This window comes from Microbulbifer sp. MI-G (assembly GCF_030440425.1).
Lineage (GTDB): Bacteria > Pseudomonadota > Gammaproteobacteria > Pseudomonadales > Cellvibrionaceae > Microbulbifer > Microbulbifer spongiae.
In genome coordinates, this window is the sequence record NZ_CP098023.1 from 2,333,535 (window position 1) to 2,390,485 (window position 56,951).

The window sequence follows — 56,951 nt, forward strand, 5'->3', positions numbered from 1 at the left end:
CCATACCGTTTTGCCACTCCCAGAGCAACTCAGTGGAAATGGGCACGCGCAGGATATTGATACCGTGTTCGGCCAAATCGCGCATACGGTCGGCCAGGTTGGCGGACCACAACCCGTGAAAAACCCGCTCGGTAGTATTAAACCCGAACCAGTTGGCGCCGGTGAGCCACACCGGATTGCCCTGCTTATCGACAATCCGGTTGCCTTCCACATGCAGCCAGTCGTCGTCCGGCAGTGCATCAGTGGCCTGGGCGTTGACTGCTGTTAAACAGGCTATCAGCCCCGCAGCAAAGTAGGGTAAGAGCTTGAAATTCAGTTTCATGCTATTCACTCCTGAGAAGTGCGGGCAGCGACCGCTGCCCGCGGGTGAATGGAAAAGTAGAATCAGGCAGGTTTAAAACGCCCGCGCGTTTCAGTTAACCGTGCAGGTGGGCGGCGCAAAGTTGCCGTTGTGACCACCCTGGAAACCGAAGCTGGCGCTGGCGCCGGGCTGCAGGTTGCCGTTGTAGTCGACATTGAATACCGACATGCTGAGGCCACCCGCGGACAGGTTGAACACACCACTCCAGCCGTTGACCAGGCTGATCGGCTGGCTGAAGTTAAGCGTTACCTGCCAGCTTTCCAGCGGGGCGTCACCCTTGTTGGTCACCGAGATATTGTTGAGTACAAATCCGGTGTCCCACACATCCGTAGTGCCCAGTGCGCAGTCGGCGCCGCCGGGTAGCTGCTCCAACACCTCCACGGTAACGCTGTCACTCGCGGCCAGCTCTTCGCCATCCTGGGTGGCGATCACTTCAATCCGGTAGATGCCTTCCGCTGCCGGAGCCGATACCACGACGCTATCGTTGTCGCTGCCCACCAGCGCGCCGTCCAGGTAGACGTTGGCACCGTTGGCAAACTGAGTGGTGTAGGACACCACAATGTCCTGCCCCAGCAATAGCTGTTCACCGTCACTGGGGTAATTGATCTGCACGGCCGGCACCAGCGGCGCTTCGACGGTAATGGAAACTGTGGCCGGTGAAGAGACCGCAGCCAGGTCATCGGTGGTGGTGAAGGTAAAGCTGTCGTTACCGGAGAAGCCGTTGTCAGGGATATAGTTTCTTACCGCGCCACTGCCACCCAGGGAGCCGTTGGACGGACCGCTGGCCACACTAAAGCCCACCAGGCTGCCGTCACTGTCGCTGCCGCTCAGGGTGATATTGAGCATGGTCTCAAAGGGCGTGGAAAGCGACTGGGGATTGGCCACCGGTGCGCAGTTGATACCCGTATCGCCACCGCAACCGCCGCCGGGTTCCTGCCCCCAAACCAGTTCGCCGTCGTCGTACAGGGCGATCAGCTCTGCCGGCTCGCGGCTATGGCCGTAGTTATCCCAGGAGGGGTCGTTGGCCGGGTCCCAGGGTACACCCTCGGAAACCGCCACGCGGAACTGGGATTCTTTTTTCGACGCAGACTGGCCGCCTGGATAAATATCCACTCCCGCAAACGACACTTCCACATAGTAAATATTGTCGACGGGATCGCCCCAGGGATGCGGACCTGTGTAACCGGAGCCCTGATTGTAGGCAGAGGACAACTGTAAATCCTGCGGGCCGTAACCGGCGTCGATAAGTTCACTCAGGTCCACCCAATAGCGCAGGCTCAGGTTGTCGGTACTGCGCGCTGGCCAGGCGGTGCGGTTGTGCACCAGGGCACTGATCTCGGTGTGACGGTTGCCGCTGGAATTGAGTTTTGCCTCCACAAATAATTCCAGGTCGCGCTGTTCCGGCGCGGGAAACTGCGTTTCCGGAATTGGCGAGCCGCCAAAGTCGAGCCAAAGCCGCGCCAGGCTTGAGGTAAACCCGGCGTTATAGTCGGTGGCCACCTCGTTGAGGATGTAATCACCGCGGTCGTTCTGGAAACCGTCACTGCTATCGGGCCCGCCTACCAATGCGCCTATTAAGATGTGGCGGTTAGCGACCGGGTCACTGAGGCTGTTATTCCAGGAGCCATGCGCGGTACGGTGGTGGGGAGAAGTGGGGTAGACGCCGCCGTAACCAATCTGGTAGCTCATGTTCATCGGGTTGTCGCCGAGAATATATTCCATCTGGCTCACGGCAAAATCGTAATAGATCTGCGCCCTGCTGTTCTCCGGGTCCACCTGCTTGAGGTAGTCGGAATAGACCAGCGCCAGGAATGCGGTGTTGGACGTGTAGCGGGCCGCGCCCCACTGGTCCAGGTGCGCCAGGCCGCCGGGGGTGTAGCGCACGCGCCTGCCCTGGTAGCCGGTGGTCCAGTAATCCAGCCAGCGTTCGGCGTCGGCGCGGTATTCAGCATTGTCGGTGAGCAGCGACATCAAAACATAACTCCCGTAGCCCTTATCATCCCAGGCGTGGGTCCAGCCATAGGCCTTGACGGTTTCGCCCTGCTCTGTGCCCAGGTTGTTGTAGTAGGCTGTAGCTTTGTCGAGGTAGGCCTGGTCGCCGGTGGCTCGGTACAGCCAGGCGGCACCCCATACCAACTCATCGTTGTAGCCGCTCCACGAGCGGTAAAAAGCAGCCGCGTCGGTAATGCAGTCACTGTAAACACCGCGGTAATTATCAGCGAAGCTGTACAACTGCTCGGCGTGGTCCAGCAGGCTGGATGCGTAGCCTGGGTCGCTGGACTCGAATACCATCGACACTGCCGCCAGTGCTGCGGCCGCCTCGCCGGCCAGCTCGGAACCGGGGCAGCTGGCATCGATCTTGTACGACGGCCGCGCCATCGGCATAACTTCGGCAGAACCCCACCAGGCGTGGTCCACAGAACCGCTACCCACCTGCCCCCAGAATTCATTAGGGGCGGTGTGCGCCTTGACCATGTAATCGGCCACAAAGCGCAAATTGTTTTGCAAGTGCTGCAACTGCCCGGTTTGCACGTAGGCGTCCCGGTTTTCTATCGCACCCCAGGCCAGCAGCGTGGTGGATGCCGCCATGGGGAAACCGAATTTCACATGGTCGCCGGCATCATACCAGCCGCCGAGCAGATCGACGTTGTTGTCGGCTCCGTCGGTCATGCCGGAATCGCCGCGCCACTCGTTGCGGTTCCAGGCTGGGATAGGCCCAGACTGTTGTGCCTCGTAAAAGTAAATCGACTTTTGCAGTGCTTCGCCATAATTGACTGCCAGTGCATCGCCCGCCAGCATTACCCCGCTGACACACACCGCACACAGCGCGCTCGCTCTCTTTATCGGCGTCATAATGTCCTCTCAGGTGTTATTGCAATGGGAACTATCGTGTTACATCAGGAGCCACCCTAGCCAGGGGGGGGGTAACACGCGTCCACCTTTGGTGCTTTTGCGATAAAAATGCGACGAGACGGAAGTCAGACCAGGTACAACTTTGTGCACTGCGAAAGGTTGAACCTGGCTGCGCGCTTTTAAACATAGAACTACGAATAACTGCACAGCAGTTCCTGCGCACCGATGCTATTGCAAATATTGCCTGCGATACGAAAAGCTGGATAAAGATTCTATAAAACGGTATCGGATAACAGGTGGTCATTGTAAAAAATGCTCACTAAAAGAGCCCTCCCCACCCGATGCTTACTAAAGCCATGCATGATTTACTTATCAAACTCCTCACCATAATGAAATTGACAAAATAATATACGTCAACCAACAAGACACTTTCAGCAAAAGATGTCACAGAAAAAATGAAAGATCGAAGGCTTATTTGGTGAAGCCAAGGAAAAATATTACTCGCGACGAATCAGGTACCGGAGCTTATCCAAAGCACAGATTCAGTTTTACATAACTGCCATGATCCAAAAATTCACCTAATTACTACCTAAGCTAAGCCAAGTTTCAGCAGTTTTTCCGGCAGCGGTGTGACCTTTCCCCCTAAATTAACACCATGACCTCGATGAAATTTTCAATTAACCTAACGAGATGGAGATCTCACAACGAAGAAGCGCTACACAGAAGAACAAATCATCAAGGCCATCAAGGAGCACGAAGCGGGTACCAAGGTTGATGATATCTGTTGTAATCTCGGCATATCCACGGGTACTTTCTACAACTGGCGAAGCAAGTACGTAGGCCTGGAGGTCAATGAGGCCAAGCGGCTGCGGGAGCTAGAAGCCGAGAACAACAAACTTAAGTGACTTCTGGCTGACAAGCTGCTCGAAGTCGAGGCAATGAAGGACATGCTCTCAAAAAAGCGGTGAAGCCCATTGGCAAGAAGCAGGTTGCTCATCACATGATTGCAGAGCATAAGCTTAGTGAGGGACTAGCCTGCCAGCTTGCGGGCATTAGCAGAACCGCATATCGATACAAAGCCAAATCTGCAAATGATCATGTCTTGCGGGCTCGACTGAAGGAATTAGCCGTTGAGCAATCAGCCTACGGCTATTTACTGCTGCATGGCATGCTTAAAGCTGAAGGACTGGTAGTCACACTACAACACCAAGCGGCCACACAGTGCCTTGGGCTACCGCCCACCGGCCCCGGAAACCACCGTGGAGAAAGAGCCACGGCCAGCTATGCACTAACATTTAAACTGGACCACCTTGGTGGGGCTGATCAACCAAACCTACTTTCGATATGGAGGACGCTGTCAAGGCACTGCGTGAGGGCAAAAATCTCAACGGTAAAGACGGTATCCTGACTCCACTGATCAAACAACTCACTGAAACTGCCATGAGAGCGGAGCTGGAGGAACACCTCACTAGCGAGAACAAGACCAACCGCAAGAATGGAACCACTTCCAAAACCATAAAAAGTCCCGCTGGCAGCTTTGAGCTGCAGACGCCGCGGGACCGTGCTGGCACCTTCAAGCCGCAAATCTTCAAGAAGCACCAAACCCAGCTAACCGACGAACTGGAACGCAAGGTCATCGCGCTGTTTGCCTTGGGTAACAGCTACCAGGACATCCGTACCCACATTGCCGAGATCTACGGCATGGCGCTCTCCAACGACACCATCAATACCGTTACAGACAAGCTACTGCCTGAACTGCAGGCCTGGCGGGAACGCGACCAGGAGGCTATCTACCCTATTGTTTGGCTCGACGCTATCCACTACAAAATCAAGGAAATCAGAAGGCCTTCAAAGTGCGTCTACAAAGCAGCTATGCTCAATGCCAACGAGAGCGCTCTGGACGAGTTGGAGGTTAGGTGGGGCGACAAATATCCAATGGTAATCAAGTCATGGCGCAACAAGTGGCCCACTCTGTCCACCTACTTCAAATATCCCGAATGAATCACCCCGGGTTTCTCGGAGGCTAACTTTCTTGAGAGAATTAGCCAATGAGCAAACGACCTGGATACTCCCCCGAAGTACGGGAACGCGCAGTTCGCATGGTGTTGACCGGCGAGCACGAGCACCAATCACGCTGGGCAGCGATCACATCTATCGCTTCCAAGATCGGCTGCACACCCGAGACCCTACGATCATGGGTCAACAAGATGGAAGTCGACAATGGTACTAAACCCGGCACCACCAGCAGCGACGCAGCCCGCCTCAAAGAGCTGGAGCGCGAAGTCCGTGAGCTGAAGCGCGCTAACGAGATCTTGCGCAAGGCTGCCGCTTTTTTCGCCCAGGCGGAGCTCGACCGCAAACCGAAGTAATGGTGGCATTCATTGACCAGGAACGTGAGGCGCACGGTGTCGAGTCAATCTGTGAGGTTCTGCCGATTGCACCGTCGACCTTTTACCGCTGCAAGCATCTACAGGCCAATCCAGAGCAACGCTGTGCGCGCGCTCAACGTGACGATGAGCTGAAGCCTGAGATCCAGCGGATCTACGAAGAAAACCACCGCGTCTATGGTGCACGCAAGGTCTGGAAGCAGCTTAACCGTGAAGACGTAAAGGTCGCCCGCTGCACAGTTGAACGGCTGATGAAGGTACTGCAATTGGAAGGTGTTCGAAGAGGCAAACGTTGCGTTACGACTATCCCGGATGAGCTGGTCGATAAGCCGCTGGATCTGGTGAATCGCGAGTTTACGGCAGAGCGCCCCAACCAGCTTTGGGTGGCCGACATAACCTATGTCGCAACTTGGTCTGGTTTTGTTTATGTCGCATTCGTTGTCGACGTATTCTCCCGCCACATTGTTGGCTGGCGCGTATTAAAGAGCCTTCAAACCGACATTGTGCTTGATGCTCTGGAGCAGGCACTCTGGGCGCGAGGTAAGCCCCGTGGCGTTACCCATCACAGTGATCGAGGTAGTCAGTACCTGTCAATTCGATATACCGAGCGGCTTAGTGAGGCGGGTTTTCAGGCGTCAGTCGGCAGTGTCGGCGACTCCTACGACAACGCACTGGCAGAAACCATCAACGGTTTATTCAAGGCGGAGGTCATCCACAGGGCAGGTCCCTGGAAAGGGCTGGATGAGGTTGAACATGCAACCTTGACCTGGGTCGACTGGTTTAACCATCGCCGTATTCTTGGGCCAATTGGCGATATGCCTCCAGCTGAATACGAAAACCTGTATTATCAACAAACCGAGTCTGCCCAAGCGGCATGACTCAAATCAAATTGCCTCCGACAAACTCGGGGTGATTCAATCCCCCTACCCTTGCCGTAGCTGTGGCTTCGTGGGCCTTGGTAGTGGGCGGCTACGGTACTGCCGTCGTTGTTGCCGCAGCGTATACAATCGCGCCCTTTGGCCAGCGCCAGTAGTCTTGGGATGCGGGTGGGCTGCAGGTTCACTTTGTCTCCCTGGGTATCTCCAGCCTGAACTGTGAGCCCCTCCATACGCCCTTCCCTCAGTAGCTCCAGATTGTGGCCTGGGTAAGTAGCTTTCTCCAGGCGTAAAAAAACCGGCTCATTGGCCGGTTTGGGTGGTTGGGTGTCTGGTAGAGACAACAAGCGCAAGGTAGCTGGTTTATACCCCCAAAACGCAAAATCGCCAAATCAGTGTAACCCAAAAACTTACGATAGATCGGGACTGGGGTTGTCCAATTGCTATGAATGGAAACCCCCAGGTTTGGAATTGATCCTGTAGGTCCTGAAAATAGGATGATCACTCTGACACATAAAATTCGTATCTGTATATACAACGGTATGTGGAAGGAAAACTAGAACCCCGCCTTTACCAGTTTATAGCTTTCACCGCTGAAATCGAGAAAATAAATCATTGAAATTCTCTGGTCGCACCTCATCGACGCTACTTCCATGTCGCACATAGTATTTACCATCGTAAATAGAAGGTTTATTGTCAGACTCTATTTTCATTACAATAATGTCTTTATCGAAGTATTTAACGTTTGTAATATTTCTTGAAAGGTTATCCTTGTTTCGATCACTTATTGGCTCTTTTTGGATCAATTGAACCAATTCCGTGAAATATGAATCTAGATCACCGTGAGAATTACCAGCTTCTGAATTAACTCCTGTTATATAAAAGGAAGAATATTGTATATATTTTTCGCCGTAGATTTTACAAAATCTGTCCGCAGATCTTTTGTCGTCTGCCACCCCAATTAAACAATACCCTATAGCTCCACAAAAGGTATTAGCCATTGAAGTCAACGTTTTTACGATTTTTGAAAAAGTTACATTTGAAAATACCTTTTTACCTTCGATAAGAGGATGCAATCCTATCTTGAAATCATACAAAGCTTGCTCGGTAGAGGACTGCATTAAAATATTTTCAAATCGCGTCACCCAATGATTTCTTGCTGGGTCCTTTCTGCTAGACTCTTCGAAACAACTATGGATTACACCATAAAGCGCATCGGATTGCATCTGCTTTTCTTTAGCTGACCAATTACCACCTCCCGCTGCTAAGTTAATTGTTTTATCACCAGCACGATTAAGCAGCGAAACCAATTGTGCCTTATTAACAATTTCTTTGTCTTCCGTTATCAAAAGCTTATAAAACGCATAAAAAACTATTTGGAAATATCGTGCTATTTTTGCTTGCCGGCTTTCAAAGAGAAGCGAGTTAAAGGTCTTACCAGAATACTCAACAACTTTAATTATCTCATCAAAAACTAATTGTATATTTGAGATAAGAGTGTCTTCATTTAATTTTTGTATTTGCAATTCTAAACTACTAGCCATAGATGATTCTTCACTCCCACCAACATTAAACCCATAAAGCTGATTCAATATTTCAGAAGTAAATATCCACCGGCAAAGCCGGTGGCTTTAAGCGTGAACCGCTCAAAGCGGTCTGTACGGAACTAACGTTCCTTGAGCCCCCAAAGGGGGCTGCCTATATCTTCATACCAAGTTCAGTTGCTCTACTCGCCGATCTTCCTTCTCCTGATGACGAATATACTCCCTGATCACATTCTCATCACGACCAACGGTGGACGCAAAGTAACCTCTCGCCCAGAAGTGTTGCCCTACATAATTTCTACGCTGGCCAGAGTAGGTCCTCGCAATGTAAATAGCACTTTTACCTTTGATATACCCCACCACCTGGGAGACAGCATATTTGGGCGGAATCGATATCATCATATGGACATGATCCGGCATTACGTGCCCCTCCTCAATCAGGCTCTCCTTTTGCCGGGCCAACTGGTGAAATACCGTGGGCAACTCTCTGCGCACCCGTCCAAACAGCACCTTTCTACGATACTTTGGGATAAAAACTATGTGGTACTTACACTCCCATTTCGTGTGACTTAAACTGTCCACTTGTCTCATGGTGACTCCTTTGTGTGTTGCTTGGCGGCTCACACATTGGAGTTACTATGGGACTTCCGGATCTGTCAAACTATGCGTGCCTCCCCGGCAAAGCCGGGGTCTCCCTTTTGGACTAGAGCGAAGCCCTCTATCCATTGATACCCAAGCAACTATATCTGCTATAACTTCCTCATCCTGAGACTGTCGAAGCGCTTCTTTAGTGATGATATTATTTTTCACCCAGAATATATCTTCAACAGATATTCCATACTCTAGATTTCGATTAGTTATACTAGGGCCTGTTCACACTAATTAAAGTATCGACAATAAGCGCAAAGTGAATAAAAACGTGAAAACAACATCCAGTTTATCAAAACGAGAGAAAATTCTTCTGAAGCCCTTCAGGCGTCGAAACAGCCTCTCCACTTCATTTCGCTTTTTGTACGCCTCTACGTCGTATTTCCAGGTGCTCAATCGGTTTCTCTTCGGTGGCACGACAGGTTCCATGCCCAGATCGAATACCAACTGCCGGGTTTCATTACCCTCGTAGGCCTTGTCCATGATCACTTTGGCACCATCCCAACCGCAGTTCTCAAGGCTTTTCAGCAGCTTTCGGCCCTCCGGAGCGTCTCCAGCCTGTCCCGGTGACAGCGAAAATACTACGGCGCGGTTGTGGCCGGCTGCAACCATATGAATCTTGGTGGTCCATCCTGCTCGTGATTTGCCGATAGATTGAGGACCGTTTTTTTAACGCGCCAGTGCCGTCTGGATGAACTTTAACAGCTGTAGAATCAAGAGAGATATGATCGACCTGGATATTGATCACATTATTTTCCTGGAGGGCCAGAAAGACCCTATCCAGTACACCTTGTTTGGCCCAACGATTCGCCCGCATGTAGACGCTGTGCCAACGGCCGAATTTCATCGGCAGACCTCGCCATTTACAACCATGCTCGGCTATGTAAAGAATGGCGTTCAGCACTTGTAAGTTGGATATTTTCACGTTGCCGCGCTGGAGGGGCAGAAAATCTTCGATAATTTTGTATTGTTGCGCTGTAATTTCCATGAAGGGATTATACAGGATTTAGTGTGAACAGGCCCTAATATTTTTCATTGAATTAAGATCGAGAATATCTGAAGCACTTGAATCTCCTCGTACATTACTCGCTAGCTTTCTAACAATTGAAGCAAACTTACTTATAGCTCCGGCTTGTCGTAGCTCCTGCTTGGAAAGGTGCCGCCCACCAGAGTTCAATCTTCTAAACACCTCGTCGATATGACTATCACCCGACTCCTGAAATACCGACAGTGGAATTTGATATCTCGCGATTTCAGCACAAGTCTCTCTATCTAGAGACGTACCCTTTTGTGCAATTCTTCCAGCATCCTTTAAAAACTTTGTATCAGCCATTGTATCCAGGTTGAAATATGATCCATCAATATCAAATTCTTGATCAATAAAAGACATCAAAGCATTCATTCTTTGCATGCCATCAATTATTTCTAACTTGCGCCCTTTTTCCGTAGTAACTTCCGCCAACAAAATTAAAGGGACAGGATATCCGTTAATTATCGAATCAACAAATGATCTTTTTTCTTCGACCGTCCATACCAGCTTTCTTTGGTACCTTCGATTCACAAAAAATGTTTCTTTAATGTATGAACCATAAAGACTTTGTATGCTTTCACCCTTAATCGACAATTCGGTTTTATCAGTCATTCGTAATCATCCATATATTTTTAGCCTTGTATCTCAATCCTATAATCGAGATAGGGAGAGATCCCAACTTAATACATAATGCTTCTAATCAGCCTTGTTTTTTTATGTCATTTTCTATTGTTGGCTTTATTCGAGACCTACGGAGCTCTGCAATGTGCCAATATCCCCCACGATATGTTCTTCCAAGCTTTAGCATGAAAAATCCGCAGAAGACTGTCGTCAAACCTATTAATATACAGTAGTGAAAGTTCAAATTTTGTGAAAATCTAAAAGCTTCAGAAGAATAAAAAAGTAACATAACCCATAAAATAAACATATAAAGGCTTATGAGTTGATTAATTTTTGATGCTGACAAAGCACTAGGACCAGTCATCCATTCCTGAACTCTTTCTAGGCCATCGTAGTTTTCTACATTTCTATGCATAACTACTTTATAAAGTGGCCCAGTAACTTTGTCTTCCAAAATATCTACATGCTTTTCCCAGTTCTCTTGCCAGAATTTACTGCCTTTATTTACACAGAGCCATGCAAAAGAAAAGACCACGCCCAAGCAGGATAGTATTACAGACAAATCCTGCTTGTTTTGTGCTCCTGATGCCTGTATAGCCAGAAACCCAGCGAAAGTGGCGCCAATAAAGGCCCAGAAATAGGCAGCCCGCTTCCAATAAAGGTCAATCTCAAACTTGCGGATATCGTATGCACGCTCAAGAGCCTTCTCCTCCTTCCCTTGAAAGTGCCTTTTGTACTGAAAAGAGGTAATTTCCTCGGTTGTAGTATTTTTAATTTTGCTCATAACCACGAATATCCATTGCTAACGTCGGCTTAAATAGTAATCGATCGGCAAGTTGTCTGGCTTGGTGGAGATCTATTAGGGTAGGGTAAGGAAGAACCTAAAGTCTTTGTCATAGGGCATGCTAGTTAAATTTTACCTTAAAGGGGTTACCGCGAACACCACCTCCGTAGATTTGCCCAGCTAAACCTATAAGATTTAGTGCTTTGAACAAAAATGTACAATTGCATGAGTGACCCGCAGGACGCGCATCGGGGTCGAATACAGCTGGACGAAACAGCTTCAGATCTGGTGAAGAAACCTCCATTCCGCGAAAGTGGGAATAGACGTCGAACATATCAGTGTATGACAGATAGATGGTCGAACTACCACGCCGATAGGAAACCTTCTCTAAACTGTGGCCGAGAACGGTTGTTTTGCCACCGCCAGGGTTTTCAAAAACAAAGCCCTTGGGGAGGGCCTTTTGAATCAAAGTCGAAAATTCTTTAATTCTCAACATAAAGTGCTCCTTGTCCGATAAATTTCATATAGTAACCACTGTAGACATCATCATCTTAATCGCTATCTCAGAAGCAATTCTGAAAGCTCATGGCAAACTCTTTTTTGATAAAATACCTTAACAAACAGTGATTAATTCAATTTCGTCAAATGTTAAAATCACTAGCCTAAGTTTACATAGCCGCCGACTATAGCCAATTGGCTATTTACGTCAAATGGCATGACCTACTCCAATTAAAAGAACTGGTGTGACCTACGCTGGATAAGCGTACGAATATGTGAATCGCGGCCCTGGCGGATGCGGTAAGTTTGTTGGTAGGCAGCACGGCAGCGCTTGCAACGGCTGGCACGGCCACAGCGGCTGAACCGGCTGGTATTAAGAGGGAAAGCCTCCGGGGCCTGCCACTGGTTGCATCCACGGCAGTAAAACTGCCCCTGTTCATTGGTCTTGCGAGTCATGACCTCACCCCCTTATAGCTGCTCACCATGGCGCCGCCTTTGACCAGCGCCAACAGTTTCGGGATACGAATGGGTCGCAGGTTCATTACGTCTCCCTGAGTATCTGCGGTCCAAACAGTAAGCCAGCAAGAAAGATCCGGGCACGGTGTAACTGGGTTTGATAGGTGCGCAGGCTGATTTTCAGGCAACGGGCGCGGGATCGCTGCTCGGTGATCCTTCATGTATTTCGTTACAAGATGAACATATAAAACTAAAAATCCCTGCCATTACTTTCTATCTCTTTTGATGGCTAACGTTCGGTTTAGGGGCGGCTGGAGCATAGCGTAAGCCGTCCCAGCCGCGTATTTCGCGGCGACTACAACCGCGGGTTAAGTGTTTTACTGCACATACTCAGAATACACCTTATTTAGTGCTTGGTTAAAAGTTTTCCCAGATACCAATGCTGAAGTAAGCGCATTAAATAGCACTGGTTGTTGAACACAATAATTATTGTTGATGGCCTGTTGTATTGCTTTAGCTGACCCACCTGACAAAGCGTCTTGATATGTTGCATTATCTATGTGGCTTGCAAACTTAACCAAAAGGGCGATTCCTGCACCTATGGTATAGCTTGTGTCTCCAGATGCTAAAACTTCGATTGGATTGAAGTCTATGCAATCAACTATAGGATCACCGAAGTTTCCACTGTAGTTTCTAATCTCTTCTAGCATTGTTTCGATAGATTGGGTGATTTCCATAAGACACTTAACGCCAGGTTCAGACGCGTCCAAAGTGGAGCGTCGTTTGTGCAAAAATGGGAGCGCAGCGACCTTGCACAAAAAAGTGCGTAGCTTTGGGCGTCGGCTGGAACCCCTTATTAAGCATACTTACCGTGCCAGCTTAAGCGCTCGTTTGTTGTACGCCACCGCAAAATACTTTGTTCTACCGCACGTTGATGGATCGAACTGTAGTGGTCAACTATTTCCGGACAGTAAGTTAAGTTTTTCTTCCGCCTTTGCGGGTGGTATACCATCGTTGTGCTGATGGGGACGTTCCCAATTGTAGTAGGTCATCAGATAGTGACTGATGTCCCGGCTTGCCTCTGCGATGGAGGCGTAGCCAAGAAACGGTACCCATTCGCTTTTCAGGCTGCGGAACAGTCTTTCCATCGGAGCATTGTCCCAGCAATTTCCACGACGACTCATACTCTGTCTCATCCGGCAGCGCCATAGCCGCTGCCTGAAAAGACGGCTCCCATACTGGCTACCTTGATCCGAGTGGAACATGACACCATTTGGCTTATCTCGCTGCTCCCAGGCCATTTCCAGAGCTTTCACCGTGAGAGCCGCATCCGGCTGCTCTGAAATCGCCCAACCGACGGTACGGCGGGCGTACAGATCTATCACCGTAGCCAGGTAGCACCAGCGAGAGCCAGCCCAGATGTAGGTGATATCGCCACACCAGACTTGATTTGGCATTTCCACATTGAACTCTCGATCAAGCTCATTCGGTATATCTGGCCGTTCAACCGTTGCCTTTTTGTAATTGTGAGAGCCCGGCTGCTTGCAGATCAGACCAGCTTCGCGCATCAGCCTGCGCACTTTGAAGCGCCCGATTGTGATGCCCTGATTGTTGAATATCCCCACAATTGTTCGGCTACCAGCGGCACTGCGGCTACGCTTGAAGACTTCATTGACCCTGGCACAAAGCTGAACCCTCGATACATCAATGCTATTTTTTCTGCTCTTGTACTCGTAGTAGCATGATCGAGGTACATCAAACGCTTTGCAGACCACTTCGACGGACTCTTGCTCACTTAATCGGTCTATCAGCGCGTACGATTCATCTCGTCGGACATCAAGAGAGCGGTAGCCTTTTTTAGTATCTCTTTCTCCCGTTCCAGGCGATTGATCCGGGCCTCAAGCGCTTGGATCTTTTGTTGATCGGAGGTAAATGCTTTGCTCGCAGGTGTCTTCCCGCTACGTTCAGCTTCAAGCTGTTTCACCCATCGGCGGATGGCGGTGGTACCCACATCCAATGAACGGGCGGCCTCAGGTACTGAATAAGCTTGATCTACGACCAGGCGGGCAGCATCCAGTTTGAACTCCAGGGAGAAGGAACGACGTTGTCTACTCATTGAACACCTCTAACTCAGGTGGCGACTTTACCACCTAAAATGGTGTCCGGGTTTAGTAGACCACTACAAACACCTCCAACCAATACTCACAACCCAGTTCTTCTGTGCTAAACAATATTTTAACACCCTCATTTTCGACTGAGCGCAAAAGGTCGTAAGCCTGCTCTTTCTCATACCCATACAGTGCAATATCGCCATCTTTATGGAATGTCTTAAAAACTAGCCGGCCATCTCTATAGTCATTCTCTGCTTCTGCAAAACCCAGTTCTGTCGCAAATTCTGGGCTGGAGAAATGCTCGATAGTTTTTTCACTGCCGATTATCTGCAAATACAGTACAGAAACAAAGATTGATACGCCCCTCTATAAACAAATTCATTTGAGTAGTGATGATCAGCAACAGGAAGCGTCTGCTGTGGGCCTCGGGACAGCTACCCAGACCACTGCTATCCGCCTCAGCGTGGCAGCGATAACAAAGGTGTGCAGCCATGGCATCGTGGGGCTTGATCCCCCGGCCCTTGCCATAGCTGTGGCTGCGCTGGCCTTGGTAGTGGGCGGCCACTGTACTGCCCTCGTTATTACCACAGCGGACACAATCGCGGCCTTTGGCCAGCCTCAGAAGCTTGGGGATGCGGGTGGGTTGCAGGTTCACTTTGTCTCTGTGGGTATCTCCAGTCTGGACTTTTAGCCCCTCCATATGCCATTCCCTCAGTAGCTCCAGATTGCGGCCTGGGGAAGTAGCTGTCTCCAGGCATTAAAAAACCGGCTCAGTGGCCGGTTGGGTACTTGGTGCGAGGATTTATGCCGTGCTAGTTAAGTGCCATGCCTGGCACACATGTCTATATCAAGTGTGCCGTAAGCGTCACCTGGAATTACTTGTTAGCCGAATTATGACTCAGAACTCACTGGCTCGAATGTTATACCCAAGGACACTCTATTGTGACCTCGGCATTTTTTGCAGTTCCAATTTACCCCAAGTGCAAATTCTCTTTTCCATGTGAGTTGTTTTTCATCACAGTTGGGGTTGGAACAAGGTAGTTCATCATACATGGGCTCCCAATGAGCCTGCCTGTCAGGTAATTTTTTAACTATATAGGAAGCAAGACAATTTTCTTGAAGACACTTTACTTGTAGTTCATTGGATGATGGAGGAATAGTACGTACGATTTCACTTCCACACTCATAACAATTAAGAGATGCTTTGTCCCGTAGGTCTACATTGAAAATTGGAGAAGAAACTACATCTTTCATTATTGAAACTATTTCTTCACACCTATATCTTATTCTTTGGGGAGAGCTATTCTCTTTGAGCATGCCCTGTTCTATTGTAGGAGTATGCAAATAAGAACTCAGCCTGTCGTAGTAGTTTTTTATATCTTTAAGGCTTATTACAGTTTCCTTCCCAAGTAACTTCATTTCTTCTGGGGGGGAGCCATCTTCCCCTTCAATGCCAAAGCTAATTGTTGGGCTTGAATCCACAAATGGATCTATATCAATAAGTGTGGTGAGTAGCTTTCGAGGTTGCCAGATCTTGATCTGTTTTTCAGTTAATTCTTTCTTGTAAAGTTGAGCACGCTCATAAGTTAATGCTTCAAGAGTCATTCGTAGTTCAAGTGCAGCAAATTTTAATCTTGAATCATCACCCGTAGAAAGTTCTTTCTCAGCACTTTTTAAATATGTTTTCGCAATATCCCTATATCTCACTGCAAACTCCGGTGTTTGGTTGATTCGGCTAACGCCCAGCACACGGGTGACCGAAGCGAAGCGTAGGTCGTCCAGCCCGCGAATTTTGTGGACGATCGTGCTGCTGATTGTTATGTTTTTCACAATTGACTCTTTCTAGTAACGCAAACACTTTATTTGCGATCTCTGCTAACTGTGTGTTCAGCTTATTTACCCTTTCTTCATCTTCAGCTGCATATTCTGTGATCAACAAATCATCAATATCACAAGTTGGTGCATATCTAATCCAAAGATCTTCAACGAAACTAAAGTCATCATTCTTTATTTTATTTGCTGCCCCTTGAGCCTCAAGTTCCCAATCGGGGATGCCGCGGGACCTAAAGTAACTAGCGGCTTCAAGCAATGCTATCTTAAGTTCTTCTTCAATCATGATTTGAAGCATAACATTTATATACTGATCACCATGGCCAGTATCCCTTCAATTACTATCTCAAATATCATCTAGTATTTTCGAATAGCGGTATTACTGACCTAAGATTACATAGCCGCCAACTATAACTACTTGGACATTTTCGTCAAATGACAAAATCCTTGCTCAATTGATAAAATTGGTGTGTCCCGCGCTGAAGGGCACGATAGCTGCCTTACTCGTTGGCTTTGCAGGTCATGAGCCCACTCCCACAAAGCTGCTCACCATGGCCCCCTGGGAGACGATAGCGATCTCACCTGAGTCCCAGCACTCGGCCAGACGGCAGGCGATGTCGTGAAGCTCAGGCTCTCCACACTCCATGAGTTCTCCCGTATTGCGGCACAGCTTCAGCAGGAAGGCCTGGGCATAGTCTTGTGCGGTGATACGCCCCTCTATAAACAAATTCATTTGAGTAGTGATGATCAGCAACAGAAAGCGTCTACTGTGGTTCTCGGGACAGCTACCCAGACCACTGCTATCCGCCTCAGCGTGGCAGCGATAACAAAGGTGTGCAGCCATGGCATCGTGGGGCTTGATCCCCCTGCCCTTGCCGTAGCTGTGGCTCCGTGGGCCTTGGTAGTGGGCCGCCACAGTAGTGCCCTCGTTATTGCCACAGTGGACGCAATCACGGCCTTTGGCCAGCCTCAGTAGTTTTGGGATGCGGGTGGGCTGTAGGTTCACTTTGTCTTCCTGGGTATCTCCAGTCTGATCTGTGAGCACCTCAATACATCCTTCCCTCAGTAGCTCCAGATTGTGGCCTGGGGCAGTAACTTTTTCCAGGCGTAAAAAAACCGGCTCAGTGGCCGGTTTTTTATTTAGGTGTAAATGTTGCAGCAAGCGCAACATATCCTTATTTGTTAACTGTTTTTACCATGCGTGCCACTCATAGGTTACGCTGTTGCCTGTAAATACTGGAGGCTTAACCTGAACTTTAATTGTGAAGTCTAAGGTTACGCCCAACAAATTTATGTTTTTACCCGGAGCTATAATTATGATCATGCGCCCGCTAGGCGTTGGATGATTAGTTATGCCGGAAACGCCCATTGTGCCAACCTGCTGAGCCTCAAAGTCAATGATTGTATTGTAAACCTCCCCTAATTAGTGACACCCTAAATTAGAGTTTTCTAGCCCTTCATGTTTGGCCAGATACTCCCAGGGAGTGAGATCTCCCAGTGAGTCATGTGGCCGCTCTTCGTTGTATTCCCTGATCCAGTTTTCGGTCAGTTCCCGCACCTCGTTCAGCGTGCGGAACACATACATGTTTAAGATCTCGTCACGATAGGTGCGGTTGAACCGTTCAACGTACGAGTTCTGTGTCGGCTTGCCTGGTTTAATAAATTCCAATTCGATGCTGTGCTCCTCCGCCCACTCAGCCAGTGCGGTGGAGATGAACTCCGGGCCATTATCCATTCGCAGCTTGTTGGGATAGCCCTGCCAGGCCACGGCCCGCTCAAGCACCCTGATCACCCGTGGTGCCGGCAGGTTCAGGTCGATCTCGATGGCCAGTGCTTCCCGATTGAAGTCATCTACCAGATTGAAGGTCCGGAAGCGGCGACCACAGAACAAGCTATCGCTCATAAAGTCCATCGACCAGCAGTGGTTCACCTCAGCTGGAACCGACAACGGCTCCGGGTTGCGGCTGGGTAGCCGTTTCTTGCCTCTACGACGCTTATTCAGGTTTAACTCGCAGTACAGGCGGTGAACTCTTTTGTGATTCCAGGCATGCCCCCAGCGACGCAGAATTTTGAACAACTTGTCGAACCCGTAAGCTGGGTAGCGTTCCACTGCCTCTTGGAGCTTGGCGATCACCTCATCATTCCGGTTGGGAATGGGCCGATACCGATACACTGAATCGCTTATGCCAACTGCGCGACAGGCCATGCGAAGGCTGGCACTATGCTCTTGTCGGGCATAGTCGACCAGCTCTCGCCTAATCGCTGGCTTTACAGCTTTTTTCAACGATATCTTTGAGGATCTTATGTTCCAGACTGAGGTCAGCGAACATCGCCTTCAAACGACGATTCTCTTCCTCCAGTTCCTTGAGCCGTTTGATATCGGACGCCTCCATACCGCCGTATTTGGATTTCCAGTTGTAGTAGGTAGCGTCGGATATCCCGTACTCCCGACAGACTTCTTTGACCAGTCTGCCGCCTTCTACTTCCTTCAGGATCTTTACTATCTGCGTTTCCGTGTAGCGCGATTTTTTCATTATTAGCTCTCCGTGTGAGCGTAGTTTACGCCGGAGAACTCTAAATGTGGATGCCCCTAGTTTAAGGGAGGTTTACATATCAGACGCAAGTATATAAAATTGATGCTTTATGTCTTTGTTTTGATAAACCTGACCTATTGACTCATGACCGTTTACTTTTAGAGGAATATCAGTTTTGAGGAAAATAGCCTCACTAATTTTCTTTGCATCGTAGCCTACACCCCTTAAAAGTGACAGGCGCCAATTCTTTAAATCCTCTTTGTACTCTTCCCTTACATATGTACCCGGAACCGCTAAATCAAACTGTTGCAATCCTGTGGCTAGCGCATTTGACACAGCCATTATTGCGAACAATGTAATTGTGACAAACTTTCTCATTGGTACACTCGACAGTTAACGCCTTAGTTTAGGGCAAGCCACGTAGTAGTGAGTCCCAGCGGCAGACGATCATTCCACGCCTTGTTAGAGTTGGAGATATTCATATTATTTTTTAAACGACAATATTTTGAGACCGAGACAAACCATTGCCCCAATAAAAACACCTTGCCCCGCAGCCATAACCGGAACTAATGGTACAGCCAAGAGCATATTTTCAGGAGCGTCAGGTTGAACTAAGGCAACAATTAGAAATAGTGGTGTAAAGATAACTGAAACACTCGTAGTCCAACCTTTCCATATTTGTTTGAACATTAAGTACTCTCGATCCTATTGGTAACTCTTACGCTTCAATCAGCCGCGTCAGTGGTCGGCCGGATTGACTTGTTAGAAATTTTATCACTCTCGATGAGATCAACTAGATCGTAGCATGGCTCATCATCTCGCGATGTGTACCACGGTTTAAGAGTGCGCGCACTGTTCGACAACGGACTTTGTGTGCATACTATCTCTGATACAGGGTACCAATCTATAGCCTTATATCCCACGTCATGATGAGTAATAGGGACAAGCTCCAAGTACCACTTTTGGTGCCTATCGCCGTTTGTATATCTAGGAGTGTGAGTCGCCATAACAAATGCTATTTTGTTTAATCTGATATTGCCCGACAAAACTTTAACGTTTTTTATTTTGTACTCCCTAAACCATTCGAATTCGATGCATTCACCAGCATCAAGACATTCGTCTTTTTCAACGTATTCAGTAGCACCCCTGTAATACGGCTCACCCAAAACAAATATTGATTCTCCGAACAAATTTGAGCTGAAAAGCATAAAGCTTAGAAGTATGAGTGCTTGGTTCATAGTATTTCTAACATTTATAAATTGATCACCATGACCACTATTATCCTGATTACTGTCTCGAAATCAATTCTGCGACAACTCTCCACAACCCGCATTAAAAACAGCTAGTTACATAGATTTGATGTAATCGTACAAAATATGATCACTCTCTTCAGGGTAAAAAACCGGCTCAGTGGCCGGTTTGAGTGGTTGGGTGTCTGGTAGAGACAACAATCGCAAGGTAGCTGATTTGTACCTCTAAGAACGCAAAAGGTCTAATGAACCGCCGTATCCGGACCCGCATGTACGGTGCCGTAGGGAGGGCGGACTAGAAACCCGCCTTTACCCGATCAGCTCATTTTACGACAGACTTACGGTTTCGATCGCTTATTTGGCCAGCACCGGACTCTGATAATTTTGTAAGTAGTACATCTCTCCCGTTTTCCATTGACCACTGCATTTCAGCATCAGTAATAACAGTGGCAATAAGTATATCCATTTTACCATTTGGAAGAGATAAACCTGCTGGAAGTGGTTTATTCGCTTTGGCAATTAATACATTTATAGATTCAGACTCGCCAACTTGAATATCCTGTACAGTTAAGCCGTTATATTCCTCGACTCGTTCGAGAATACCTGCATCATTCAAAATTTCGGCATTAACTGTCCATTGCATAAACCAAAGCGGCCACTCGGCATTTTCTTTAGCTATGATAATCATTTCATATCCATAGCCAGCTGCTCCATCTGGACTTTGTGCTTGTTTTTTATTTTGCAATGATCCCGAGTATTTACTAGTCTGACCTTGATCATCCACCTCTATCTTGTAGTCTTCCATTACGGTAGACGCAGGCATATCTGGGTTGCTCATTCCGAAAGTTGTATAAGCCCATAATCCTTTACCGAGTTTGTCGGCAGGCATTACAAATAGGCCGCCTCCAGGCCAAACCCCTGTCATATTCCCCATTTTCAAAATATCGTCCGGAAATGTACCGATATGCTTTTCATAGTAAGCAGTTCTTTCATCGTAAACTTTCTGCCAAAACTCTTCTGAATCCACTTCAGTCGATGCGCTTGATGCAACTGCTGTCTCTTCCGCAGCAAAGGGCAAAACACTTAGAATTTTTCTTAATTTCATTTTCATACTCAATCTCTTGATTTGGAACTAATGTCCAGCACAAGTGTGCCGTTTTCGGCGACTATTGCTCCTTTTTGCTGGCTTACGAACCAATGAGGCCAATATTCGATTCAGCTAGTTGTCTATATGGACAGCGCCCAAACGGTCTAGCTTCTGTTATATTACATTTTTCACTGTTTGAAGATTGAAACAATTCAACTACAAGTTCATAGGGTGGAAGCACATCGATTATTTTTTTCTCTGGAGACTTAGCACTTTTATCTTCTGCACTTTTGACCCATACGATTGCAAGTTCTTCATGTTTTTTTTTCGGCTTCCATATTATGTGAGTTTCTCCTGTCGCTTCCTTTATTTGGCACCTTGAGAATTGCGTTCCAAAAATAGGGGCGCCATTAAATAGTTGCTTAACCCCACATACATACCAATTCTTTTCAACGTCATATTTGTCTATGTTGTAACTAAGCTCAATTTTGTAGGTGCCAGAGGTATTGATGACATCGTAGGATTTAATTTCAATCGTATTCAAATTTATCGGGATGCTTGATGGTTTAACCAAACCTTCATTACAAGCAGTTAAGATGATACAAATCAGAACCATGAAAAACTTCACTACTTCCCCTTACTAAACTAACATTTATATACTGATCACCATGGCCACTATTATCCTGATTACTGCCTCGAAATCAATTCTGCGCCACTCCCTTCATACACGCTCCCCCTCAATAACTCCAGACAGTAGGCCGTGTACGCTCACCCGGTATAGGCTCAAGATCATCCAGATGCAGGAATCGACTAATATCATGCTAAATTTATTTTTCAACCCGGCCAATTAATTTAGTCTCACTTAGAATGGGCATGGCTATATCAGGCCCAACATCAACTAGAATTGATTGAGAGTACATTATATTATTGTGGCCCACCCTCAAACCACCACCTGTAAGCCGCTCACTATATAGCAAATATTTAGTTTCACCCTCTTCAATTGTTATAGGCATTTCAGCTAGGTTGCCACCACCAAATATCTGTGCTGTCACCACATATTCACCCGGTACAACACTAATAGAAAAATGGCCTTTAAATTTCAGAGATCCAATTTCTAAGCTATTTATTTTTATTGAAGGTGGTATTTTTGCTTGCCTTATGGAGCTTTCTTGATCAGTATAAACATAGATTAATGCTTTTCCTTTCGAAGGAAGCTCAGGAGAAAAAACAGGACCTGTAGCAGTACATCCAATTAAAGCCCAAGTCAATAGAAAAAATATTATCTTTTTCAACATTATCCATTTCCTCAACATCATAAATCACAAGGATTATATAGCGATCACTGTAACCACCATTATCCTGATTACTGTCTCGAAATCAATTCTGCGCCACTCCCTTTATACGCCCTACCTTGGGTAGCTCCAGATTGTGGGCCCGTCACGCTTGCCCGGAATAGCTTCAAGGTCATCCAAGTGCAGGAATCTGCCCTTGTGTGGACCATGCTGCTTTACGCCAATGCCGGTAAAGCCTTCCTCTATCGCTATCCCCAGCAGCTCATAGGCTCGCCCACCAGAAACTGGCACATCCACAGCCTGCCCGGTAGTGTGTGTCATGGTGGAGCCGATACTGGTGCAGTGGGCCCGGCAGCGGTAACCAGAGGTGATCACCATCGGCTTGTTGAAGCGCTCCCTCACCCTGATCAATCGGCCCAACGTGTCATCCGAGAAGTGGAGTTTCCCGCAACAACGGCAGGACAGCTCCGCTTTCGAGAAGTAGGCGTTTTCAAACATGGGATTACCAGATACAAAAAAGCCCGCACGGGGCAAGCTAAGGTTGAATTCTAAAGGTTCGATATCTGAATTGTTAATAACAATTAGCCAGCAATACTATTGAAAAAATCAATAATACCTTGTTTTCGCAAAAATGGACGCAAAACGCTCATGCAAAAATGTACAAAGAGGGACATCAACTACAGAAACTAGTTATACTTTTGCCTCTAAAATTCCTCGGACAATCTCTTGCGAGAGTGTCACAGGAACTATACTTACTCCCAGTATAAAAAAGCGACGATACATACGAACGTTTCTGTAATTATTTGGATGATTTTGTTTTTTTATATAAATTTTTTGAGCCCACAAGAGTGATGAATGACCATGCCAGGATGCAATGCCATCCCTCAAACAATTCTGAAAATTTCTAAATTCCTCATCAGAAAACTTAATGGTATACCACGTCTTTTGAAAAGAAATAGCAAAATTGTAACTTACATCGATTTTCACCTGTATTTCATTTGATCGATTCCGAATTATTTCAAGGCCTACACCAGCATCTTTCATAAAATCTGAATCCAGCTTCGTTGTGGTAACGAATCATATAACGATCACTAGCATTATCCAGACTCCTTCTATTCGAATAAAAACAAATACTCAGCGCAGCTATTTTCCTCATCTATCTTGGCAGCAAACCAATTGAAGTATGAGCATAAGTTGACTTTCCTTTTAATTCGACAAGATCCTTAACTTGATCATAGGGGATAAGGATAGGGTTGTAATTAGGATCAACAAAGAGAGCCAAATACCAGGAATTAATTTTTAGCGGCTGAACTTTTCCACAGCTATCCTCTTTTCTAATTATAACATTAATCTTTGGCTGCGGATCCCCCCAACCATGCAACACTTTAAATTCAGTTTGTGCGCCATAAGGATAAGATTGATAATGGTGATCAATGTATACTACAACTACTGCACGGTTCCTTGTCTCCTTTATTTTTTGAGCAAAACCTTCACCTTTAGTAGGTGGGTAGATGTAAGTGAACTCACCATCAGGTGTTACAGGTGGTATTATTTTAGGAAGAATCGGGGAGCAAGCATCAGTGGCGAGAGGAAAAAGAAAAGCAAGGAAAATAAAATATTTAATTTTCATTATGGAATTTCCACTTAGCACACAAAGTATAAATAAGTCTGCAATTTAGCAAAAGCGCCATCGCTATATCTATACTTTTCAATTGCCTCTACTTTTGGCACCCGAACTAAGCTTAGTCAGGTAAGTATCAATATAAAATATCGTTGCATTAGCTGGCTTAGAATCTATCATACCATCCAAGAATTCTCGCTCTTCGACATTCAAATTAGAGACCACACTTTCTGGCAGAGAACTTTGAACCTCACTATATGTCTTCATGCTATCGAGTATGAATTTATCTCCCCACTCATACATTTTTTTATCCTGCCCGAGCCGAGCAAAGCCTAGAACAAGAGCTAGCGCATTGGCTTGATCTACTGAGTTTCCAGAAATTGAATAAACTGCCGTTATCTCTATTCCTCTCTTAAATCCACGATTCTCACCTACGTAATAGGCCATAACCACTAGGGCAAGTAAGATGACTGACCTAATTATGCTCTTATATCTCATAGTTTGCTTTAGCAATTAATACCCGCTCATACATCTGGTAGTAAGCCTGGCAGGCTTAGCAATCAAGCTCAAATCCCACTCCACTCCAATCGAACTGAGTTTTATCGCACTTTAGTATACGACAGCCTTGGCATAAATCAACACCTCATTCCAATTGTATTACGAATTGCCCGTACCCAAACTACAGCCATAAAAAAGCCCCGCCGGACTAACCAGACGGGGCTTTCAAAGGGGGGTATGGTCCCGCTGCGCATACTTCGCGACAGCCTATCTGAATATAACACCTGCATGCCTGGGCTGTAGATAAATACGATTTGTACTGAAATACAGCTATGAAGCATTCTGCAATAAAAAGAAACCTTCCCAACCCTATTAAATTTATTTCTTTATTTTATTACGTCAATACGCTTAATTACTGGCGCTAACCCACTAACAGCAATACAGTCAGTATCACTTGTAAATACACTTACAGTCTTCCCTGCCATAAAAGCAGCTAAAGCAATTGACAACATTGACTTACCACCTTCATTGTTAGTATCAAAAGCAAGTACGCCGGTGTCAGTTGAGCAATCATTATTTGCTGCAGAACCCCAACCAGAAGATGCCCACAGTATTGCAACTCCAGTTTCTGATACAGAAACTCGATCTAAAGTAGCACCGGAGTGCTCTTCCGCAATTGAATACTGTATCGTAAACAGCAAAGTGAACGTTATTGCAAGAGATCTCATAATAAACTACGAACCACCACTATTTGTCTTATTAAAATTTATATAGCGTCAGTCATGACTATTTGGGCCGGAAGTAAATCTAGCCGTCCCTACAAGAACACTATGTCCCCATCCAAAACTTGCCCTACTGGCACTAATTGCATTGCAGTATACAATGGGCTTGGCATAGGTCAACGCCCTACTTAATCAGGTCCCTGAGCTATAAATACAAAAAAGCCCCGCCGGCTTTACCAGACGGGGCTTTCAAAGGGGGTATGGTCCTGCTGCGCATACTTCGCGACAGCTTATACAAAGTTAACCCATATGGACGTATGGTGTCAATACATACAGCCTGTTTTTAAATACAGTTATGCGGCATTCTGCGACAAAAAGAAAGCTTCCACCGTCGCCTCAACAATTTGACACATTTTTTCAACCCACGGCTTTGACCTTTTGATCTTCCTGGCCACATCCTGCATTTCCCACCGGTAGTAATACCGCAACCAAAAAACCATCCTCTCCAGCGCAGCCTTCTCCTTATCCTGGCGCCTGGCAATCACATTCAGGTAAGCTAGTACTGCAGCATCCGTGAGGGCTGCCCTGTCGTAATCTATCGGGTCCGGGCTCTCCCTGCGCCCTGATAACATCCTTCGGCCAAATGCCGCCATACGGGGCCAGCTCACTGAGTCCCCCGCACGTTCAGGATAGGCCCTGGACCACTCCCACAAGCGCTCGCGAATGCTGATTTCATTGACCATCTTTTCCCCTATCTCGATTAACCAACAAATTGCCGGAATCTCTTAGACGGCTCAGCCTGGTGTACCTCCGCCGTCCATACATCCATGCGGAACTGGTTGAGCTTGGCTTTGAGGTTGTCGATGCCCGGTTCTCCACGGCGGTGCTTTGCGGTGATCACTTCCACCAGTCCGGGGTTTAGTGAATCGGGATTGTCTTTGTCCTCCCGGTACAGCAGGGTCACTATGTCGGCGTCCTGCTCAATAGAGCCGGAATCCCGTAGCTGGGATATATTGGGTCGGCCACCCTTGGATGCTTCACGGTTGAACTGGCACAGTGCCAGCACCGGTATATCCAGCTCCTTGGCCAATGCCTTGAGCCCGGCAGAGACGCAGGCCACTTCCCTCTCCCGGCTCAGGCCATCTCCACGCACCTGCTGCAGATAATCCACCACGATCAATGACAACGGGCTCTTGCGGTGTTCACGGCGAGCACGGCTGGCAATCTGATTCATATGCAGCGCACCCTGGTCATCCACCCCCATGTCTATGCCCTTGAGTTTGCTTACCGCATAGGTCAGGCCCTGGCTGTGCTGTGCGTAGAAGCCTTTGCGGTCATCTGAGTTGTCAGAGTCGGCAAGACCTACAGGGATGCGTCCAACCATGCCCACCAGTCGACGGTAAAGTTCCCGGCGACTCATTTCCAGAGAGAAGACCAGGGCGCGGTTGCCATTGAGCGCATTGTGCGCAGCCACCTGCATGGCAAACACGGTTTTACCAGTTCCAGTGGTACCAGCGAGGACTACCAGCTCCCCACCACGCAATCCCTTCCAGCGGCGATCTATGCAATCCCAGCCCGTGTGTACCCGCTTGATCTGGTCACCGGTCTCCAGGCGGTTCCAATCCTGCAGAACCTCCCTGGCTGCCCCGTCCAGATCTTGAGGGCCTGTACCGGTATCGCGAGCACGCTCCAGATCAGACAGGCTGGTTTGGTGTGCGCTGATAATTTCCTTCAACGGGCGAACAGGTGCGGCGTATACGGCCTTGCCAGCCTCATCCAGTGCGGCCAAGAACTTGCGACGGTTTGCGTGGTCAGCGGCAATGTGGGCATAGGTTCGTACATTCGATGCCCCCGGAGTCTGCTCACACAGTTCAGCCAGGTAAGCAACGCCTCCGGCAGCTCTCAGCTTTTTGGTGCGGTTCAGCTCCTCACCCACAGTAAACGCGTCCACTGGCTGGGAGTTCTCTGCCAGGGATTTGATGGCTGTGGCAATGGTGCGGTGTGGTGCAGTTATAAAATCCGCCCGGCCTACAATCTCGAATACGTCCTCGATGGCGGAGGGGTTGATCAGGAGTCCACCAAGCACCATCTGCTCTGCAGCGATCAAGGTGTTCTGTTCGCCCCTGTTCAGGGCCTTGACCATCATGCCGCCGCTCCCTTTGCGTTTTCGGTGATGCGCGGGTAATGATTCGGGTCGGTCAACCATTCCAGGTCGGCCTTGTGGGAACCGTTCAACCACTGCTGACTGGCGCAGAAGGCGAAGAATTCATCAAACCAACCCAACTCGCGGTTTGCGCGTTGCGTCCACAGGTAGGTCAGGAATTCCCGCCGTCGGTCGCTCAGGGCTGTTACCGGCACGTTGTTGGGCAGGTTGCGGTGGTAAGACTCGACAATCCGGTCAAACGGGATGATCTCCGGTCGCTCGTCCTCCCAGCGGCATTGGCTCAGGTAGGTGGTCGGGTGGAGCCGGTCAAATCCGAATTGGTTGGCCAGCAGGCGGTGTTCGATGTCCTCGGCAAGCAACTCAGCAAACGACTCCGCATCCCGTTTGGATTTTTTCAGGTTGGCCAGGAAGGCCGTGTGGGCTTTTTGCTTGCCCACCTTGGGTAACCCTGCTGACCAGAATCGATCGAACGCCGAATCAATCGCCCCAGGTTTTTCAGGTGCACGCTTTTGAGCATTAACACTGGTTACTTTGTTAGATGGTTTCTTTGTATATTCTTTACTTTGTAGTGTCGGAAAATCCGTATACGGCGAATCCGTATCCGGAAAAACCGTATCCGGGTTTTCAGGAAGTGGTGCATCAAAGATTTCATAATCCGTACCCAGCATTTTCCCATTATCATCACGAACCGAGGTGCGACGGGCATAGCGTAATTCGATCAGCTCATTCAGCAACTTGTAAATCTTATCTCTGCCTTCTTGCGCCTCTCTCGACAATGCAGCTACAGATACAGACCAGTTGTCCGGTTTTGACAGGAGATGAATCAAGAGACCAGCTGCACCAAATGACAACCGGCGATCCGTGGCAACTGCATTGGTAATCACCAAGTAATGCGATTCTGGGCGTGGCCCTCGCTTAATCATTTTTCACCCCCATTGGACGCAAAAGACTTGCGATAGGCACGGTCAGCATCCGCCGCCGCCTTGATTTGTTCAGGTGGGATTTGGAGTAAGGCCCGCGCCAACTCACAAGGCGGGAGGCCCGTTTGTTGTGCGCGTTCATTCACGCAATACAGGACAAAAAGATCGGAGTCTTCCATTATCGCCTCCGTCCGCTTCTGCGGCTCTTCGGTGTTTTTGATAGTGTCCGTTACATCAAAATTCTGCCGGCCTTCCACCGGTTCGGTTTTTTAGACCCTTGGCTTTGTTTCTTCGCGATAGCGTTGAACTTTCTCTAATCGCTCCAAATCCTCACGATCAGAATCAATAACATCTGCCCACTCGCCTGCAAGTTGGGCGCCCAACGCGGCCAGCTCCTGCGTGGTGGGGTTGTTCTCGGGGATGTAGGCAATGGTGCGGAACAGGGTGCGCAGCTTTTCTACGGCTTCCAGGCTAATAATGGCAAGGTCAAGGGATTGGGTAACGAGTTGATCTACCCGAGCAACGGGCACAACTGGGGCGTGGTTAGGCATGATAGCCTCCTTCGATTGCGGATTATCCGCCACCAAGGAGTTGCATATCTCGATAAGGCGGCGGGGTAGACGGGTATGCAATACCGCTCGAAGGAAACGGCGGGCCCGAAGGCCCCCCGAATACCCCACCATAACAAGGAGGTTTCGCGCACAAAAAAAGACGCATACAGCTAAAGGCGTCTTCCCGGCGCCTTCGAAAAACGGGTTGCATATCCCGGCTCCCGATTTTGCGGGAGCGGGATAAGCATGGCACTGTTCTCCGATTCCTGTCAACCGGGGAAACTGGCTTTTCCATATAGACGCCTTTTGCATTTTCTATGCCCTTAACCAATAACTTCTGCACTGTTTCGTGCCGAACTCTCCCGGCTGTCACACCACTGGGCAGGTGTCGCCATTCCCGGTATGCTGAAAGCTCCCAAACCAACAGCTAACAAGGAAGAACTATGAAAGACATCACGAGGGTCGAATTTGACCTCCCAAAACTAACCCCTCTGAAAATGTAAAACTTCAGGCTGCTCATGTCGCCCTGACCTCTTTAATCTTCAAACTCTGCAAAATCGAAACGCTGACTCCAGAAAATATCGACGAGAGTATTAGCCTGGCTATGAGTCGCGTGGATGAGCACAAGCATGACAAGCAAGTGCAAAGGTACCTTGAAGCCATCAACGCTTTTCTTTCCCCAGCAGAGGAAGCACCACAAAAAGCACCAAAAGGTGAGGTCATCATCTTTCCTAATCCAGCTTCTAAGAATCCATGAAGCACTTCAGGTGGCCAGATAGGCTTTCGGCCATCACTTCCCTCCCCTCCTCCGTTTTGAGGAATTCCGCGACCACATCCTGTATGCTTTGCCTGTCCATCGTTTTCTCCTGTATGAATGACCATGGTTGGCTATTGATTAACCAGTTCTTGCCCTGCCTCCATACTGTTGTTGGTGGCAGCTTCAGGTCCCTCGCCCCAGATGTCCGGGCGGCAATCTGCCAAAGGAATGCCTGTTTCAACGGATAACTTGCGAGCAAGCTTGTGGCCGGGTCGACCATTTCCGTAAGCAATCCGGGAAAGGTAGGCGCCAGAGGTATCCACTTTCTTGGCGAGCTTTTCCCTCTCCTGCAGGGACAGGGATCGGATGTGATGGTTGAGATTCATACAATAACTATATTTAAAAGGTATAGTTATGGTCAAGAAGGTTTAGTTGATTATCTAAAAAATGGCACAAAACTGAACTTTTAAGGGTCATTAACGGTTGGTAAAGGTTTGGTAAGCTGACACAAACACAGATGGCCAATGTAACAATGGATATTAATGAGATAAGGCGGGCGAACATGCGGCGGCTTGCTGCTGACTATAAGAACAGGCGGGCGTTTGCCGATGCTCTTGGTCGTTCTGAACAACAGCTCTATCAACTGATCGGTAAAAATGCCACTAAGTCTATCGGTAACCGTATTGCCCGAGATGTAGAACAGAAGTTGACGCTCAAAGAGTACAGCCTGGATGTATCGATGGAGCCGGCAGAAAACCAGCCATCAATTACTCCTGACGGCATTGATCTGGAACTATTAGAGAGCTGTATTGAAGCAGTTGAAAGCGCCATTGAAAGCCAAGGATTGCAGGGAATGCCGGCGGGAAAGAAGGCGCAGGCAGTAGCTGTAGCATACAGTGCCGCTCTTGCCAGTAGTAAAAACCAAGTTGCGCCTGTTAATTTTATCGTCAGGACGCTTTCACGGTGACAGCAGTAATCCCTTTTTAACTGATTTCATTACATAGACTTTGAGTACAAGCATATTCTTCGTAAATCTATCTATTAGCCTAAGTATATATAGCAACCTTACGAGATTTAGCCCTATTTCAATACGTGGTGCCAGCAGGAGTTATCTACATTTCCCCAAACCTCGGGGCACTGGGTTCTCTTTTTACATTTCCGGCATTGGAATGGGAGTACAGATAGAACCGCGTTATCAGCTATCTTCTGGAGCCGGGATACCTCTTGGCTCTTTTCCTTGTCTTTAGTTAGGCATACCAGTTCCATAAACCACACCTCCTGTGGGTCAAACTTAGTACATCACACTAAACTAGAATTGCCTCTTTATATAGCGTTTTTGAGTGAATGAATTCTTATCAACTCTGTAAATTTTGTAGAGAATATACTCCCCACTCTACAAATTTTACTGACATGCTCAATTAGTTCAGACGAACGGTCAAAGTGATTCATCGAACGAACGAATGAGTTTATATTTGAATTTGTTGTCGATTCTTAGCATTTGACACCTCCATTTGACATCAAATTAGCTCAAACGATCTTTGCCACCCCCAGATGCACTCCGGCTAAAGACCCTCACACTCTCCTCAGATCCCTTTCCAAGGAGCGTACGCCAGCAGCCCATTAATATCAGAGGAAATCACCGCCTTTTTATTAAAAACTATACCTTTTTAGTTTCATTTTGTGAATCTATTAAGTATAGTTATGTTGAAGCATGAAGGTTAAGAAAAGCTACAGCGTTGATGAGAAGTGGCCATGAGCACCACCAGCTCAAACACTGCCCCATAGCCTTACAAAGGAAGCCATGTAATGGAGTACAGAAAACTGGCCCCCCGCCAGGCAGAAGCGCTGACACACCGCGCTCGCGGCCTTAGCAATGCTGAAACCGCCGCCGCTATGCACTGCTCTATCGCCAATGTCGCCAACCTGTTGACTGAATGCTTCTTTAAATTGCACGCCCGTAACAGTACCGATGCCGTCGCTAAAGCCATTAAACACGGCCTGATCCAGTTCACCCTGGTCGCCTCAATCATTAGCGGCGTTGGCACCGATACCCAGGAGCAACTCCGTACCCGTTTCCAGCGCAAGCCAACCATTAAAACGATTCGCATACGTAACCAGGGATGGAACACCGCATGAAGCGCATCGAATTTAGATCAATTCCGATCACCGACGCAGGGGAAAATCCCAACAGGCCGGTGCTTTGCAAAGAAAACGTTGTGCTGCAGGGCAATATCCTTGGGCGGATAACTTGCCAACGTGGGCTCGACGGCAGCCTGAACTACCACGTCTGCCTGAACATAAACCTCTCCAGTGCTCTGGGGGCAGGCCTGGCACAGGGCCACGGCGCAAACCGCACAGAGGCCATACAAAACGCCCTCATCAAAAGCCGGGAAGCGGCAACGGATTACCTCGCAACCCTCGATCACCTTGCAAAGCAAATCAATGAGAGCGAGTTCGCATGAACTCTGAAACGGTTTCACCACCAGACAACAGCGCCCACGCCTTCCTGAAAAAAGCCGCTCAGCATATGCGCGACCGTGCTGAACAACGTGATGCGGGAAATGGCGAGCGCTCCATGGCCAAAACCATAACCGCATTCAATGCCCTATACGGTACCAGCCTTACCGAAGAACAGGGATGGCTGTTTATGGTGCTACTGAAGCAGTCCCGTGCAAGCTGCGGGGTGTTTGTACCAGACGACTATGAAGACGGTGCAGCGTACTTTGCCCTGGCCGGTGAAGCCGCCGCAAAAAACAGGAGATAAAGAATTTCCACCGCGCCCCTGGCGCATTCAGTCAGCTGTACCCCCACTGCTTGGGCCGCAGGTACTGGGCCCTTTTTTTAAAATCCGGAGAATCTAATGCAAAGATACGCACTTTTTTGCGGCGCATATAACTTGATGATGGGCGGGATAAAAGATTTTCGAGAATCACTCGAAACCGAGGAGGAAGCAAAGGAAAAGGCAGAGAAAATAGCCAAAGACCCCTTTGTAGATTGGGTGCAGATCTTTGATAAAGAGACCGACACCGCAACAATTTATAAAGTCATCAACGGCAAGTTGGTGGAGTGTGAGGACGACACCAAATAAAGAGTGTGCTCAGCGGAGGAAAAGCACATGAGCGAAATAGTAAAAGAGCGCCCAATCTTATTTAACGGGCCAATGGTTCGCGCGATTCTGGAGGGTAGGAAAACTCAGACGCGGCGCATTATTGGGTCAAAAAAGAAGCCTGTAGATATCTTTATTCAAGACACCCAATTTATTGACGGGAAAGAGCAATCATTGGGGTTTGAGGATGAAAATGGTGGATGGTTTGACACAGAGGAAATGTGCCCATATGGGCATAAAGGAGATCGTCTATGGGTACGGGAAACGCACCACCTGAGTCATCACAATGCACTCACATACAGGGCTGACTACAACCACAACCCATTTGATGAAGAGGAGTGCGGAGAAGACTGCTCAATGGTTGGGGAGAAGTGGCGCCCCTCAATCCACATGCCCCGCTGGGCCAGCCGCATTGATCTTGAAATTACCAATATCCGAGTTGAGCGTTTGCGGGAAGTCAGCCCAGAGGATGCCTATTGTGAAGGTGTCACTAGGGAAATGAGGAATGGCTTCGGCTATGCGTGCGATGAATCCGAGGAAATATTTAATATGCACCAGTCCAAAGAAACGTTCAGGTTTCTTTGGGAGTCAATACACGGAGAGGGAAGCTGGGATGCCAACCCCTGGGTATGGGTCATTGAATTTAAGCGGGTGGAGTCCACCCAGTGAGACTCTGGCAATCCCTCACCGGCATCGCCGCTCTCATTTTCTGCGGCACCAGCCTCGCCTTTACTGTGCAGCTGTGGATCGCTATACCCAGCACTACCGGCAGCCAGATAGTGGCCGGCCTTACCGCCGTTGCTCTGGAACTGTGCAAGTTCTCTTTCGCACCGCTCGGACTTTGGTTGCGCGCACAGGGACAGCTCAGTGGCCATGTCCTCCTCGCGCTCTGGCCATTACTGGTGATTATCAGCATTGTGGCCACCGTTGGATTTCTCGCCACACACAGCGAAGAACAGCAGCAGCGCAGTACCCAGGGCAGCCTGGAATACCAAGCGCTTAAACAGCAGCTCATCAGCATTAAAGAGCAGATCAACAGCCTGAATGGTCTGATCGCCACAGATGCCGCCAACGGTTACCGTCAGCGCGCCATTGATACCACTGCCCAATTGCGCGCCCTGGAAGCTCAGCGCAGCCAGATCATCAAGAGCCTTGCCACAGCCAAACCAGGCGCCAGTACCCATGGTGCATTTAACAGCCTGGCCAGCACGCTCAACATAGACCCCGTGCGATTACAGCACGTCGGATTCCTCGCCCTGGCAATCATCACAGATGTGGTAGGGCTGGTGGCGTTACTAGCGTTTAACGCTGCCTCAACGGTTTGTAAACGGTTGTCAACGGATGCTCAGCCGTTGTCAACGGCTTGTAAACGGCCGTTAACAACTTGTAAACGGCTGTTAACACGTTTGTTAACGGTCAGTAAATGGTCTCCAACGGAGCCGAAACGGTTGCCATCTGACGCTAAACAGTTGTTAACAGTAGGTAAACGGTTGTCAACGGAAGAGCAAGATTCCTCAACACACCCCCAACAGTTGTCAACGGTTTGTAAACGGCCCTCAACGCCAGCTAAACGCTTGTCAACGGTTGGTAAACGGCTTGTAAACGCCGATCTCAGCCAGGAACAGATTGATCTGGCCGACCGTATTTGCGCCGGTGAATTCGGTACCCGCCCCGTGTTGAGGCGCATCAACAACGCCGTGCGCGGCGGTAACAGATTCGTAAAACCCATTTTCGATGCCCTGGAGCAGGCAGGAGAACTCACTCGTGACGGCCATGGATTTTGTTTGGCTGAAAACCAAAGGATAGGAGAGCCGACATGACAGAACTGACTACCCACACCCGTGCCAACAAGGAATTTTTTGCCAAGGGGTCTGCACCCAGCCGAAAACAGTGGTGCGAATGGATTGAGCATGGTGCAGTTCGCGGTAAAGTAATAGACGGCAAACCGTACGTTGACGCCAACCACTTCGCCGCAAATGATTTCTTATCCCCGCTAAGTGAAGCTGAACAAGTCACCGCAATGGATTTATTGAGCTAAGAGCATGGCCAGGCCCAAAAAACCCCGCATGGTAGATGGGGTAGAGCTGGTGGATAATCTTTACCCGGACCCCCGCAAGCGCCCAGGCTATTACCGCTATTTACGCGCCGATGGTTCCAATAAAATTTTCCAGGCATCCTCTGTGGTGGATGCCAACAAGATAGCCTCTGATGCCAATACGATCAGGGACATCATCGTACCTCCCATCACACATAGCCCCAGCCGTCAGCAGCTGACCTACCATATCCCACTCTATATCGCCTATCAACAGCGTTTGAACCCTTCGCTTAGTGATAAGAAAAGCTGGAAAAATCGGGTATATGCCCTTAACCAATTTGCTGAGCAGTTTAACAAGTTCAGCCTTGGCCAGATTACCTGGGTAAACATATCGAACTGGTGGGATGAGCTTACTTTCAACCAACAGAAACTTCGTCATGCAGAGTTTAGAAAGCTGTTTAACTGGTTGATGTCTCAGAATCTCTTGCCAAAACTGAAATACAACCCGTTTACCACTGCCGATGATCGCCCTCGCATGCTGCCCAAGCAAAAACCCCACAAGACACGCAATACCCTGACACAGAAGGAATACTGGGCCATTTACCGCCAAGCCGGGGAAATGGAACTGGAGGGGCTTCAGATTGCCATGGCGCTGTCTTTGTTGACCGCCTGGCGCAGGGAGGATATATGCAATCTGCGCTGGGACAAGAACCTCAAGGGCCGCACCCTGCAACTGGTCATTGGTAAGTCTGCCGCACAGAAAGGATCTGCCAGAGCAGCGCGCCATGCTTGGAATCTTGCCCACTATCCTCAACTAGCCAAGGTCATCAACCGGGCACGAGAGCTGAGCCTGAAAAACCGTTGCTGCCCCTTTGTAGTTAGCCATTGGCCAAAGCGGAGAGTCTGGAACCAGGGAAAGGTACACATGGCCCAGATAATGCCTGGGCGCCTGAGCAACCTGTTTGCCGAAGCTCGCGATGCAACCGGGCTGTTTACTCGGTTGAATGAGGGTGCCCCACCCTCATTCCATGAAGTTCGCGGCCTGGCCTCCACCTTGTATCGAGTCGCAGGATACAAGGTCGAGGAGATTCAGGATCTCATGGCACATGAGAGCAAAGGCACTACGCTGGACTACCAGGACGAGGAAGCGCTGCCCTTCACACAGATGAATATCCGGCTGAGTGATGACGTGCTAGGAGGGGAGTTTTAGAGTTTTTGTGCAGGGTTTTTGTGCATTGTTGAATTCAATGCCTGCGGATTTCAGAATATTTATTGAAAACAACAAGTTATTGGTCGGAGCGGCCGGATTTGAACCGACGACCACCACACCCCCAGTGTGGTGCGCTACCAGGCTGCGCTACGCTCCGAAACTTTTCAATGCTATACTTCTCTCTAACTAGTTGATTTTAAAAGAAATAGTGGCCTAGCAAGGCGCAAATCATACAGGAGTGGCAGGGGATTGCAAGCCCGGATTGGAGTATTACTTTCAATTATTTTAGAAGGGTCAGAACGCTTTTCAGTTCCGCAATGACTTCAGTCATCACTTGCTGAAGCTGGGCGACTTCCGCCTTCTCACTGCCAACCTCAATCTGCTGGCGAGCCCCACCGATGGTATAGCCCTCTTCATACAAAAGCGCACGAATCTGGCGTATCATAATAACGTCTTGGTGCTGGTAGTAACGGCGATTACCTCGGCGTTTGACGGGTTTCAAGTGAGGGAACTCCTGCTCCCAGTAACGCAGAACATGGGGTTTGACGGCACAGAGTTCACTGACTTCTCCGATAGTGAAATAGCGCTTACCGGGAATCGCTGGCAATTCGGCTCCATCACTCGCTTCCAGCATATTCTTCTACTCGCGCCTTGAGCTTTTGGCCCGGTTTGAAAGTAACGACTCTACGGGCAGAGATGGGGATTTCCTCACCGGTCTTTGGATTACGGCCGGGGCGCTGACTTTTGTCGCGCAAGTCAAAGTTGCCAAAGCCCGAGAGTTTTACCTGTTCATTACTTTCCAGCGCATTGCGGATTTCCTCGAAGAAGTATTCCACAACCTCTTTCGCTTCGCGCTTGTTAAAGCCCAGCTCTTCGTACAGTCTCTCGGCAAGCCCGGCCTTGGTCAGTGCCTCTGTCATTGGATCCCACCAATTGATTCAGAGGCGTCGACTTCAGATCGCAAGCAGACCAAATTTCAGCAGCTTTCAACCCGATAGCAGACGCTCTCAGGGTGCAATTCAGCTTTCACCAAAGAGCATCATGCTCCATTAGCGCAAGCTAGCGTTATACATTTCTTCCAGTTTTCTGACTACCGCCTCTATAGCGGCATTGATTTCTTCGTCATTAAGGGTGCGTGACGAATGCTGAAAGGTCAAGCCCAATGCAACACTTTTTCTATTTAAATCAATGCCTTTACCCTGATAGACATCAAATATTTTGAGGTCGATCAAGGTTTCGTCAGCCGCTGCTACAGTGGTTTTCACCAAGCTGTCGGCGGGTACATCCGCATCGATCAGAAGGGCAAGATCTCGGCGCACTTCCGGGAACTTGGACAAGGGGCTGAAAAGAGGCACTCGCCCTTTACCCATGGCTTCAAGACTGAGCTCGAACACAAAGGCGGGCTTTCGAAGCGCTAGCTTCTTTTGTACCTGAGGATGCAGGGCACCAATTACCCCCACTTCGCCATTTCCGCGCATAATCTTGGCGGTTTGCCCGGGATGTAGTGCCGGGTGCTTAGCGGTCTCAAAGTGAAACTCTTCAGCTGCGCCAGTATGGGCCAGCAAAGCCTCAACATCAGCTTTGACGTCGTAGAAGTCCACAGCATCCCTGTTTCCCGTCCAATTTTCCGTGAGACGGCTCCCATAGGTCAAACCGGCCAACATTTGTTCTTGGCGCAGTTGGGGGCCGGGCACAAAGCGCAAGCCTGTCTCAAACAAACGCGCACGACTCTGCTGGCGATTTAGATTGTACTGCAATACCTTGCACAACCCCGGCAGCAAGGTTGTACGCATAACAGCCAGCTCTGCACTGATCGGGTTTTGCAGCGCAACCGGCTCTGCTAATGGATCAAACAATGCGGCACTGTCGCTGTCGATAAAACTGAAGGTAATCGCCTCGAAGTAGCCACGAGCCAGTAGGATCTGCTCCAATTCACGCTGAACAGTTTTGCTCTCGGGGCGCGGGGCGATTTCCAACTCGGCAGTAACACTTTCGCTGGGAATTCGGTTGTAGCCATACACACGGGCCAGTTCTTCGAGCAAATCTGCCTCAATCGCGAGGTCAAATCGAAAGCTCGGGGCGAGAAAAGTCCACCCCTCTTCATTTTCGTCGATTTTTTCCAGGCCCAGGCGGGTGAGGATATCGACGATTTCATTATCAGTCAGGGTAAAACCCAGGCCATCCTGAACCCGTGTTCGCCGCAGGGTAATGTGGCGTTCGGAGGGCATGGTTTCACTCAACTCGCGCACATGTACCGGACCCGGCTCACCACCAACAATATCCACCAGCAACCGGGTAGCCCGCTCGATAGCCTTTTCCTGTAAGCGATAGTCAACACCGCGTTCGAAGCGGTGAGAGGAATCCGTATGTAATCCATATGAGCGTGCTTTTCCGGCAATAGCAACCGGATTAAAGAAGGCACTCTCAAGAAAGAGGTGCTGGGTGTCTCGGGTTACCGAAGAATCCAGACCACCCATAATACCGGCTATTGCCAGGGGCTTTTCCTCATCTGCGATCAGAAGGGTGCCTTCTTGCAATTCGACCTTCTGGCTATCGAGCAAGGTAAGTACTTCATCAGGCTCCGCCAAACGCACTTTAATCCCACCGGAAAGCTTCTCCCGGTCAAAGGCGTGCATCGGTTGGCCAAGCTCCAGCAGGACATAGTTAGTGACATCAACCACTGGATCAATACTCCGCAGGCCGCTGCGGCGCAGGCGTTCCTGCATCCAAATTGGAGTTTGAGCCTTGATATCAACATTGCGGATCACCCGGCCCACATAGCGCGGGCAGGCGGCCTCAGCCAGCAGGGATACCGGTAGGCTTTCGTCATTCTGCTGGGATACAGGGCGAATTTCCGGTCCCTGTACTGCGCTGCGGTTTAGCACCCCAACTTCGCGAGCAATACCAGCTACACTGAGACAGTCAGAGCGGTTGGGTGTCAGGTCTACCTCTATCGTTTCATCGTCAAGTTGCAGGTATTCCCGCAAGTCGGTACCGGTAGGTGCCATTTCCGGCAACTCCCAAATACCGTCACTGCCTTCTCCAAGCTCCAGTTCCACCTGCGCACAGAGCATGCCGAAGCTCTCCACGCCGCGCAGTTTGGCCCTCTTGATCTCAATACCACCCGGCAGTTTCGCACCTACCAGAGCGAAGGGTACCTTGATGCCGATGCGGGCATTTGCAGCACCGCACACCACCTGCATCTCCCCATTGGGATCGCCCGCCACTTTACACACTCTCAGCTTGTCTGCATCCGGGTGCTGCTCACAGGCAACAATCTCACCAATAACCACGCCAGAGAAATCGCCCGCAACTTTTTCAACGCCTTCCACTTCCAAACCAGCCATGGTGATTTGATCAGCCAGATCCTGAGTAGTCAGCTCGGGATTTACCCATTCCCGCAGCCAGGAGTTACTGAATTTCATAGTTCATCTCTATTTCTGTATTCCAACAGTACAGCTTTATACGCAATTGGCTAAAAGCGCAAAATCTGCAGCAAAAGCAATGGTAATTTGGATTCGCATATCAATACGAGCAGCCCCACGCCACTCGCTCTCATGTGCTCAGTTAGAATTGTTTTAAGAAGCGCAGGTCATTATCAAAAAATAAGCGCAGATCATTGACGCCATAACGCAGCATGGCGAGACGCTCAATGCCAATACCAAAAGCAAAACCAGAGTATCGCTCGCTGTCGATATCACAGGCGGCGAAAACATTTGGATGCACCATGCCGCAACCGAGTATTTCCAGCCAGCCACTACCGGAGCACACACGACAGCCCTCCCCACCACAAGCAGTACACTGAATATCTGCCTCAGCAGAGGGTTCAGTAAAGGGGAAGTAAGACGGGCGGAAGCGCACAGGGACTTCTGCTTCAAAGAAGGCACGCAGAAACTGGTCGATACAGCCTTTCAGGTGGGCGAAGCTGATATTTTCTCCAATAACCAAACCTTCCACTTGATGAAACATCGGGGAGTGCGTGACATCTGAGTCGCAACGATACACACGTCCCGGACAGATAATGCGAAGTGGTGGAGATTTCTTCTCCATGGTACGAATCTGCACAGAGGAGGTGTGAGTTCTCAGCACAGTTGCCGGATCTATGTAGAAGGTATCATGCATCGCCCGCGCCGGGTGGTGCGCCGGAATATTCAGCGCTTCGAAGTTATAGTAGTCCTGTTCTATCTCTGGGCCGGTTTCAACGGAGAAACCGATACTCATGAAAAACGCTTCTACCCGCTGTAAGGTTCGGGTAATTGGATGGCAATGACCCTGCTCTTCGCCACGCCCTGGCAAGGTAACATCAATGGTCTCCAATGCCAGCTTCGCATCAATTGCCTCTTGTTCCAGCACAGTACGGCGCAGGTTAATTTTTTCCTGTACCAGGCGTTTAGCTTCGTTGATTTTGGCTCCCGCTGCCGGGCGCTCACCCACAGACAGCTTGCCCAGCCCCTTCAGAAGGGCCGTCAGTAGACCCTTCTTGCCCAGATAATCAATACGCACCTGATCTAATACGGCCAGATCGTCGGCCTTCTCCACCAGCCCCAAGGCCTGTTCAGTCAGGGGCTGCAACTCTTCTACTCTGTCCATAAAATAACAACAAAATCAATCAGTTAACAATTTTTGATGCAGAACAACTATCGATCATACTCCTACCGGGGGAGCATTATAACAGTGCCAGTCTCTTGCGCGCCTTCCTTTGACACCCTACAACCCAAACTGCAGGCAGTGCCTGGGGCTGTACAACCTATAGATCGCACATCGGCCCATATGCCTGCATCCATAGCCCTGTTGAAGAATGCCTCGCACAAAATAAAGTGAGCCACTTTCAAGAAGCAAGTATCTTATCCAGCAGCACCGAGGAATCATCCAGCCATAAATGCCCAACAGGACTGTAGTGGTCTACTAAACCCGGACACCAATTTAGATGGTAAAGTCGCCACCTGAGATAGAGGTGTTCTATGAAGCAAGTGGGTGCCGTCTCTCGGCTACGCTTCAATCGCTGCAGCGAGGCGAGATGTCAGCTACTATCTGATGACTTACTACAACTGGGAACGTCCACATCAGCATAACGATGGTGTGCCTCCCGCAAAGGCGGAAGAAAAACTTAACTTACTGTCCGGAAATAGTTGACCACTACAGAATAAGGCGGTTAATGGCTCGCATTCACTTCAACTTTAATGCCCACAGGGTCATAAAAGATCAGTTGTTCAATCCTCCCTCCAGGAACCAGCATCTGCTCGCAGTCAATACCGAGAGATCCCAAGCGTTCCTTTATAGGCTGCAGATCATCGGTATGAAAGGCAATATGATCCAGGTAAGGGGCTACCGGCTGCTCCTTGGTATCCCCTTCAATCAGATGTACGATGGGCCTGCCATTCCCATAGAGCCAGAAGCCTCTGCGAGCGAAGTGAGGGCGGTTGCCCTCAGCAAGGCCAAGAACTGCTTTATAAAAGTCCCGCACGCGAATGAGTATTTCCATGGGTGCGGCGATATTGAAATGATCCAGCTGCATCATATTCTACCCAGTTTGTTCATTGAAATGAGTGAGTATCACCGCCTCAATTTACACTCTAAATGCGGTCTATCCCGCGCTTGCCTGTGAACCCAGTTATCAAAACTATCTACACACAAAACAATTATAGAATCCCGTTTTCGCGCAACTTGGCAATCTGCTCGGCACTCTTACCCAGTAATTCTCGTAAAACTTCTTCTGTATGCTCTCCCAGCACCGGTGGGGCCTGTCGGTAGTCCAGGGCCGTTTCGGAAAAAATCACCGGGTTACGTACCGTTTTAACCTTGCCCGCTCTGGGGTGGTCCTGCTCAATTACCATCTCGCGCACTTGCACCTGGGGATCGGCAAACACCTCATCCAGAGTGTTAATTGGCCCACAGGGAACATGGGCGTCGCTTAATTGCTCCAACCACCAGGCTGAATCCTGCTGGCGAGTCGCCTCTTCGATTTGCGGGATCAGTTGGGCGCGGGCGATAACGCGCGCTGCATTAGTAGCATAAGCTGGGTTATCGGCGATATCTGCTATTCCAGCGATATCGCAGAAGCGTTTGAACTGGTCATCATTTCCCACTGCCAGCATAAAATAGCCATCTCTGGACGGCACCGCCTGATAGGGCACAATATTGGGGTGGCCAGTGCCCTGTCGCTCAGGATTTTTACCAGAGGTCAGGTAGTTCTGTGCCTGGTTGGCGAGCCAGGCCACTTGGGTGTCTAGCAGTGCCAGATCGATATGCTGTCCCAGCCCGGTACGCTGACGATACACCTCTGCTGCGAGGACTGCGGATACGGCGTACATACCCGTCATCAAATCGGCGACGGCAACCCCCACTTTTTGCGGTCCGGCGCCGGGCTGGCCCTCCGCTGCGCCGGTGATACTCATAAGACCCCCCATACCCTGGATCATGGCATCATAACCGGCATGGTTTTTATAGGGACCAGTCTGGCCAAATCCGGTGATAGAGCAATAGATCACAGCGGGATTAAGCGCCTTGATAGACGCGTAATCCAGGCCATATTTTTGCAGGCCACCCACCTTAAAGTTTTCCAGCACTATGTCACAGTGCGCTGCCATCTGCCTGATCAAATCCTGGCCCGCCTCAGTGGTGATATCCACGGTAACAGATTTCTTGCCGCGGTTGGCACTGAGGTAATAAGCCGCATCGGGGGTCTCATTACCCACCTTATCTTTCAGGTAGGGAGGACCCCAATGGCGGGTATCATCGCCGCGCTCCGGTCGCTCCACTTTGATCACTTCTGCACCAAAATCGGCGAATACCTGGCCGGCCCAGGGGCCTGCGAGAATACGACTGAGATCAAGGACTTTTAAATGCGCGAGCGGACCTGCCATAACTTCCTCTTTTACTGGTTTCAGGGGCAATCCCAGGAAAAATTATGCGGCAGCCTAGCAGATAACCCACGACAGCGCCCAGCTTGGAAAGCTGCGGCAATCGCCGTACACTGGGGCGAAAACAAAAGGAGGTGTAGCATGAATGCTCTGGAAGCCGAAAAATTCCAATCCTTTCGCGACTTTTATCCTTTCTACCTACAGGAGCACCGCAATCTGACCTGTCGGCGTCTGCACTTTGTGGGCACTGGCCTGGTTATTGCCTCTGTATTGTTGGCAACTGTCACCTTCAATCTGCTGTGGTTGGCAGCAACCCCCATTGCGGGATACGGTTTTGCCTGGATCGGACACTTTTTCTTTGAACACAACCGGCCCGCCACCTTCAAATACCCATTCTACAGCCTTCTGGGCGATTTTGTGATGTTCAGGGATATGCTGCTTGGGCACATCGCCCGTTGAGCAGTCCCTTTACTTTTTCTGCATTGACAAGCCGTATTTGCGCAACTTGTTAGCAACCGTGGTGTGAGAAATCCCGAGTTCCTTTGCCAGTTCTCTGGTAGAGAGACGACTGGCAGCCAGATCGCCAAGCACCGCCCGCTCCAACTGCTCCATTATTTCCCTGTATGTGAGCCCCCGGCCCCAATTTCGCCAGGGCAACAGAGTCTGTGGAATCAATTCAGGCACATCCTGTCTGTCAATGCGACAGGTACCGCGCCTTCGACAGTGGGCAGCCGCAGCCATTAGATAATCGCGCAGACCATGAAAGTTCTCTGGCCAGTCGTGCCGCCTGATCAGATCCTGTACCGATTCATCCAGATCCAGCGCATCTAATTCTGGGTACTCCTGCCGCAAAAGCGTTGTAGCAAAGCGTTCAAGTGCCGGGCGCATCTTGCGTAGAGGCGGCAGTGTTATGGCCAGGGATGAAAACACCTGCGCCAGTGCTGGCGCCAGTGTGTGTACGTCGCCACATGTAGCCACCAGGCGAACACCTGCCGGCAATTCCCGTAACTGCCGCCGCAGCCCGATCTGGGCTTTCTGACTGAGGTGATGCACATCCTCCAGTATCAAGGTCCCCGTAGCGTGCAGGTGGGTTGGAAGCACAAAGCGCCCTTCACAGGGCACAATACGAATACAGCCCGCGCGGGCAGCCGAGGGAGACAAATAATGCACCGCACTGGCAAAAGTACTTTTACCAGTGCCGCGCTCCCCCGCAATCAGCAGCGGTGCGGTCAATGCCGCCAGATCCCGCAACTGTAAACAGCTCTGTCTGCGCAGGTCAAAATCCCAGAGCGCCATTGCGCGGAGTGGCTGGGGGATAAATGCGCTCTTTTCTCGGGCCTGCAAGCGCAATACCGCGCCCGCCATGGAATCCACTCCAGAGGGATTCTCTCCCAGGGCAATAGGAGACCAATTGAGGTAAAAATTCTGTCCGCGCACCACTGCCTGTAAGCCGTAGCGGGGTACGGAAAAATCCCGCAACAACTCCGCCACCTGCATCAACGGTAGAAAGCGCTGCAGTTGCATTCCCGGCACCCGGTCCAGACTGACTCCAAAAACCCGTGCCGCAGCGAGATTGGCGGCAACTACCCTCCCCTCCCGGTCCACACTGAGGATTGGATCGGTCACGTGTCGCAACAAGGTATCCAGTTCAAAGTAGCGCCGCTCCAGGGGCAAAAGTGTGATGCGCCGCACCCGCTGGACACCCGGTACCCGGTAGAGGGAGCGCTCTATGCTCTGATACTGGGTCGAGAGCATGCCCGGCGCCAATAGATAGACCTTGTCACCACTGTCTCCTCCAAGTTCCCCGGAAGTGACATTTATACGATATTCACCGAAGATTTCCATGATTTCATGGAGGATACCCACTCTGTTCGCACAAGTTATCTCGACTCTCACCAAAGCTCCCGTAAAGAAATCTTTACAAGAAGTGTAAATAGATCACCCCAGGCAGTGCAATAGGGCGTTCACAGCCCTCCCCTCCGGGCGATCAACTGACTAAAAATAGGGATAGGTATAACAACAACGGTTTAGTGACAGGCTGTTAGACCCTTTTACTGGAGAATGGCCTGCGGGAGACAACGGCATGAAAAAAGCAACAGCACCGAAGAGCAGCAAGTACACAGCACGCGAGCCCAACGCTCAGGGCTTTATTGACTACACAGACCGGGAACATCACACCTGGCAGCGTCTGATCGAACGCCAATTGGACGTTCTTCCCGGCCGTGCCTGCGATGAATATATGCGCGGACTGGCACTTCTGGACCTGCCCCGTGAACGCATCCCGCAACTGGAGGAAATATCCCGCGTGCTGCGCCGGGAAACCGGCTGGGAAGTCGCAAGAGTACCCGCGCTGATTGGTTTTGAGACATTTTTTGGCCTGCTGGCCGAGCGCAAATTCCCGGTAGCCACCTTTATACGCACTCCGGAGGAATTTGACTACTTGCAGGAACCGGATATCTTCCACGAAATCTTTGGCCATTGCGCCATGCTAACCAACCCGGCCTTTGCCAATTTCACTGAAAAATATGGCCAGTTGGGCCTCAGTGCCTCACCCAAGGAGCGCGCTTACCTGGCCCGCCTTTACTGGTTTACGGTTGAATTCGGCCTGCTCAAAAGCGAGGATGGGCTGCGTATCTACGGCGGTGGCATTTTGTCCTCTCCCAGGGAAACCCTATACGCCCTGAGCAGTGAGCCGGAGCACTTTGATTTCTCTCCTCTGAGCGCCTTGCGCACACCCTATCGTATCGATATTGTTCAACCCATTTACTATGTGTTGAACAATCTACAACAGCTGCAGGATCTCACTGAAATTGACCTGATGGCCAAGGTGCACGAAGCCATTGAACTGGGCCTGTTCGAACCCCGCTTTCCACCGAAAAGCGCAGCCTAAACAGCAGCCGGTGCCGGGCGTCCCACCGCATCGCGGCACCGGTCAGCTCCTGCCTTGCCGGTCAATCGGCCTTGTAGTGCCCCGCCCGTCACCACCCTGCCAAATACCCTTGGAAACATTGCAATCCGGGAAAATTCCACTACCAGCACAGTTGGCCTGAGCCTATCGTTACAAAACGTGATGGAGTAAGAGGCCAACGCCCTTCAAGCAGCGATCGTCCTCTCTACCACCGCAACACACAACTACCGCAGGGGCGGCAAGCCAGTGACGGTGTGACAATGCGCGCAAGGACTCAGGGCCCCGTGGTTTTTGGGAGCACCGTAGCATTATGTCCTCACTTGACGCGATTGATAGACAACTGCTTGCTATTCTGCAATCTGACGTCAGTCTTTCCATAGAGGAGCTGGCAGAGCGTGTGGGGCTCACCAAGACGCCCTGTTGGCGCCGAGTGCAGAAGCTGGAAAAAAGCGGGATCATCCGCCGCAAGGTGGCCCTGCTCAATGCGGAGATGTTGGGGCTGCCGGTATCGGTATTTGCCCAGGTGAAAACCGGTCAGCATACCCCGGAATGGGCGGACGCCTTCGCCGAGCATGTAGCCCAATTGCCGGAGGTGGTGGACTGTTACCGCATGGCTGGCAATTATGATTACCTGCTCAGGGTGGTGGTCAATGATATTGCCGCTTATGATCGTTTTTACAAAGGGTTGATTCGCCGCGTGGGTATCAGCGACATTATTTCCAACTTTGCCCTGGAGCAGATCAAGAGCACGACAGAATTGCCTATTCCTTCGGATAAGCAGGAGTGATTCCCGCACAGAGAGCGGTGACAAGGTCTTCCGGCGGTTCGCCTGTCCGTGGATAATGAGGGATTCTCGCCCACCAATTAGGGATGACCTGTGGCGGAAAGCGCCTTATTTCAATCCTTTTTCCTGATTTTCAGCGGCGCTGCGATTGTCGCCTCTCTGGCATTATTTGGCCGCCAGCCCCTGCTTGTTGCCTACATCGCCCTAGGTATTCTGCTGGGGCCATCGGGCCTGGCGGTGATCGATAACCTGCAGCTGCTTTCAGACATGTCCAGTGTCGGGATTATATTCCTGCTGTTTTTACTCGGCCTGGATATGCAGCCCCAGGCACTGGTATCGGTACTGCGCAAGGCCACGTTTGTGGGGCTGGTGAGTTGTACGATCTTTCTCGCCCTCGGTTTTGGCATCGGCTGGCTATTCGGCTTTACCCCTTTGGAGTGCTGGGTCATCGGTATGGCCCTGATGTTCTCCAGCACCATTATTGGCATCAAACTGCTGCCCACTACTGTGTTGCACCACAAACACCTGGGAGAACTGATGGTGGGATTGCTGCTGTTTCAGGACTTCGTGGCCATCCTTTGCCTGACAATCCTGCTCAGCGACAATATCGGCAATATGCACCTGGGACAACTGGCTCTGTCCTACGGCTCACTGCCTCTGATAGTGATGCTTGCCTGGGGAGTGGTGAAATACCTGCTGTTGCCCCTGTTTACCCGTTTCGATCGCTTTCACGAGTATGTTTTTTTACTGGCCATCGGTTGGTGCATGGGCATGGCGGAACTGGCGGAAACCCTGGGCCTGTCGCGTGAGATCGGGGCTTTTATCGCCGGCATTACCCTGGCTGCCAGCCGTATCTCCCAGTACATTGCCCTGAGTCTGAAACCCCTGCGGGATTTCTTTCTCATCCTGTTTTTCTTCAGCCTCGGTGCCCAGTTTGACCTGGCAATGCTGCCGGAGATACTGGTTGCGGCACTGGTCACCACAGCGGTGGTTCTACTGGCCAAACCAGTGGTGTTCCGCTACCTGCTGGGCAATCAGAGCGAACAGAAAGTACTGGCCTGGGATATTGGCTTTCGCCTCGGGCAGATCAGCGAGTTTTCCCTGTTAATCGCCCTGCTCGCGTGTGACCGGAACCTGATCGGCAGCGCTGCCTCCCATCTGATCCAGGCCACTGCGATACTGACCTTCCTGGTGTCATCCTATATCGTGGTAATGAACTTCCCCAATCCCATCGCCATCAAAGACGAGTTGCGCAGAGACTGACGTGGCACAGCGCTGTTTATCGTATGCCAGCCAGTTGCCGCCCCAACAGCTGAAGACCATTTTTCAGGCGGTCGAAAATCCGGGGAATATCCTTGGCGAACATCAGGTACAGACAGGGAACCAGCAACAGGGAGATGGCAGTGGCCGCCAAAATACCGTAGCCAAGGGAAATCGCCATAGGAATCATAAAACGTGCCTGCACCGAGGTTTCAAAAATCATTGGCATCAGTCCGCAGAAAGTGGTCACTGTAGTGAGCACAATCGGGCGGAAACGGCGCGCGGCGGCGCGCTTGATGGCACTGTCTATTCCGGCCCCCTCCCTGTGCAGGCGGTTGCTGTACTCAATCATCACCAAGGTATCGTTGATCACTACCCCAGCCAACGCCACCATACCCAGCAGGCTGACCATGCTCAGCCCATAGCCCATAACAAGATGGCCCAGTATGGCTCCAATCACGCCGAAGGGGATGGCAACCATGACAATCAATGGCTGCAGGTAGCTCTTCAGGGGAATGGCCAGCAACAGATAGAGGACCGCCATCGCCAGTAGGAATGTCAGACTCAGGGAGGCGAGCCCCTCTCGCTCGTCCGCCTGGCGCCCTTCGTAGGAAATACTCAGACCGGGAAATTCCATTTGCATCTGCGCAATCACATTGCGATCCAATGCATTGATCACCAGCGCCGCCTGGTCACTGGGTTCCACATTGGCGGAAACCGTTAACACCCGCCGGCCCTCGCGGCGATTGATGGTGGCATAGGCGCGCCCCTGCGACACCTCCACCAGATCCGGCAATGGCAGCCACAGACCATTGCCGGCACGGATCATGATGCTGGATACATCCTCCATACTGATCCGTTCGCTTTCCGGCAGGCGCACCATTACTTTGACCTGGTCGCGGCCGCGCTGCTGCCGCAGGGCTTCGGCGCCGTACAGGGCCGCGCGCAACTGGCGGCCAATATCCTCCGCCGACATACCCAGGCTCTTGGCACGCTCTGTCAATGTCAGATCCAATTGCGACTTGCCCTGGGAGATACCGACATCAATGTCGCTGACATTGGGGAACTTCTCCAGTTCTTTACCCAGGTGCATAGCCGCGCGCTCCAGCATATCGGTATCGGTATGCCGCAGCTCCACGGTGAGAGAGGCGCCCGCTCCGGGACCGCCCCGGTCTGCAGCGGTGATTGCACTGAGCGCCCCCGCTATTGGGCCCGCCTCCTGCCGCCATGCGCGCACGAACGCGCCGGTGGAAAACGTGCGTTGGTCCGAGGGCACAAAGTAGGCGTCCACCTGTACCGAATCGTTGCGGATCAGCCCACGAATACCGAGAAATACCCGGTCGCGGTCGTAACCCTCCAGCACCCGGTCGGCAGCATCCATAATCTGGCTGCGCGCTTTTTCCAGCTGCTGTTCGGCGGTGCCGCTGGGAAAGGTCACCTGGAAGCGACCGGAATCCCGTTCCACCCGCGGCATCAGTGTGAAGCCCATACGACCGCTGGCAGCATACCCCGCTACGACCAGCAGAGTGGACAGCGCCACCGCAATGGTGGTGTAACGATGGCGCACACAGAGGTCGAGGAAAGGGCGAAAGTGTACCCGCACAAAGCGGTCCAACCCCTGCGCCAGCACTTTCTGGCGCGCGGCGAAACGACGCGCCCTGCGACTTTTGTACCGGCGGCGGGAGTGGGCCAGGTGTGCCGGGAGGATGAACAGTGCCTCCACCCAGGAGATCACGAATACAAAACCCACCACAAAGGGAATCACCCCAAAAATCTTGCCCATAAATCCGGGCAGTGCCATCAGGGGGATAAAAGCCACAATATTCGTGAGGATGGCGAAGGTCAGAGGCACCGCCACCTGCCGCGCGCCGGCCACCGCCGCCTGCAGGTTGCTATAACCCTTCTGGCGCCACTCATGAATATTTTCCCCCGCGATAATCGCATCGTCCACCACAATACCGAGGGCGATAATAAAGGCGAACATGCTCACCATATTCACGGAGATATCGAGCCCCGGCAGGAACAGCAGGGCACCGAGAAAGCTGGTGGGAATGCCCAGTGTGACCCAAAACGCAAGGCGCAGCTCCAGAAATGCCCCCAGCACGACAAACACCAGTAAAAGCCCGATAAAGCCGTTTTTCAGCAGCAGCGACAGTCGCTCCTTGAACAATTCCGCGTCGTCGTCGCGAATACTCAAGGACACACCCGGTGGCAGCCTGTCCTCCAGTTCCGCAATCACCGCCCGCGCCGCCTCGCTCACGCTCATGGGGGTCTGCTCGCCCACACGAAAAATCCGGATACTCACCGCCGGCTCACCGTTAAAAACCATGCTGCGCGCTTCATCCACCAGTGCATCGCTGACCCTGGCAATATCGCGAAGATACACAGCGCCTCCCTCCCTGCCCTGGGCCACCACAATATCGCCAAATTCCCGCGCCCAATCCCGCCGCTCGGTGACCCTGACCAGTATTTCACCGGCTGTGGATTTAACCCCACCTGCCGGCACATCCACCGCCCCGTTGCGCACCAGCGCCGCCACCTCCGCCAGTGTGAGCCCGTAGCGGCGCAAGTCGTCCCGACGCACTGCGATCGACACCTCCAGATCCCGCACCCCGGAAGTTTCCACCTGGGTAATCTCGGGGTGTGCCTCCAGTCGATCGAACACCAGCATGGCCACAGTGCGCAGGCTCCGGTCATTGAGGTCGCCATGCACCACCAGATCCATTACATCGCGTTTTCGCTCTGCCAGGCTCACCCGGGGCCGCTCAATATCTGCAGGGAAGGTCGTCACCCGATCAATCGCCTGCTGGACATCCTGGTAAACCTGGTTGGCGTCGGCATCGCCCTGCAGCTCCAGAGTCAGCGAAGCCCCACCCTCGGAGGCCATACCGCGCATCTGCTTGATACCCACGATACCCTGCACCGCCTGCTCGGCAGCCACCAGCACGCCCCGCTCAACCTCCCCCGGACTGGCGCCGGGATAGGAAATGGCAATGCTGACAATATCCAGGCTGAACTCCGGGAAAACCTCTTTTTTCACCACAATGGAAAAAATCAGCCCGCCAACAAGAAAGACCAACATCAACAGGTTGGCTGTTACAGAGTTGCGCGCCATCCAGGCAATGGCACCGGAACGGGTATCAACCTCCCGGCCACTCTTTTTGAACTCAGTCATCGGCGCCCCCGCTTCCGCTGCTGCGCACACGCTTTTCCGCAACCTTCCGTGCGGATACTGCCGCCTCTGTTCCGAGGGGCTGCTGTGCCCTGACCTCAGCAGCAATGCGCACCGGCATGTCCTCGATTACGTTAACCAGCCGCGTGGTTACCAGCGTCTCACCGCCGTTCAGGCCCTGTTCCAACAGCGCGTAGTCCCCATCTGTATAGGCCACCTCTACCGGCAGTACCCTTGTGCGGTTGTCTTTGACCACCCACACCCTGTTGCCATCCTGCAGGGCAGTAAGGGGGATTCGGACGCTCTGTTCTTCACTTTGGGAAACAATCTCCACTCGGGCAAGATCATTCAGCAGCAGCTGTGGCTGGCCCGGATTGCGCACAGACAGGGGGTCCTCCAATTCCACCAGCACACTGGCAAGCCTGCCCTGCTCTTCCAAAACCGGAATTGTGCGCACAAATTCACCGCGCCGGAAGACGCCCTGGGGCCACTGACTGCCATAGATACGCACCTCATTAGTGGCCGTGGTTAATCTGTGCAGCTGTGCCGCCGGCACTTCCACCGCAATCTGAAAGCGATCGGCACTGGCGAGACTATAGAGAATATTCCCCGGCGCCACGCGGTCACCGACATCGACCGCCCGCGTCACCACCAGTGCATCGAATGGTGCACGAATACGGGTGAGGCGCAGGTCACGCTCCGCCAGCCCCACGCTCACTTCCGCCGCCTGCACCCGCGCCTGTGCTTGCGCCAGTTGCGGCTCGCGCAGCACCAGAGCGCGATCCGACTCCGGCAGCGAGGTACCTAGCAGGGCATATTCTTCCAGTGCCACCTGTTGCTGGCCCTGCTCCTGCTGCAGTTCGGCACGGCGCTCGGCGAGACTGCTGCGTGCAGTCTGCAATGCCAATTGGTAGGGCTCCGCCTCTATGCGCAGCAATACCTGGCCTTTGGGTAAAATAGACCCCGGTCCCAGGCCATAATCCAGCCATTCCACCGCTCCCTGTACCTGTGGCTGTACTTCTGCCAGCTCCCTTGCAGAGACCTTGCCGAGGGCACTGAGCGTCAGCGGGAAGCGACCGCTCTCGGCCACTGCCACCTCTACAGCGGGCGGTGGCACGCGACGCTCACTGCGCGCTATACTGGGTTTTTCCCGCAACATCCAACCGGCAACCTGCAACGCTGCCAGCACCAACACTACAGGCACAATCCAGCGCCAATGGGTTTTCTTCAAGATCAATTCCTTCCCTCCAGATACAGCGCCAGATCCACGGGCCCTGGGGCGGGGAGGTCCGCCTGCGGCAATCCTCCGGAAAGCGCGCGGTAAAGCGTTACACGGTTCTCAAGCATTTCACGCTCGGCAGCAAGCACCTGCCTGGCCAGGCTCTGCTGTTCGGTGGTCGCGGTGAGCAGATTGAGAAAATCGACTGCGCCGCGGGTATAGGCGCGGCTGCGGCGCTGGACAATCAGATCGGAAAGGTCCTTGCGCTCACGCAAATGCACCAGTTCCTGCGTCAGCGCATGCTCGCGGATCAGGGCCAATTCCACTTCCGACAGCGCCTGCTTCACGGTACTGCTGTACAGGGACCAACGTTCCTGTAGCGCAGCCTGTTCCTGATCCCGCGCCGAAGCCAGGGCACCTCCGTCAAAGAGCACTCCTTCCAGGGAAACGGCAACCGCCAGCAGCCAGTTTTCAGTGATATCACTGATCAGGCTGGTGCCATTGCTGGCAACGGCAGAAAGGCCCAATACCGGCAGCCGGTCCGCCCAGGCCTGGTCCGCAAGGTGGTACCCCTGCAACAGGTTGCGCTGGGCCTCACGCACATCGGGCCGGCGCAACAGCAACTGGGAGGGAATGCCGGTATCCGGCAGGGCCGGCAACGCCGGCAGACCCGCGATTTTGTGGATAGCCTCTGCGAGTTGCACCTCAGTGGTACCGAGCAGCGCTGCCAACTGGACTCTGAGTGTCTCGATATCGGCTTGCACCTCCAGCAGCACCTGCTCAGACTGTCGCACCAGTTGGCGCTGCTGCAGCACATCGGCGGCATCGACGATACCGCGCCCGAATCGCAACTCCATTATCTGCAGTGACTTGCGGTTGGTTTCCAACTGCTGTTCGAGCAGATCCAGCTGGCCCCAGGCTTCACGCAGTTGCAGCCAGGTAGCGGATACTTCTGCGGCAAGGCTCAGGGCAGCAGTCTGAAGGTTTTGCGCCCGGGCCAAAAACCCTGCCTCAGCGGCGCTGGCGCCAGCACGCACCCGCCCCCATAAGTCCACTTCATAACTGGCGGCAACTCGCGTACTCCAGCTATTACCTTCGTTGGACTCATCGATAAAGTCTCCTGAAGAAAAACGCTGTTGGGTATTTTCAGTCTGAGCAGTCACCCTAGGCCAGAGCCCGGAACGGGCACCACGGGCCACTGCAGCTGCTTGCTGCAGGCGCCAGTAACTGGCCTGGATATCCGGGTTATCCTTCAGCGCAAGCAGCACCAAGTAATCCAACTGCGGGTCATCGAAGCTGCGCCACCAGCGCAATTCGGCGGCGACGGTGCCGGAAGCGCGAAAATTTGCCGGTAACTGCAACTGATTCCCGGGCTGGTCAGTCTGGATCGTCTGGGATGAACAGCTGGCGAGAAGTGGAATACAAATTGCCAAAATCCGATAAAAGCGCAAGGAATATCACCGAAAACAGAATGTAAATTGAACAAAAATAAAGATTTATTGCGGGCATTATCTCGCCACATAACCCCCTCGCAAGGCGATTTACCCTTGTTTACACAAGGGCTTAAAGGCCCGGGAGAATTTTGTGGCCTGTGGGAGTGCCCCCGCACAGTTACTTAGGTATGATGCGCCACACTAAACTGTAGGGTCACCGGGACACGCTGCGGGCTTGAAGCACCGCTTCTAACGGTGTACATCGATAACAGAGGTAAATAGAGACAAAGCATGAGTAAACATCAGCCCCTCGCCCACTGGGACGATATCTTGCTGCTGGACCAACAGCTGACCGACGAAGAGCGCATGGTGCGCGACGCTGCACGCGAGTACTGCCAGAGCAAACTGATGCCGAGGATTCTGGAGGCCAACCGCCACGAAATCTTTGATCGGGAGATCCTGCGGGAAATGGGTGCACTGGGTCTGCTCGGCGCCACTATCGACGGCTATGGTTGCGCCGGCCTCAACTACGTCTGCTACGGCCTGGTAGCGCGCGAAGTGGAACGCGTGGATTCCGGTTACCGCTCCGCTATGAGTGTGCAGTCCAGCCTGGTGATGCACCCCATCTATGCCTACGGCAGCGAAGAACAAAAGCAGAAGTACCTGCCCAAGCTGGCCACCGGTGAGTGGATCGGTTGCTTCGGCCTGACCGAGCCGGATGCGGGCTCCGACCCCGGCGGTATGAAAACCCGCGCCAGGAAAGTGGATGGCGGCTATCGCCTGAGCGGCGCCAAGATGTGGATCACCAACAGCCCCATCGCCGATGTCTTTGTAGTGTGGGCGAAAGACGATGAGGATATTATTCGCGGCTTTGTACTCGAGCAGGGTATGGAGGGCCTGTCCGCGCCGAAAATCGAGGGCAAGTTCTCCCTGCGCGCCTCCATCACCGGGGAAATTGTCATGGACAATGTATTCGTTCCGGAAGAGAACAAGTTCCCACACATTGGCGGCCTGCGCGGCCCATTCGGCTGCCTTAACCGCGCCCGTTACGGCATCTCCTGGGGCACCATGGGCGCCGGTGAATTCTGCTGGCACGCAGCCCGCCAGTACGGCCTGGATCGCAAGCAGTTTAACCGTCCACTTGCCCAGACCCAGCTGTTCCAGAAAAAACTGGCCGACATGCAAACTGAAATCGCGCTCGGACTGCAGGCATCCCTGCGGGTGGGACGGATTATGGATGAAAACAGGCAGTTCGACCCCACCATGATCTCCCTGGTGAAGCGCAACAATTGCGGCAAGGCGCTGGATATCGCCCGTGTGGCCCGCGATATGCACGGTGGCAACGGGATTGCCGACGAGTTCCACGTCATTCGCCACGTGATGAACCTGGAAGCAGTCAACACCTACGAAGGCACCCACGACGTACACGCTTTGATCCTCGGCCGCGCCCAGACCGGGCTGCAGGCCTTTGTCTGAACTTGCTGGCGGTTACCCGACCGGGCCCGACCGCGGGCCCCCTGTCGTCAAGCCCGACGCCCTATTGTGCCTGCCGTCTCTCCCCTTGCCAGACCATGAGTGTTATCCTGCCCTGCCTCGCGAGTCTGCAGGTTTAACGACGTTATGGATCAGTTGCTGGATGGGTTTGACCTGATCGGCATAGTGGTATTTGCCTTCAGCGGCGTGCTTGCCGCGGGGCACAAGCAGATGGACCTGTTCGGTGCGGTGGTGCTCGCCTGTGTTACCGCCACCGGTGGCGGCACGACCAGGGATATCATCCTGAATCTCCCGGTATTCTGGCTGCAGGACACTTACTATTTGTGGATTGCCGCAACTACCGGTGTGCTCAGCTTTTATCTGATACGCTACCTACAAGTGCCCATGCGCCTGCTGATGTTGGCCGACGCCATCGGACTCGCCGTATTTGTCGTGATCGGTACGCAGAAAACATTGGAGCTTGGCTACTCAGCCACGATTGCCATCGTGATGGGCGTGATGACCGGCACTGTAGGCGGTGTGATCCGGGACCTGCTGTGCGGTGATATTCCCCTGTTGCTGCGCCGTGAGATCTACGCCACCGCGGCGCTCAGCGGCGCCAGCGTTCTGGTTTTTCTGGATGCCAGCGACAAATTGGCGGGAGACCTGATTGTTGCTATTGCCATGCTTGTCACCTTGTCAATTCGCCTGGCCGCCCTGCGCTGGAACCTGTCGGCTCCCATTGCGCGGGTTGGCCACCGTTAAACGGTACCGGGGAAGATCGCTCTAAAAACCCATTACAGCTCAAAGGAATGCGTTCAGTGCACACTTTCCGCCCGTTCACCGCCGTATCCGTTCTGCTCTGCCTGCTGGTCGGAGCCTGCGAGCGGGCCGGCCAACAGCAACAGCCCGGGCAGGCCGCGCAGGATGAGGCCCATACCCGCTTGATTCCCAAACCCTGCTGGTTTGAAACCGGTGACACCTGGCCCCTGACCCAGTGTTTTATGGTGGAGGTCCCGGAGGACTACACCCATCCATCCAAACGCAAAATCCACTTTCCCGTCGTACGCTTTCACGCCAAGAAACCAAACCCCAACAAGGCGCCCCTGCTGCACCTGGGTGCCGGCGGCCCGGGCGCCAGCATGGGCCTGGAGCCGGAAAATGCCAGCGATTGGCTGTGGCTTAACTATGCGGCCATGTCAGTAGAGGATGGCCGCGACCTAATAGTGATTGACCCCCGCGGCACCGGTATGGCACAGCCGCGCCTCACCTGCAGGGAATTTATTGAGGATGCCCGGACCGCCTTTCAACGCAACCTTTCCCCGGAAGAGGAGGCCCGTGTATTCACTTTCAGTATGGAGCGTTGCTATAGCCGCCTGAGCAAGGGCAGCGATATGGCCCAGTACAACAGCGCCACCATCGCCAGGGACGTGGAGGCACTGCGCGTGCTGCTCGGCATCGATAGTTTTGACCTCTACGGGGTATCCTACGCTGCCCGCTACGCTCTCACCTATGCGCGGGATTACCCTCAATCGGTGCGCGCGCTGGTACTCAACAGTGCTGTGTTCCCCAATATCGTCTATGCCCAGCAGCTGGCCCAGGACTCTCTGACAGCCTATGAGCGCGGCTTGAAACACTGTGTCCAGCATAAAACCTGCAACAGCCGCTATCCGAACCTGCGCCGCCGTCTGGAGAATCTGGTGCAGACCCTGGACGAAACGCCTCGTACCATTTCCATCAAGCACCGTTACTCTGACCAGCGCTACCCCTTTGTCCTCACAGGACAGCGCTTGCTGCGGGTCCTGTTTCAGGCACTGTACAACGAGCAATTCTACAGCGAACTGCCAAAACTGATCGCGGGGCTGGAAAACCCCGATGATAAAGAACTCAAACCCGCTCAGAAAGCCATTGGAGACTTTATGGACATCGTGCTGGATCCCTACTTTGGCGATGCCGCCGGCGTCAGTCACTTCTGTTACGAGGAAGCTCCCTTTGTGGATTTTGAGCAGGCCCGCGCCAATGCCGCCAAAACCGGTATCCTGGGAGGGGCTGCACGTTCGGACCTGAGCCTGCTGCAGTTACAATGCCGTATTTGGG

The 56,951-nt window shown here is 51.3% G+C and carries 60 protein-coding genes, 1 tRNA gene, 5 pseudogenes and 1 other annotated feature (2 of these 67 cut by a window edge); of the genes and pseudogenes, 22 read left to right on the plus strand and 44 right to left on the minus strand.

Annotated elements, in window-relative coordinates:
• Positions 1-322: the start of a cellulase family glycosylhydrolase gene (locus M8T91_RS09655; RefSeq protein ID WP_301413857.1), read on the minus strand. 1,832 nt of this gene lie to the left of the window's left edge; the window shows 322 of its 2,154 coding nt (coding positions 1-322); it begins with the start codon at positions 320-322; its stop codon lies off the left edge, out of view.
• Positions 323-412: 90 nt separating this feature from the next.
• Entirely contained in the window at positions 413-3,214 is a 2,802-nt protein-coding gene (locus tag M8T91_RS09660; RefSeq protein WP_301413858.1) for a glycoside hydrolase family 9 protein, read from the minus strand.
• A gap of 731 nt (positions 3,215-3,945) precedes the next feature.
• Here M8T91_RS09660 and M8T91_RS09665 point away from each other — a divergent pair.
• The 4 genes and pseudogenes from M8T91_RS09665 to M8T91_RS09680 all read left to right on the plus strand — a co-directional run.
• Positions 3,946-4,406: pseudogene (locus tag M8T91_RS09665) on the plus strand (transposase); the annotation flags it as partial.
• A 1-nt stretch (position 4,407) separates the two neighbouring features.
• Positions 4,408-4,506: pseudogene (locus tag M8T91_RS09670) on the plus strand (integrase core domain-containing protein); the annotation flags it as partial.
• Positions 4,507-4,558: 52 nt separating this feature from the next.
• Positions 4,559-5,212, plus strand: a pseudogene (locus M8T91_RS09675) (transposase); the annotation flags it as partial.
• Between the two features lie 50 nt (positions 5,213-5,262).
• Positions 5,263-6,479, plus strand: a protein-coding gene (locus M8T91_RS09680; RefSeq protein WP_301413860.1) for an IS3 family transposase whose coding sequence is annotated in 2 segments (ribosomal slippage) — positions 5,263-5,551 and positions 5,551-6,479 — 1,218 coding nt in all. Because the reading frame shifts where the segments join, the coding sequence is not laid out codon by codon here.
• Positions 5,541-5,657, plus strand: a sequence feature (AL1L pseudoknot). Its footprint overlaps the gene before it by 117 nt.
• A gap of 584 nt (positions 6,480-7,063) precedes the next feature.
• Here the strand turns inward: M8T91_RS09680 and M8T91_RS09685 are convergent.
• From M8T91_RS09685 to M8T91_RS09830, 30 genes and pseudogenes are all read right to left on the minus strand, one after another.
• Positions 7,064-8,020 carry an AlbA family DNA-binding domain-containing protein gene (locus M8T91_RS09685; protein ID WP_301413862.1) on the minus strand — a complete coding sequence of 319 codons (957 nt, stop codon included), beginning with the start codon at positions 8,018-8,020 and terminating at the stop codon, positions 7,064-7,066.
• Between the two features lie 162 nt (positions 8,021-8,182).
• Positions 8,183-8,611, minus strand: coding sequence for an IS200/IS605 family transposase (gene tnpA / locus M8T91_RS09690; protein ID WP_301413864.1), 429 nt, complete (start codon positions 8,609-8,611; stop codon positions 8,183-8,185).
• Positions 8,612-8,882: 271 nt separating this feature from the next.
• A pseudogene (locus M8T91_RS09695) lies at positions 8,883-9,656 on the minus strand (IS5 family transposase).
• An 18-nt stretch (positions 9,657-9,674) separates the two neighbouring features.
• The gene (locus tag M8T91_RS09700; RefSeq protein WP_301413865.1) at positions 9,675-10,310 is read right to left on the minus strand and encodes a DUF262 domain-containing protein; all 636 of its coding nucleotides are present in this window, start codon (positions 10,308-10,310) and stop codon (positions 9,675-9,677) included.
• Between the two features lie 88 nt (positions 10,311-10,398).
• Complete coding sequence (locus tag M8T91_RS09705) at positions 10,399-11,103, minus strand: RipA family octameric membrane protein (protein WP_301413868.1); 705 nt, start codon at positions 11,101-11,103, stop codon at positions 10,399-10,401.
• 121 nt (positions 11,104-11,224) lie between these two features.
• Positions 11,225-11,599: a hypothetical protein gene (locus M8T91_RS09710; RefSeq protein WP_301413869.1), complete on the minus strand. Its 375-nt coding sequence runs from the start codon at positions 11,597-11,599 to the stop codon at positions 11,225-11,227.
• A 233-nt stretch (positions 11,600-11,832) separates the two neighbouring features.
• A complete protein-coding gene (locus tag M8T91_RS09715) occupies positions 11,833-12,057 on the minus strand; it encodes a hypothetical protein (protein ID WP_301413872.1) in 225 nt (74 codons plus the stop codon).
• Positions 12,058-12,434: 377 nt separating this feature from the next.
• A complete protein-coding gene (locus M8T91_RS09720) occupies positions 12,435-12,794 on the minus strand; it encodes a hypothetical protein (protein ID WP_301413874.1) in 360 nt (119 codons plus the stop codon).
• Between the two features lie 216 nt (positions 12,795-13,010).
• Positions 13,011-14,173, minus strand: a protein-coding gene (locus M8T91_RS09725) for an IS3 family transposase (RefSeq protein WP_301413877.1) whose coding sequence is annotated in 2 segments (ribosomal slippage) — positions 13,011-13,918 and positions 13,918-14,173 — 1,164 coding nt in all. Because the reading frame shifts where the segments join, the coding sequence is not laid out codon by codon here.
• A 52-nt stretch (positions 14,174-14,225) separates the two neighbouring features.
• Positions 14,226-14,501, minus strand: a complete 276-nt coding sequence (locus M8T91_RS09730; RefSeq protein WP_301413878.1) for a hypothetical protein — start codon at positions 14,499-14,501, stop codon at positions 14,226-14,228.
• Complete coding sequence (locus M8T91_RS09735; protein WP_301413879.1) at positions 14,482-14,868, minus strand: hypothetical protein; 387 nt, start codon at positions 14,866-14,868, stop codon at positions 14,482-14,484. The genes M8T91_RS09730 and M8T91_RS09735 overlap by 20 nt, the downstream gene beginning before the upstream one ends.
• A 191-nt stretch (positions 14,869-15,059) precedes the next feature.
• Complete coding sequence (locus M8T91_RS09740; protein WP_301413880.1) at positions 15,060-15,875, minus strand: hypothetical protein; 816 nt, start codon at positions 15,873-15,875, stop codon at positions 15,060-15,062.
• 28 nt (positions 15,876-15,903) lie between these two features.
• Positions 15,904-16,284, minus strand: coding sequence for a hypothetical protein (locus M8T91_RS09745; RefSeq protein ID WP_301413883.1), 381 nt, complete (start codon positions 16,282-16,284; stop codon positions 15,904-15,906).
• 234 nt (positions 16,285-16,518) lie between these two features.
• Entirely contained in the window at positions 16,519-17,160 is a 642-nt protein-coding gene (locus M8T91_RS09750) for a hypothetical protein (protein WP_301413885.1), read from the minus strand.
• Between the two features lie 261 nt (positions 17,161-17,421).
• Positions 17,422-18,532 (minus strand): IS3 family transposase gene (locus M8T91_RS09755; protein ID WP_301413887.1). Its coding sequence is split into 2 segments (ribosomal slippage): positions 17,422-18,280 and positions 18,279-18,532, totalling 1,113 coding nucleotides; the frame shifts between segments, so codons are not numbered across the junction.
• Positions 18,533-18,604: 72 nt separating this feature from the next.
• The gene (locus M8T91_RS09760; protein ID WP_301413888.1) at positions 18,605-18,910 is read right to left on the minus strand and encodes a hypothetical protein; all 306 of its coding nucleotides are present in this window, start codon (positions 18,908-18,910) and stop codon (positions 18,605-18,607) included.
• A gap of 105 nt (positions 18,911-19,015) precedes the next feature.
• Entirely contained in the window at positions 19,016-19,222 is a 207-nt protein-coding gene (locus tag M8T91_RS09765; protein ID WP_301413889.1) for a hypothetical protein, read from the minus strand.
• A gap of 882 nt (positions 19,223-20,104) precedes the next feature.
• Positions 20,105-20,893, minus strand: coding sequence for a suppressor of fused domain protein (locus M8T91_RS09770; RefSeq protein WP_301413890.1), 789 nt, complete (start codon positions 20,891-20,893; stop codon positions 20,105-20,107).
• 76 nt (positions 20,894-20,969) lie between these two features.
• A complete protein-coding gene (locus M8T91_RS09775) occupies positions 20,970-21,497 on the minus strand; it encodes a hypothetical protein (protein ID WP_301413891.1) in 528 nt (175 codons plus the stop codon).
• Positions 21,498-21,696: 199 nt separating this feature from the next.
• The gene (locus M8T91_RS09780) at positions 21,697-22,164 is read right to left on the minus strand and encodes a DUF2846 domain-containing protein (RefSeq protein WP_301413893.1); all 468 of its coding nucleotides are present in this window, start codon (positions 22,162-22,164) and stop codon (positions 21,697-21,699) included.
• 111 nt (positions 22,165-22,275) lie between these two features.
• A complete protein-coding gene (locus tag M8T91_RS09785; protein WP_301413895.1) occupies positions 22,276-22,659 on the minus strand; it encodes a D-Ala-D-Ala carboxypeptidase family metallohydrolase in 384 nt (127 codons plus the stop codon).
• A 192-nt stretch (positions 22,660-22,851) separates the two neighbouring features.
• On the minus strand, positions 22,852-23,205 hold the full coding sequence (locus M8T91_RS09790) for a hypothetical protein (protein WP_301413896.1): 354 nt from the start codon (positions 23,203-23,205) through the stop codon (positions 22,852-22,854).
• 112 nt (positions 23,206-23,317) lie between these two features.
• A complete protein-coding gene (locus M8T91_RS09795) occupies positions 23,318-23,791 on the minus strand; it encodes a hypothetical protein (RefSeq protein WP_301413897.1) in 474 nt (157 codons plus the stop codon).
• A gap of 78 nt (positions 23,792-23,869) precedes the next feature.
• Positions 23,870-24,229 carry a hypothetical protein gene (locus tag M8T91_RS09800; protein WP_301413899.1) on the minus strand — a complete coding sequence of 120 codons (360 nt, stop codon included), beginning with the start codon at positions 24,227-24,229 and terminating at the stop codon, positions 23,870-23,872.
• A 437-nt stretch (positions 24,230-24,666) separates the two neighbouring features.
• Positions 24,667-25,008: a hypothetical protein gene (locus M8T91_RS09805; RefSeq protein WP_301413901.1), complete on the minus strand. Its 342-nt coding sequence runs from the start codon at positions 25,006-25,008 to the stop codon at positions 24,667-24,669.
• A 347-nt stretch (positions 25,009-25,355) separates the two neighbouring features.
• Positions 25,356-25,745, minus strand: a complete 390-nt coding sequence (locus tag M8T91_RS09810) for a hypothetical protein (protein ID WP_301413903.1) — start codon at positions 25,743-25,745, stop codon at positions 25,356-25,358.
• 17 nt (positions 25,746-25,762) lie between these two features.
• Positions 25,763-27,148, minus strand: a complete 1,386-nt coding sequence (locus M8T91_RS09815; protein ID WP_301413904.1) for a replicative DNA helicase — start codon at positions 27,146-27,148, stop codon at positions 25,763-25,765.
• Positions 27,145-28,053, minus strand: a complete 909-nt coding sequence (locus M8T91_RS09820) for a helix-turn-helix domain-containing protein (RefSeq protein ID WP_301413905.1) — start codon at positions 28,051-28,053, stop codon at positions 27,145-27,147. Before M8T91_RS09820 ends, M8T91_RS09815 begins: the two co-directional genes overlap by 4 nt.
• Before the next feature lie 32 nt (positions 28,054-28,085).
• The gene (locus M8T91_RS09825; protein ID WP_301413907.1) at positions 28,086-28,265 is read right to left on the minus strand and encodes a hypothetical protein; all 180 of its coding nucleotides are present in this window, start codon (positions 28,263-28,265) and stop codon (positions 28,086-28,088) included.
• A 90-nt stretch (positions 28,266-28,355) separates the two neighbouring features.
• Entirely contained in the window at positions 28,356-28,637 is a 282-nt protein-coding gene (locus M8T91_RS09830) for a hypothetical protein (RefSeq protein WP_301413908.1), read from the minus strand.
• A gap of 613 nt (positions 28,638-29,250) precedes the next feature.
• On the opposite strand from M8T91_RS09830, the gene M8T91_RS09835 reads away from it, so the two are divergent.
• Positions 29,251-29,394: a hypothetical protein gene (locus M8T91_RS09835; protein WP_301413909.1), complete on the plus strand. Its 144-nt coding sequence runs from the start codon at positions 29,251-29,253 to the stop codon at positions 29,392-29,394.
• A 131-nt stretch (positions 29,395-29,525) separates the two neighbouring features.
• On the opposite strand, the gene M8T91_RS09840 is transcribed toward M8T91_RS09835, so the two are convergent.
• Positions 29,526-29,780, minus strand: coding sequence for a helix-turn-helix domain-containing protein (locus tag M8T91_RS09840; protein WP_301413910.1), 255 nt, complete (start codon positions 29,778-29,780; stop codon positions 29,526-29,528).
• Between the two features lie 131 nt (positions 29,781-29,911).
• Here M8T91_RS09840 and M8T91_RS09845 point away from each other — a divergent pair, with 131 nt between their 5' ends.
• The 9 genes from M8T91_RS09845 to M8T91_RS09885 all read left to right on the plus strand — a co-directional run bounded on the left by M8T91_RS09845 (position 29,912) and on the right by M8T91_RS09885 (position 35,745).
• On the plus strand, positions 29,912-30,361 hold the full coding sequence (locus M8T91_RS09845) for a hypothetical protein (protein ID WP_301413911.1): 450 nt from the start codon (positions 29,912-29,914) through the stop codon (positions 30,359-30,361).
• Between the two features lie 839 nt (positions 30,362-31,200).
• Entirely contained in the window at positions 31,201-31,530 is a 330-nt protein-coding gene (locus M8T91_RS09850; protein ID WP_301413913.1) for a response regulator transcription factor, read from the plus strand.
• A complete protein-coding gene (locus tag M8T91_RS09855) occupies positions 31,527-31,856 on the plus strand; it encodes a hypothetical protein (RefSeq protein ID WP_301413914.1) in 330 nt (109 codons plus the stop codon). Before M8T91_RS09850 ends, M8T91_RS09855 begins: the two co-directional genes overlap by 4 nt.
• Positions 31,853-32,158 carry a DUF6378 domain-containing protein gene (locus tag M8T91_RS09860; protein WP_301413916.1) on the plus strand — a complete coding sequence of 102 codons (306 nt, stop codon included), beginning with the start codon at positions 31,853-31,855 and terminating at the stop codon, positions 32,156-32,158. Before M8T91_RS09855 ends, M8T91_RS09860 begins: the two co-directional genes overlap by 4 nt.
• Positions 32,159-32,254: 96 nt before the next feature.
• Positions 32,255-32,482: a hypothetical protein gene (locus M8T91_RS09865; RefSeq protein ID WP_301413917.1), complete on the plus strand. Its 228-nt coding sequence runs from the start codon at positions 32,255-32,257 to the stop codon at positions 32,480-32,482.
• A gap of 27 nt (positions 32,483-32,509) precedes the next feature.
• Positions 32,510-33,169, plus strand: a complete 660-nt coding sequence (locus M8T91_RS09870; protein WP_301413918.1) for an ASCH domain-containing protein — start codon at positions 32,510-32,512, stop codon at positions 33,167-33,169.
• On the plus strand, positions 33,166-34,320 hold the full coding sequence (locus tag M8T91_RS09875; RefSeq protein WP_301413919.1) for a hypothetical protein: 1,155 nt from the start codon (positions 33,166-33,168) through the stop codon (positions 34,318-34,320). The genes M8T91_RS09870 and M8T91_RS09875 overlap by 4 nt, the downstream gene beginning before the upstream one ends.
• Positions 34,317-34,538 carry an RNA-binding S4 domain-containing protein gene (locus tag M8T91_RS09880; RefSeq protein WP_301413920.1) on the plus strand — a complete coding sequence of 74 codons (222 nt, stop codon included), beginning with the start codon at positions 34,317-34,319 and terminating at the stop codon, positions 34,536-34,538. Before M8T91_RS09875 ends, M8T91_RS09880 begins: the two co-directional genes overlap by 4 nt.
• Positions 34,539-34,542: 4 nt before the next feature.
• On the plus strand, positions 34,543-35,745 hold the full coding sequence (locus M8T91_RS09885) for a tyrosine-type recombinase/integrase (RefSeq protein WP_301413922.1): 1,203 nt from the start codon (positions 34,543-34,545) through the stop codon (positions 35,743-35,745).
• An 80-nt stretch (positions 35,746-35,825) separates the two neighbouring features.
• On the opposite strand, the gene M8T91_RS09890 is transcribed toward M8T91_RS09885, so the two are convergent.
• From M8T91_RS09890 to pheS, 5 genes are all read right to left on the minus strand, one after another.
• A tRNA-Pro gene (locus tag M8T91_RS09890) sits at positions 35,826-35,902 on the minus strand.
• Between the two features lie 123 nt (positions 35,903-36,025).
• Positions 36,026-36,379, minus strand: a complete 354-nt coding sequence (locus M8T91_RS09895; RefSeq protein WP_301413923.1) for a MerR family transcriptional regulator — start codon at positions 36,377-36,379, stop codon at positions 36,026-36,028.
• Positions 36,363-36,665 (minus strand): integration host factor subunit alpha, encoded by a 303-nt coding sequence (ihfA, locus tag M8T91_RS09900; protein WP_301413925.1) that lies wholly within the window; start codon positions 36,663-36,665, stop codon positions 36,363-36,365. Before ihfA ends, M8T91_RS09895 begins: the two co-directional genes overlap by 17 nt.
• Before the next feature lie 129 nt (positions 36,666-36,794).
• Positions 36,795-39,170, minus strand: coding sequence for a phenylalanine--tRNA ligase subunit beta (gene pheT / locus M8T91_RS09905; RefSeq protein WP_301413926.1), 2,376 nt, complete (start codon positions 39,168-39,170; stop codon positions 36,795-36,797).
• Positions 39,171-39,312: 142 nt separating this feature from the next.
• Positions 39,313-40,335, minus strand: coding sequence for a phenylalanine--tRNA ligase subunit alpha (gene pheS, locus M8T91_RS09910; RefSeq protein ID WP_301413927.1), 1,023 nt, complete (start codon positions 40,333-40,335; stop codon positions 39,313-39,315).
• Positions 40,336-40,710: 375 nt separating this feature from the next.
• Here pheS and M8T91_RS09915 point away from each other — a divergent pair.
• Positions 40,711-40,878: pseudogene (locus M8T91_RS09915) on the plus strand (IS3 family transposase); the annotation flags it as partial.
• 19 nt (positions 40,879-40,897) lie between these two features.
• Here M8T91_RS09915 and M8T91_RS09920 read toward each other — a convergent pair.
• Positions 40,898-41,263, minus strand: a complete 366-nt coding sequence (locus M8T91_RS09920) for a VOC family protein (RefSeq protein WP_301413929.1) — start codon at positions 41,261-41,263, stop codon at positions 40,898-40,900.
• Between the two features lie 121 nt (positions 41,264-41,384).
• Positions 41,385-42,608, minus strand: a complete 1,224-nt coding sequence (locus M8T91_RS09925) for a CaiB/BaiF CoA transferase family protein (protein WP_301413930.1) — start codon at positions 42,606-42,608, stop codon at positions 41,385-41,387.
• Between the two features lie 138 nt (positions 42,609-42,746).
• Between M8T91_RS09925 and M8T91_RS09930 the strand changes: the two genes are divergently transcribed.
• The gene (locus M8T91_RS09930) at positions 42,747-43,064 is read left to right on the plus strand and encodes an Mpo1-like protein (RefSeq protein ID WP_301413931.1); all 318 of its coding nucleotides are present in this window, start codon (positions 42,747-42,749) and stop codon (positions 43,062-43,064) included.
• 9 nt (positions 43,065-43,073) lie between these two features.
• Here the strand turns inward: M8T91_RS09930 and M8T91_RS09935 are convergent, their stop codons facing one another.
• The gene (locus M8T91_RS09935) at positions 43,074-44,501 is read right to left on the minus strand and encodes a TyrR/PhhR family helix-turn-helix DNA-binding protein (protein ID WP_301413932.1); all 1,428 of its coding nucleotides are present in this window, start codon (positions 44,499-44,501) and stop codon (positions 43,074-43,076) included.
• A 187-nt stretch (positions 44,502-44,688) separates the two neighbouring features.
• Between M8T91_RS09935 and phhA the strand changes: the two genes are divergently transcribed.
• The 3 genes from phhA (at position 44,689) to M8T91_RS09950 (ending at position 47,560) form a co-directional block, all read left to right on the plus strand.
• Positions 44,689-45,495 (plus strand): phenylalanine 4-monooxygenase, encoded by an 807-nt coding sequence (gene phhA, locus M8T91_RS09940; RefSeq protein WP_301413933.1) that lies wholly within the window; start codon positions 44,689-44,691, stop codon positions 45,493-45,495.
• Between the two features lie 328 nt (positions 45,496-45,823).
• Positions 45,824-46,300 (plus strand): Lrp/AsnC family transcriptional regulator, encoded by a 477-nt coding sequence (locus M8T91_RS09945; protein ID WP_301413934.1) that lies wholly within the window; start codon positions 45,824-45,826, stop codon positions 46,298-46,300.
• A 90-nt stretch (positions 46,301-46,390) separates the two neighbouring features.
• Positions 46,391-47,560 carry a cation:proton antiporter domain-containing protein gene (locus M8T91_RS09950; protein ID WP_301413935.1) on the plus strand — a complete coding sequence of 390 codons (1,170 nt, stop codon included), beginning with the start codon at positions 46,391-46,393 and terminating at the stop codon, positions 47,558-47,560.
• A gap of 16 nt (positions 47,561-47,576) precedes the next feature.
• On the opposite strand, the gene M8T91_RS09955 is transcribed toward M8T91_RS09950, so the two are convergent.
• Genes M8T91_RS09955 through M8T91_RS09965 form a run of 3 tightly spaced genes read right to left on the minus strand, consistent with a single transcriptional unit; the run spans position 47,577 to position 53,399 of the window.
• Entirely contained in the window at positions 47,577-50,732 is a 3,156-nt protein-coding gene (locus M8T91_RS09955) for an efflux RND transporter permease subunit (RefSeq protein WP_301413937.1), read from the minus strand.
• The gene (locus M8T91_RS09960) at positions 50,725-51,960 is read right to left on the minus strand and encodes an efflux RND transporter periplasmic adaptor subunit (RefSeq protein WP_301413938.1); all 1,236 of its coding nucleotides are present in this window, start codon (positions 51,958-51,960) and stop codon (positions 50,725-50,727) included. The genes M8T91_RS09955 and M8T91_RS09960 overlap by 8 nt, the downstream gene beginning before the upstream one ends.
• A 2-nt stretch (positions 51,961-51,962) precedes the next feature.
• Positions 51,963-53,399 (minus strand): efflux transporter outer membrane subunit, encoded by a 1,437-nt coding sequence (locus M8T91_RS09965; protein ID WP_301413940.1) that lies wholly within the window; start codon positions 53,397-53,399, stop codon positions 51,963-51,965.
• A 273-nt stretch (positions 53,400-53,672) separates the two neighbouring features.
• On the opposite strand from M8T91_RS09965, the gene M8T91_RS09970 reads away from it, so the two are divergent.
• From M8T91_RS09970 to M8T91_RS09980, 3 genes are all read left to right on the plus strand, one after another.
• Complete coding sequence (locus M8T91_RS09970) at positions 53,673-54,857, plus strand: acyl-CoA dehydrogenase (RefSeq protein ID WP_301413941.1); 1,185 nt, start codon at positions 53,673-53,675, stop codon at positions 54,855-54,857.
• A 144-nt stretch (positions 54,858-55,001) separates the two neighbouring features.
• Positions 55,002-55,619: a trimeric intracellular cation channel family protein gene (locus M8T91_RS09975; protein WP_301413942.1), complete on the plus strand. Its 618-nt coding sequence runs from the start codon at positions 55,002-55,004 to the stop codon at positions 55,617-55,619.
• A gap of 56 nt (positions 55,620-55,675) precedes the next feature.
• Positions 55,676-56,951 carry the 5' portion of an alpha/beta fold hydrolase gene (locus tag M8T91_RS09980; protein ID WP_301413944.1) on the plus strand. It continues 350 nt past the right edge of the window, so only the first 1,276 of its 1,626 coding nucleotides appear in the window; it begins with the start codon at positions 55,676-55,678; its stop codon lies beyond the right edge, outside the window.

Excerpts from the sequence above, each read along its gene's own strand:
- M8T91_RS09720 (WP_301413874.1), bottom strand. The coding sequence starts at position 12,794 with ATGGAAATCACCCAATCTATCGAAACAATGCTAGAAGAGATTAGAAAC.
- M8T91_RS09795 (WP_301413897.1), bottom strand. The coding sequence starts at position 23,791 with ATGAAAATTAAATATTTTATTTTCCTTGCTTTTCTTTTTCCTCTCGCC.
- M8T91_RS09970 (WP_301413941.1), top strand. The coding sequence starts at position 53,673 with ATGAGTAAACATCAGCCCCTCGCCCACTGGGACGATATCTTGCTGCTG.
- M8T91_RS09685 (WP_301413862.1), bottom strand. The coding sequence starts at position 8,020 with ATGGCTAGTAGTTTAGAATTGCAAATACAAAAATTAAATGAAGACACT.
- M8T91_RS09945 (WP_301413934.1), top strand. The coding sequence starts at position 45,824 with ATGTCCTCACTTGACGCGATTGATAGACAACTGCTTGCTATTCTGCAA.
- pheS (WP_301413927.1), bottom strand. The coding sequence starts at position 40,335 with ATGGACAGAGTAGAAGAGTTGCAGCCCCTGACTGAACAGGCCTTGGGG.
- M8T91_RS09850 (WP_301413913.1), top strand. The coding sequence starts at position 31,201 with ATGGAGTACAGAAAACTGGCCCCCCGCCAGGCAGAAGCGCTGACACAC.
- M8T91_RS09735 (WP_301413879.1), bottom strand. The coding sequence starts at position 14,868 with ATGGAGGGGCTAAAAGTCCAGACTGGAGATACCCACAGAGACAAAGTG.
- M8T91_RS09845 (WP_301413911.1), top strand. The coding sequence starts at position 29,912 with ATGGCCAATGTAACAATGGATATTAATGAGATAAGGCGGGCGAACATG.
- M8T91_RS09810 (WP_301413903.1), bottom strand. The coding sequence starts at position 25,745 with ATGGTCAATGAAATCAGCATTCGCGAGCGCTTGTGGGAGTGGTCCAGG.
- M8T91_RS09830 (WP_301413908.1), bottom strand. The coding sequence starts at position 28,637 with ATGCCTAACCACGCCCCAGTTGTGCCCGTTGCTCGGGTAGATCAACTC.
- M8T91_RS09800 (WP_301413899.1), bottom strand. The coding sequence starts at position 24,229 with ATGGCCTATTACGTAGGTGAGAATCGTGGATTTAAGAGAGGAATAGAG.
- M8T91_RS09805 (WP_301413901.1), bottom strand. The coding sequence starts at position 25,008 with ATGAGATCTCTTGCAATAACGTTCACTTTGCTGTTTACGATACAGTAT.
- M8T91_RS09880 (WP_301413920.1), top strand. The coding sequence starts at position 34,317 with ATGACAGAACTGACTACCCACACCCGTGCCAACAAGGAATTTTTTGCC.
- M8T91_RS09925 (WP_301413930.1), bottom strand. The coding sequence starts at position 42,608 with ATGGCAGGTCCGCTCGCGCATTTAAAAGTCCTTGATCTCAGTCGTATT.
- M8T91_RS09865 (WP_301413917.1), top strand. The coding sequence starts at position 32,255 with ATGCAAAGATACGCACTTTTTTGCGGCGCATATAACTTGATGATGGGC.
- M8T91_RS09760 (WP_301413888.1), bottom strand. The coding sequence starts at position 18,910 with ATGAGAAAGTTTGTCACAATTACATTGTTCGCAATAATGGCTGTGTCA.
- M8T91_RS09920 (WP_301413929.1), bottom strand. The coding sequence starts at position 41,263 with ATGATGCAGCTGGATCATTTCAATATCGCCGCACCCATGGAAATACTC.
- M8T91_RS09710 (WP_301413869.1), bottom strand. The coding sequence starts at position 11,599 with ATGTTGAGAATTAAAGAATTTTCGACTTTGATTCAAAAGGCCCTCCCC.
- M8T91_RS09705 (WP_301413868.1), bottom strand. The coding sequence starts at position 11,103 with ATGAGCAAAATTAAAAATACTACAACCGAGGAAATTACCTCTTTTCAG.
- M8T91_RS09975 (WP_301413942.1), top strand. The coding sequence starts at position 55,002 with ATGGATCAGTTGCTGGATGGGTTTGACCTGATCGGCATAGTGGTATTT.
- M8T91_RS09825 (WP_301413907.1), bottom strand. The coding sequence starts at position 28,265 with ATGGAAGACTCCGATCTTTTTGTCCTGTATTGCGTGAATGAACGCGCA.
- tnpA (WP_301413864.1), bottom strand. The coding sequence starts at position 8,611 with ATGAGACAAGTGGACAGTTTAAGTCACACGAAATGGGAGTGTAAGTAC.
- M8T91_RS09790 (WP_301413896.1), bottom strand. The coding sequence starts at position 23,205 with ATGAAAGATGCTGGTGTAGGCCTTGAAATAATTCGGAATCGATCAAAT.
- M8T91_RS09930 (WP_301413931.1), top strand. The coding sequence starts at position 42,747 with ATGAATGCTCTGGAAGCCGAAAAATTCCAATCCTTTCGCGACTTTTAT.
- M8T91_RS09870 (WP_301413918.1), top strand. The coding sequence starts at position 32,510 with ATGAGCGAAATAGTAAAAGAGCGCCCAATCTTATTTAACGGGCCAATG.
- pheT (WP_301413926.1), bottom strand. The coding sequence starts at position 39,170 with ATGAAATTCAGTAACTCCTGGCTGCGGGAATGGGTAAATCCCGAGCTG.
- M8T91_RS09840 (WP_301413910.1), bottom strand. The coding sequence starts at position 29,780 with ATGAATCTCAACCATCACATCCGATCCCTGTCCCTGCAGGAGAGGGAA.
- M8T91_RS09895 (WP_301413923.1), bottom strand. The coding sequence starts at position 36,379 with ATGCTGGAAGCGAGTGATGGAGCCGAATTGCCAGCGATTCCCGGTAAG.
- M8T91_RS09860 (WP_301413916.1), top strand. The coding sequence starts at position 31,853 with ATGAACTCTGAAACGGTTTCACCACCAGACAACAGCGCCCACGCCTTC.
- M8T91_RS09855 (WP_301413914.1), top strand. The coding sequence starts at position 31,527 with ATGAAGCGCATCGAATTTAGATCAATTCCGATCACCGACGCAGGGGAA.
- ihfA (WP_301413925.1), bottom strand. The coding sequence starts at position 36,665 with ATGACAGAGGCACTGACCAAGGCCGGGCTTGCCGAGAGACTGTACGAA.
- M8T91_RS09745 (WP_301413883.1), bottom strand. The coding sequence starts at position 16,284 with ATGATTGAAGAAGAACTTAAGATAGCATTGCTTGAAGCCGCTAGTTAC.
- M8T91_RS09815 (WP_301413904.1), bottom strand. The coding sequence starts at position 27,148 with ATGATGGTCAAGGCCCTGAACAGGGGCGAACAGAACACCTTGATCGCT.
- M8T91_RS09660 (WP_301413858.1), bottom strand. The coding sequence starts at position 3,214 with ATGACGCCGATAAAGAGAGCGAGCGCGCTGTGTGCGGTGTGTGTCAGC.
- M8T91_RS09780 (WP_301413893.1), bottom strand. The coding sequence starts at position 22,164 with ATGTTGAAAAAGATAATATTTTTTCTATTGACTTGGGCTTTAATTGGA.
- M8T91_RS09955 (WP_301413937.1), bottom strand. The coding sequence starts at position 50,732 with ATGACTGAGTTCAAAAAGAGTGGCCGGGAGGTTGATACCCGTTCCGGT.
- M8T91_RS09885 (WP_301413922.1), top strand. The coding sequence starts at position 34,543 with ATGGCCAGGCCCAAAAAACCCCGCATGGTAGATGGGGTAGAGCTGGTG.
- M8T91_RS09700 (WP_301413865.1), bottom strand. The coding sequence starts at position 10,310 with ATGACTGATAAAACCGAATTGTCGATTAAGGGTGAAAGCATACAAAGT.
- phhA (WP_301413933.1), top strand. The coding sequence starts at position 44,689 with ATGAAAAAAGCAACAGCACCGAAGAGCAGCAAGTACACAGCACGCGAG.
- M8T91_RS09770 (WP_301413890.1), bottom strand. The coding sequence starts at position 20,893 with ATGAAAATGAAATTAAGAAAAATTCTAAGTGTTTTGCCCTTTGCTGCG.
- M8T91_RS09765 (WP_301413889.1), bottom strand. The coding sequence starts at position 19,222 with ATGTTCAAACAAATATGGAAAGGTTGGACTACGAGTGTTTCAGTTATC.
- M8T91_RS09715 (WP_301413872.1), bottom strand. The coding sequence starts at position 12,057 with ATGACTCGCAAGACCAATGAACAGGGGCAGTTTTACTGCCGTGGATGC.
- M8T91_RS09785 (WP_301413895.1), bottom strand. The coding sequence starts at position 22,659 with ATGTTTGAAAACGCCTACTTCTCGAAAGCGGAGCTGTCCTGCCGTTGT.